The organism is Endozoicomonas numazuensis, assembly GCF_000722635.1.
GTDB classification, from domain to species: Bacteria; Pseudomonadota; Gammaproteobacteria; order Pseudomonadales; family Endozoicomonadaceae; genus Endozoicomonas_A; species Endozoicomonas_A numazuensis.
The window spans coordinates 41065-98156 of sequence record NZ_JOKH01000004.1; the positions used below are offsets into that span (position 1 = coordinate 41065).

Consider the following 57092-nt stretch of genomic DNA (forward strand, 5'->3'; position numbering starts at 1 on the left):
CAGCACGCCAACGATGTGCAGGAAGTTGAACCTGCGCTTCAGGCGCTGACAGAAGCCATTGATGATGCAGTTGTAGGTATGTGGAGCATGGATAATGGTTACTTTTCAGGGCCAAACCTGCATGCTGTGGATGAGCACGGAATAGACAGTTATATCGCTACCGACAGAGAAGAAAAGCCGGCTACGGATGACCTTGAAGACAGCGATCGAAAATTTGTCAAAGCAGATTTTACATACGAGATAGAATCAGATGTGTTTATCTGTCCGGCGGGCGAACAGATGGTTACCGACCCTGCCAGTAAAGCCAAGAGAAAGAGTTACAGAGCAAATAAGGATGTATGCAAGAAGTGCCCTTATCGCTTCAGATGTAGCGGTTCGAAGAAAAGTGCGGGGCGTGTCATTCGTACAGACAAATTTGAAGTTGCACGTCAGGCCATGACTAAAAAAATGGAGACAACCGAGGCGAAAAGCATCTATGAGCGTCGCAAGGTGATAGCAGAGCCGCCGTTTGGTCAGATAAAGAACTCTGGATTCAGGGGCTTCAACCTGCGAGGGAAGGAGAAAGTTGAGGCCGAGTTCTCATTGGTATGCACAGCTCATAATTTCAAAAAATTTGTGAAGGCGGTCTCAACGGGATCAGTCCGCCTTGAAGATTTGGAAAAGGTTAAAAAAGCGGCATAAAGGCCAGGAAAAGGTGTAAATCTGCCAAAATGGGAAAAATCCCGCATAAAGGCGGTTATTTTTTGCCCATGTTTGAATTATAAAAGCTCATTGCCGCTCTCGTTGACCTATTCTCGGACAGCCTCCTAGCCCCCCTGTACCCACTAACCGAAGATGGCGACTTCAGCTAAAGCCGGAGACTCAACCATGCTATCGATAAAAACAGAAATATCAGTAAGTTTTATAAACACCCTCAGAACTGACCAGATAACCCCCCCTGAAACCTGCTCAAAATCGACTACGATTAAGCCATTCCATCTAATCCTGTTATAAGAAGGTAGTCTCATGTCACTCAAAGGACTAAGGCCTCTCTCCCTCTTTATTGCTTCTGCCTTACTGTCGCTTCAAGGGGTCAGTGCTGGCCAGGGGGGAGCCCAGTTTCTTGGCAGTAAAAAACTGGGTTACAGTGAGGAACAGCCTATTCTCGGAATTTCATCCATCCGATATGATCAGGCTCATCATCAATTCATCCTGCTCTCAGATGACACAGGTGCTGTTCAAAATTACTATTCAAAAAACGCCCCGTCTCGCTTCTATTCTATTTCGGCAGATCACCTGATCAACCAAAACGGTATAGTCAAACATACATCTGCACTCCTGGAAGCAACTGGAGACTCGATAGTCGAGACACCTATTGAACCAAACCATACAGTGCAAGGGATCGAAAATGGCCAGATTGATACAGAAGGTTTCGATTTTCTGGAAGACAATGCCTTTCTCGTAGCCTCAGAACAAAATGCTGTTTATCCAGTTGCCCTGACCGCCCCCTGGCTTCAGCTTCCCGGCTGGTCAGTAAGGAGTAAGCTTTTAAAAGTTGGCAGAGATGGCTCTCTTCTTGGTGTGTATTATTTCCCTCAGGAATTCTCTAATACCGGCTGGCGTTTTGACCTGAAGATTCCTCACTGGGTGCCAATAGCCTATGACGCAGAGTTCAACTGGCAAAGTACGGACCCTGACAGAAAAGGAGTCAAGCGTAACCGAGGCTTTGAAACTGTCACCAAAATTCCGGGAACCCTCAATTACCTGTCCATCACCGAACAAGGCATTCTGCAGGATGAGAAAGACTGGAACTATTTATTCGGTCCGGCACCCAGCCGAGTATTGCTTTTCTCCATGGCTGAGTCTGTCAATAGGGTGTCAGACGACATAAAGCCTGACGCTCAATACTATTATCAACCTACTTCAGTACCGGAAAAACTTTACGACCCATTGACCGAGGTTATTGTCCAAAGTATCAGTGACGCCCAGGCAATCAATGACCACCAACTCCTAGTGATCGAGAAAAACTTCATCAAGAAAGCCAATCGAAACACCGTCAACTATTCTTACTCCGAGGTTTATCTTGTTGACCTCAGAGACCCATTACCTGCAGTACCTTTCAACGGATACTTTGGCAACAACAGTTCAGCAGTAAAAGTAAGCACCATAAAACATCAAACAACCGCATTCCCCGTTTTAAGAAAACAGCTTCTGGTAAGCACCCGGGATTTTGAAGGCACCTTCCCGGATTTCAAACGACTCAACATAGAAGGCGTGACATTAGGGCCTGATGGTGCAGATGGAAGCAAACGACTGGTTCTGGTCAGTGACAATGGCGCCAGTAACCCCAAACCCAAGAGTACTGATATTCTCTTCTTCAGAATCCCGGATAAGTTATTGGAAATGAAATAAGGCATTCTGGCTGCTGCTATAAGTTCAGAGAGAGCAGCAGCCAGAATCAACTCTTTACAAACTTCGGTTTCTCAAGACTCTATATAAGGGGTTGGATCTGCTACACCGGCTTCTTCAAAACCTTTGCTGCGGTAACGACAACTATCACACACACCACAGGCACGCCCCTGACCATCCGCCTGATAGCAGGAAACGGTAATGCCGTAATCTACTCCCAAACGGCTGCCTTCCTTTATGATCTCTGCTTTGGTCAATTCAAGCAGGGGAGCGCGAATATGGAAGTGATCGCCTTCAATGCCGGCCTTGGTGGCCAGATTCGCCATTTTCTCAAACGCTTCCAGGTAAGCAGGACGACAATCCGGATACCCTGAGTAGTCCACATCGTTAGCACCAATAAAAATATCTCTGGCCCCAAGTATTTCAGCCCAACCAAGTGCCAGGGAAAGAAATACGGTATTTCGAGCCGGAACATAGGTCACAGGAATACCCTCACCCAGCTCCTCAGGCACATCAATCTCATCATCCGTCAAAGCGGACCCACCCAGATCACGTAAATCCAGCTTCAGGGTTTTATGATCTTTAGCGCCCAGCTCTTTTGAGACTCGAGCAGAAGCTTTCAGCTCCACTCTATGGCGCTGACCGTAATCAAAGCTGACGGTATAGCACTCATATCCCTGACCTCTGGCGATAGCCAGTACAGTGGAAGAATCCAGACCACCGGATAATAAAATGACTGCTTTTTTTGTCATGCTCATTGTTCCTAATTTTCTTCGCGTATAGCTGTTTAGGCCAAGCTATTAATTCCCGGTCAAGTTCCCGGTACAACCAAGCGTTAAACCCAGACCGTTCGCGCTGAGCTTGTCGAAGTGCATTACCAGCATCCTTCGACAATTTCAGGATCCGTGGAGTTTTGCAGGAGCTTTAACGATTAATACCAATCAAACTTTCAAACCCCGTTATGAGCAAGCCATTTGAGTCCAATAGGCAATACCCACAGGGCATAAAGGCGGGGTGAGGAGTCATAGCCGTAGCTATGGCGACGATCCCCAACGCAGAATATTGGACTCAAATGGCTGCACAATAGGGGATTTTGAAAGTGCGATTGGTATAACTCCATTAGACCCCGGTTTTATCACCCCAGATCACGCGATGTAATTGCACCTGGAAGCGAACGGGGAGCTTGTCAGAAATAATCCAGTCAGCCAGCTGGTCAGGTCCCAACTGATCATTAACCGGTGAAAAAAGGACATCAGACACTCGGTTGGCCAGGTTGTACTGCAACATTTTACTCACTGACCAGTCATAATCTTCCCGGTTAGCCACCACAAACTTGACCTGATCATTGGCCGTAAGGTGCTGAATATTCTCGTACAGGTTTCTATGACTCTCGCCCGATGCAGGTGGCTTGAGATCCATAACTTTGACGACACGATCATCCACCAGGGAAACATCCATCGCACCACTGGTTTCCAGAGAAACTTCATACCCTTTATCCGACAACTGCTCAAGCAGAGGCAGACAGTTCGGTTGTCCCAGAGGCTCACCACCTGTCACACAGACATATTTTGCGCCGTAGCCTTCTACTTCTTTAACAATTTCATCCAGAGACATACGAGTCCCCCCATGAAATGAATACTCTGTATCACACCAGGTGCAACGGAGAGGACACCCCGTCAGACGGACAAATACAGTAGGCAGGCCCGTAGTCCGGGACTCCCCTTGTAAGGAATGAAATATTTCAGTAATTCTGAGGGTATCAGCAGTCATTGAGCTCTCACCAGACGTTCAGGCTGGCAATACTAGGAGTCCACCCGACTTAAGTCAATTTCGGCTTAAACAGCCATGAGCGGGAAATGAGGCTCACCCCGAAACATGAAAATGGCTACATGGCCTGATAGAGCTACATTTTCATAGTAAACAGTACTGACAGGGAGAATAATTGCCGAGGTGAGGAGAAGATCGACATACCCACCCAAGCAGGTGGGCATATTCCATCAGGAACCGGACATATTCCTGAGGTAGGTATCAGACAATCTGGCCGCAGCACTGCCCGGGTATTGACTGATCACTGATTCAAGGCGCTTTCTGGCAGCCTCTTTTTCGCCCTGAAGATCAAGAATCCTGCCTAACTTATAGGTCGCGTCTGGTACTTTAGGGCTTTTCGGATAATCATCAATCAGAGCCTGAAAATCACCTTGCGCTTCTTTATATTTACCCTGAGCCATCTGAACCTCACCTAACCAGTATTGAGCGTTATCTGAAAACTGCCCTTTGGGATAGTCTTTCAACAAGGCGCTCAACGCAACGACAGCGTCATCAAAACGCTTATCTTTGATCAGGGAGAAAGCAGCTTGATAAGCAGCCTCTTCACGACTATCGGATTGACTTACCGGAGGCTTACTACCAATAGCGGGTAAAGTAACGGGCAAACTGGAGGAACTTCGGACAGACGCAGGTGCTGAGCCAGAAGACTCACCCAAGCGAGAAATACGTTGATCAAGATCCAGGTAACGATCTCTGTTTTCTTGTTGCAACTGTTTGATCTGGTAGGCCTGCTCTTCTACCTGCCCTCTGAGGGTCATGATCTCCTGACGAAGCTCATCCACCAGGTTCAACATGTGGGCTGTACTTCCACCCGCTGAGACCACCGGAGTCGACTCAGCCTCTGGCTGAAGTTGCACACTCTCAACAGAATCATTCATGCCTGAAGGCTGGGAGTCCACCACAGGTACCTGTGCCTGAACTTGAGTGGCCATCAGGCCGGCAATAACAAGTGCCGGTAGCGAACAAAAAGCAGAACAAACAGATCGTTTCAGTTGCATTCAGTCTCATTCCCTGTCGGGCAGCCATGAACCTGAATTGCTGCCCACTCAATAGTATTCATACCAATGAATAGGCCATGGCTGCATTATGAAATCAATACTTTTCTTTCGCTATTGGCACTAGGAGCCTGTCCGAGAATAGACAGGTCGGCCTAAAATCCAGAAAGAACGGCCCCTTTTTCCGATGAATTTGATTGAATAGGCCCACTATTCGCACAAATACCTCGAAAAAACGGCCTCGTTCTACTGAATTTTATTCTCGACCACTATTCTCGGTCAGGCTCCTAGGAGGCTGTCCGAGAATAGACTGCCCGGCCTAAAATCCAGAAAGAACGGCCACCTTTTCCACTGAATTTGCTTAAATAGATCAACTATTTGCACAAATTCAGTGAAAAAGCCGACTCGTTCTACTGAATTTTATGCTCGGACGCTATTCTCGGACAGCCCCTTAGTTGATCACAATGTGAGCGCGACGGTTTTTCGCCCAGGCTTCAGCATTGTGAGCTGGATCCAGAGGCTTTTCAAAACCAAAGCTGATCACTTCGATGCGACTTGGAGAAACACCCTTGGCAACCAGGTAGTTTTTCACAGCATTGGCACGACGCTCACCCAGAGCCAGGTTGTAGGTACGGGTTCCACGCTCATCGGTATGACCCTGAATAATGATATTCTTGCCACGGCCTTCACGAGAATTCAAAAAAGCAGCTTGTACGTCCAGGGACTTATAGTCGTTCTCGCTCAGCTTAGAGCTATCAAAACCGAACTGGTAAGTAGTCTGGCTCAGCATTTGTTCAATTTGCTCAGGAGTAGCCTGAACATCACCGCTGTCGAGAACAGCCTGAACAGCTGGATCCAGTACAGGTGTAGTTTCAATCACAATTTCTTCAGTGATAATTTCAGGGGCAGTATCTACAGAAGAAGTGCTTTCGCCACCGGTAGAGGCACAACCCGCCAGCCAGAGTGCAGTAGCAGACAGTGCGGCGGCTTTGACAAAATTGGCAAAACGCATGACAAGCTCCAATCGTTTGTTCAGTGTTGGTAAGTCAAAAATCAATGATTTGATTGATGCAGTACAGTATCAGAACTGCAGACTCCGGACTAGCCCGAATACCAAGGGAGTCAGCCGAACTTGTGACTATTTCGACCTAAAATCCAGAAAGTGTGTTCATCTCTTCAAAACTTTAAGCATTAAGCCATAAATCCGTCTGCTTCCCAGGTGAACCTGTCCATTCCGATTTTAGCGCTGTGTACCTAATGACGGTCCCCAAACCGGCTCTCTGACATCACCCTCGGCCGATGGCAGGCGATATTTTACTCGACCATCAGCTGTGACAATGCCCAACTCTCCATTTCTGTTCCCCGTTACCGCATAAATCAGACGACGCCCCCCCGGAGAAACACTGGGTGAATCTTCAAGTCGGGCAGAGGTCAGCAAACGCAGTCGCCCGGTATCAAGATCCAGAATCGCGATGTTAAATTCTGCAGCACCCTGCCCTTTATGAACCAGTGCCAGCGATTTCCCATCAGGGAACACTTTAGCACGGGCATTAAACTTACCGGTAAATGTCAGTCGTTTGGGCTTTCCCTCGGCAACCACTGTGCCATTCGACAATCTGTTAACACCCACCTTATAGATCTGGGCACTGCCTCCCCGGTTAGAGGTAAAAATCAGACTTTTGCCATCAGGCATCCAGTCCGGCTCCGTATCAATGGAGAAGTGCGAAGTAATCTGGCTGAGCTTATTGGTAGCCAGATCCATCACATAAATATCCGGGTTATTCCCTTTAGATAGCACCAGTGCAACCTGTTTACCATCCGGAGAGAAAACAGGTGAACTGTTTAACCCTTTATAACCGGTCAGTTTCTGACGTTTGCCGGTAGCCAGTTCCTGTACAAAAATGGCAGGGCGTCCAGATTCAAAAGACACATACGCCACACGACTACCGTCGGGTGACCAGCTGGGAGACAGTATAGGCTCTCTTGAGCGAAGTATCTCGCGCTGACGCTGACCATCTGCATCCGCATAATTTAGACGGTAATCTGTGCGTTCGACACTTTTACGATTGGCAGTGACGTACATAATACGGGTAGAGAAGTCGCCGGGAATGCCAGTAATCTTTTCATAAACTGCGTCACTGATGTGATGTGCCAATCCACGCAGCTGACTTTCGACGCCTCGCGCCTTGCCCTTCAGAATGCTTTTCTGACGAACAATATCAAACAACTGATAGTCCACTTCAAAGGTATTGCCTTCCTGTTTCACCTGCCCGGTTACAAGGTAGGAAGCTCCCAGTATATTCCAGTCGCGATAGACCACATCTTTTGCACCGGAAGGAAAGCTGAGCATATCTTTGCGCGGTAATGGCGCAAAAAGCCCACTCAGTCGCAGGTCATTTTCTACGACAGTTGCCATATCTTCAGGCAGTATTTTCTTGCCATTCCAACTGAAGGGAGACACTCCCACCTTGACGGCCTTGTCATTACCCTGTGTCACCTCAATCGTAAGAATGGCCTGAGCATTCTGCATTGCCATCAACAAGGCGGCAAACATCAGCCAGAGATTAATACGACGAAAGACGCCTTCCCTGAACAGCCCCTGCCCAGCTATTGAGCTATTCGTCAAACCGATAGAAAACCATTGCACTAGTTGCTTCATCTCACCAGATCCTCTGGCCTGAACCTAAAGTTAACGCGCTTGAACTTGTTATCGAACACTCGCCGCTCCAGTTTTTTCAATTCAGGAAAAGGCGCAGCCCTCTGTATCGCCTGTATGACAGAACGATCATAAGCATCATTACCACTGCCTTCCAGCAGTCGCACTTCCAGCAGATCGCCATAGGGAGACAGGCTCAGCTGGACAAGAGCAATCATACCATTTCGAGCACTGGGTGGCCGGTTCCAGTTTTCAGCTATTAAGCTCCCTAGTAACTGCTGATAATAAGCCACTTCACCAGCATCTTTTTCCGCCTGTTCGGCAGCAGCGGCTTGAGCCTGTTCACGGACAACCCGCTCTTGCTCCAACTGTTTGAGCAACTCTTCCTGCTGCTGTTTTTTTCTTTTGTCTTCGGCAGCCTGGCGCTGCTTGCGCTCACGCTCTTTTCGAGCAACCTCTTCTTTCCTGGCTTTCTCTTTAGCGGCCTGTTCTTTTTTCAGGGCGAGCTCTTTTTGCTTTTTAATGTCTGCTTGCCGACGAGCCTCATCTCTGCGTTTCTGTTCAGCTCGTTCACGGGCTTTTCGTGCGGAGTCTTCAGTATCCCTGGTCGCGTCCACCACCGGTTTTGGTGCGGGCGGTTTGGGTTGAGCAACTTCTACGACACTGGCTTTTATGCTTCTGGGCGGCACAATCCTTAGCTCATCTTCAGATGACCAGTTCCAGGACAGAAGACCCAGTATCAGGATATGCAGCAGTATAGAAACCACGACTGCAAACCCATAACCCTGAAACAGCTTATGACTGAAAAAAGCACCGATCAATGGAATCTTCTTCATTACAGCCCTGCGTTCCACACAACCATGGTGATGGCTTGTCCTGATTGATCGTCAACCTTCAGGTAAAACCCTTCGATCATCAGCGCTTTGCCCCTTCATCAAGCGACGCTGGATCTGTAATCAATCCAACATCGTTAACTCCCGCCTCCTGCAGCCTGGCCATCAGTTCAATAACCGAGCCATAATTGACCGCGCGATCCCCCTTGATCAATACCTGAGTCTGAGGGCTGGCTGAAAGGACCTTGCCTACCTTTTCACTGATATCATCCATTCCCTTGGCACTTTCCTGGTCACCTCCCAGGTCTATAAAGTACTTTCCGTCTGACTGGATCGAAATAATCAATGTCTTGGCATCATCAGGCAGTGGCATTGGCTTGCTGGTTGTTTTTGGCAACTCTACCTTTACCCCTTGAGTCAACATCGGGGCACTGACCATAAAGGCCACCAGCATCACCATCATGATGTCGATAAACGGCACCATGTTAATTTCTGACATCGGCTTACGCCGGGTTCTGGATCGAGCCATAATGTTTACTCGCTCCCTCAGCTTGCACGATGACGGCTGTGAACCTTTCGGTGAAGAATACTGGAGAACTCATCAGCAAAGGTCTCATAGTTCGCAAGCAGCGCCTCCACCCTTGAAGCATAACGGTTATAAGCAACAACCGCAGGAATAGCAGCGACCAGACCAACAGCTGTTGTCATCAGGGCTTCAGCAATACCTGGAGCAACAGAAGCCAGCGTGGCCTGCTGTACATTTGCTAAGCCACGGAACGAGTTCATGATGCCGACTACGGTACCAAAAAGGCCTACATAAGGGCTGGTTGAACCCACACTGGCCAGAAAAGGCAAATGTGTCTCTAGCTTTTCCTGCTCACGGGATATCGCCACCCTCATGGCTCTTTGGGTTGCCTCCATGACAGCATCGGCATCTTCAGTACCCTGAGAACGCATCCGGGAGAACTCTGTGAAGCCAGAACGAAACACTTGCTCCAGTCCTCCTGGATCTTCTTCTTTATCCAGTTCTTTGTAGAGCTGAGTCAGATCCATTCCAGACCAGAAGCGATCTTCAAAAGCCTGCATGTTCTGATGCGCTGAACGAATCAATAAACCACGCTGAACAATCATGACCCAGGAAACAACCGATGCCATCACCAGCATTATCAGCACCAGCAAGACGATCCAGCTGGCATTGCCAACCAGGGACCAAATGGACATGCTTTCTGCCACCGAGAACCTCGCTTTTCAATCGATAAATACGTGTTAGAGAAAACATGGCCAACAATGACTTGGGTGTCTGACCAAAATCAGTGACTATGTTTTCACAATAAATAGATAGTTATGGATAATACCACCAATCTCAGGACGAATTGGTGTCAGGACTTAATTTATTCCGTAAGGATTCTGTAATCGCAGTGGGTTTTCGGGTCTCACTGTCCAGGCAGGCAACAACAAACCGACCTTCACACAACAAAACATCTTCACGCCATACCTTTTGCAGGAAAGTCATTCTGGCTTTCCCCATACTTTCAACCTGCGCAGTCACCGTAAGAGAATCATCCAGCTGGGCAATTTGTTTGAACTGAACAGAAGCATCAACCACCACCAGTTGCTTCTTTTCCTTCAACAACTTCTGGTGATCATAACCGGTACTGCGCAGATACTCGGTTCTGGCTCGCTCCATGAACTTCAGGTAATTGACGTGATACACAATGCCACCGGCATCGGTATCTTCATAATAAACTCGAACGGGAATGGCAAAGGAATCAGTCACAGGGCAGGTCACAAAACATTGAATCAGACCAGAGACTGCCAGAGACGCCCGTGCTATGGCAAGTCAATAACACTACGAACTTCCAAAAGGATAGTGGTAGTGAGGCGCAGGATAAGCACCTCTGCTCTTGTAGGCATCGATTTTTTCTTTATCCAGCCTCTGCTTGTTCAACTGTTCTTCCTGCTCGATTCTGCGTTGCAGCAAGTCAGCAGCGGGAGCCGGTTTATCAAGACGTCTCAAGGCTTGTACTGCTTCAGGAATCCCCCACCGGGCTGCCATAGAGTAATTCTCAACCGCTTGAGCTAATGAAGCGGGCGTACCGACACCCTGCTCATAACACACACCGGCATGATACAGATCAATAGGGAGCTGACTGGAGCCATGAAGCACTTGCGAACAACCGGCAGAAGACAGGGAGAAAGGTGCTGAGTAAAGCCCTGGACGCACAGGGGTTGCTTCTGTGGTGACATGCTGGCAACCACTTAAGGCGACAAGTGCCAGAGCACAGAAACTGTAAATTCGCAGAGTTCTCATACGCATCGTAGTTACGCATCCATTATTGTCTAGGCCAGAAGCCTGTCGGGTAGTTTATACCGATTCATTGATTACCCTGATCTGAACAATCAGGTAAAAACATTTGACCCTGAAGGGCTCAGTCAGTTCCGTTACTCATCATTGCCAACTTCTCTCGAACGAATTCGATACCTGCAACATCCAGGTTTTTACACAACCTGATCAGCTGTGCAGGACAATCGCCATAACCCTCATCCTGACCCCATTGCTCAGCTCGCAGTTGCAATGCCTCAATATCACCCACGTCCATACTCTGCTCAATGACATCAATCATTTCCTGAAGCTTTCCGGCGGATACTTCGTCAGTATCGGTTTCAGCCTGTACTCTGTGATACGAATGGGACAACCAATAAGAAACCTTGCCAAACAGCTCATCAAACCTTACTGGTTTGGCAATGAAGTCACAGAATCCCGCTTCAAGTATGGTTTCACGGGTGGTTTCAGACACACTGGCCGATACCGCGATGACGTTGAGATGCCCCTGACCGGGCAGTCGATGAATCCTGCGTGTGGCTGTAATGCCATCCATAACAGGCATTTTAAGATCCATTAAAACCAGATCAAAATGCTCACTATCACAACCCCTGACTGCATCAATAGCATCATGCCCGTCTCCGGCACTGACGACTTCCAGACCTTCTGATCCCAGTGCTTCCGACAACATATTTCGATTGTCTGCATTATCATCCACTACCAGTACTTTTTTGCCTTCCGGTATCTGCTGTGCAGGCATTTGATAATCGACGGCATTCGGCAAACTCTTGCCATACCCCCCTCCTTCAACCACTGTTTCAAAAGGGATCGCAAAGCTGAAGCAGCTGCCCAGACCCTGCCCACTCTCCAACACCAGCTCTCCACCCATCGCCTTGACGAGCCGATAACTGATCGCCAACCCCAAACCTGTACCTCCTTGTTTTTGGCCGGATTTCAACTGAGTAAAGGGCCTGAACAATCGCTCTTTCTCATCCTCTCTGATTCCTATACCACTGTCTTCCACTGAGAATCTCAACCGTGTAGCTTCACCTTCCTCTGTATTCACAGAGACCGATACAAAACCAGAATCTGTAAACTTAACGGCATTGCCTACCAGGTTAATCAATACTTGTCGCAGCTTAACGTTATCCCCTACCACTTCCATTGGAATTCGTTCATCAATTTGCAGTTGCAGATTCAGTTTTTTTCTTCTGGCGACTTCTTTTACATTGGCTATCACTGTGCCCAGGGTGGCTCTTAAATCAAACGGGTGAGGGTCGAGTTCTACCCCACTGCTTTCAATTTTGGTGATATCCAGAATATCATTAATCAAGGTCATCAAATGGAAACCACAATCTTCCAGAGAGCTGAGGTTATCAAGATACCTTGGCGGAATATGCTTGTCTGAGAGTAACAGCTGAGCATATCCCAACACACCATTCAGCGGGGTGCGAAGTTCATGACTGATATTGGATAAAAACATCGACTTGGCCCGACTGGCATGCTCTGCTTTTACTTTGGCAGACACCAGTTCTGTTTCTATTTTTTTCCGCTCCGTTACGTTTCTCAACACGATCGAGATCTGAATACCGTCCGCTGAATCAAGCACGTTGCTGGAAATTTCCATAGGGAAGCAGTGCCCAAGACGATCCATCCCTGAAGACTCATAGTTTTCCAGACAAAAACTACTATACAGCTCCTGATGATATTGTCTGAGCAAAGGGTGACTGGTCCAGGATCTGTCATCAATCAACAAGGCCAATGGCATATTGATCAACTCAGCTTCACTGTATCCAAAGAGTTCCGAGACCTTACGATTGATCAGACTGATAATGCCATCTTCATTAGTGATCACCGTTGCATCAGGGGCTGAGGCAATCAGTAGCTTGAATTTTTCGGTATCACGGGCTCGATCGGTAATATCGTTCCCCATGCCTTCGATAATGCGCCCCTGCTCCGAAAACTCTGCACTGGTGGTACAAAACAACTCTATATGACGAATACTGCCGTCACGGTGACGCATTTCCACCTCAAAGACTTCTTGCCATTCACCGCCTACCAACCTTTTAAGGATTTTATTGAAAGGCTGATTCAGAGCAGACTGAGTCAGATAATCCTGCAAATTTCCCGCAAACTCCTGATCCCTGAAGCCCAATACAGCCGTGACAGATGGACTGACATGAAGAATCCTCCCCTTCTCGTCAAGATTAAAATAGAAATAACGCCCTCTGAGTTGCTGCACCAGATGGCCTATATTACTGGCTCGAGCCTGATGCAGAGAAAGCTCGCGATCCCTCAACCTTTCCAATAGCTGACTGAAACTTCGATTCAGACTGGCCGCCTCATCACGGGTATCATCATCCACGGGAGAACCATAAGAATCGGCGACTTCGTTCATTTGCCTTTTTAATTGATTGAGAGGCCGGGTAATTCTTCCTGAAACAGTCCACAGACAGAAAATAGTCAATATCAGCATCAAAAGAACCAGACCCACACTGATGACCCCGTGCTCGATCACCGGCCCCAGTAGCTCTGTTTCCAATATGCCAATACTCATATACCAGCCGGTTGACGGAATGGGCGTTGCCGTGATCCACTTCTTATCACCCCGAAGCTTCACCCTGAAATTAACCGACTGCCCTCGCATAGTCACCCGTTCCAGAGCCTCTCGATAAAGAAGACAGGGTTCAAAACTGCTGCTGGGGCGAATGGGACTGAAGAGAAACTGAGCAATCTGTTGCCCCGAGCTGGAGTGGGTCACATTGAGCTTGCTATTGCCTTCACAGGGGCCATGATGGACAAAATATTCCAGCAGCCGGAATCTGGGCATGGAGATACCATTGGCATAAACCACTGTACCTTCCTGATTGAGAATAATCAGCCGGGTATTAGGGTTATACCATTGCATCGGATCCCTTAACCGGGAGGCATTAATATCAACTCTAAGCAAGTTTCGCTGACCAGAACCTACATCAACAGGTATCAGGTAAGTGGAAGAGAAAACTTTCAGATTGGAGGGGTTAGCAGATGTATACCACTCACTTTCCTTGCGACCTCCATACAACAATTCCCTGACCATTAACTGTGAGACCACTGGAACTTGCTGGGGATCATCAGTACGCTCAAAGCCTATCTGGGAGTGACGCCAATACTCTGAGAACTGCTCACTTTCTTCTGAAATAATGCCAACACCTGTCACAACCTTATTAGTAACAAACAGTGCATTGATTGAGTCTTCAAACAGATGAACCTTTTCATCCTGATGATATTTCAACTCAACCGACAGTGCCTTGCTGCCTGTCATGATTTCACGAAGGCTGCCATCAATAACCGAGGCATAATGCAAACTCTGCTCCAGATGCCTGCGACTGATTTCAGAGGTAGCCGAATGAAACGAGAAGTAGATATAAGTGGCTGAAATCAGGCTATAGAAGATCACTGCCGGTAGCAGTGTAAATAAAGTGATCTTCTGCCTGATAGAAGTAGACATAACAGCTTGTAGAGAAGACAAGTCGCTTCAGACATGCTGCACCGGCCGACACAACCGTCAGAGGTAACAAAACATACAGAGGCTCCCTGCGACCAGAGTGACCTGTTTTTTAATTGGAATGCCATCAAAAATAGACACTCATTCAGACACTGGCCAATCTATTTCTGCCGACCAGCATCTAAACAGGCTAAGGAAGGTATTTATTCCTCAAGCTGGGGATCAAGTCCAAAGTGGAGGTAGGCGTGACGCGTAACCATCCGACCTCTTGGCGTTCTCATGATATAGCCCTGCTGAATCAGGTATGGCTCCAGCACATCTTCGATGGTATCCCTTTCTTCACTGATCGCAGCAGCCAGGCTGTCTACGCCAACGGGCCCACCATCAAACTTCTCGATCATGGCCAATAGCAAGCGCCTGTCCATATGGTCAAAGCCACTGGCATCCACATCCAGCATATCCAGTGCGGCGTCAGCTGTTTCCTTATGGATGACCCCGTCTCCCTTAACCTCAGCGTAATCCCTGACCCGTCTCAGTAAGCGGTTGGCAATCCGGGGAGTCCCCCTGGATCGACAGGCAATTTCTCCTGCCCCCTCCTTGTCAATACCCACTCCCAGAATACCGGCAGAGCGTTCAACAATGTGAGTCAGGTCTGCAATATTGTAAAACTCCAGTCGCTGAACAATACCGAAACGATCTCTGAGGGGAGAGGTCAACAGACCCGCTCTGGTTGTAGCACCAACCAGAGTAAAAGGCGGCAAGTCAAGCTTGATTGAGCGCGCAGCCGGCCCTTCACCAATCATGATATCCAGCTGATAATCTTCCATCGCCGGATAAAGAACCTCCTCCACCACAGGACTGAGCCGGTGAATTTCATCAATAAACAAAATGTCATTGGGTTCAAGGTTGGTCAGCAGAGCCGCCAGATCGCCAGCCTTCTCAAGTACCGGACCCGAAGTGGTGCGGATGTTACTGCCCATTTCATTGGCAAGAATGTGAGAGAGTGTCGTTTTACCCAACCCCGGAGGTCCGAATATCAGCGTATGATCCAGAGCATCACTGCGAAGCCTGGCTGCCTGGATAAAAATATCCATCTGCTCTTTAACTTTTGGCTGCCCTACATAGTCAGCCAATTTGACTGGGCGAATAGCTCGGTCCAGCACCTCTTCAGACGGGCGTTCCGAGGAAGATATCAATCGATCTGCTTCTATCATGTCAAGCTCGCTTTCTAGTCTCCTGAGCGTACCATCTCCGGGCTCTGAAACAAATAATGGTCACAGAGAAACAGCCTTGAGAAAGGAAATCTTTTCGCCTCTCCCAATGAAATAATTTCCATAGCAAAAAAACTTTGTACCAACGGGAACAAAAAGCTATCTTCAAAATCCAAGCTGACGTGAGCAAAACACTCTTAAGTGTGCTTTTAGTGGTGCCCACGGATGCTTCACCACTCTGCTGTCATGGCAATCTGCCTTGCCAGCCCACAACTCTACTTTTTTCAATTCTGATTAAAGGAAGTACTCAGAATGAATACACATCTGATTTCAGGAAAAGGCCTGTCCAACTCGGTTATGGCCTCTTTAATGTTCGGGCTCGTTCCTGTCTATGTACAGTTAACTGAGCTGTCCGGGAATACCCTGTTCTGGAACCGGATCATTTTCAGTGCTATTTGCCTGGCTCTTATCTGCTATCGCGTGGATAAACTGCAGGGTTTCAAAGCCATATTTCTTTGCCGAAAAACCATGCTGTCACTGTCTCTGGGCGGATTATTGGTTGGCTTTCAGTGGTGGCTCTTTGTCTGGGCGCCTGTGAATGATAAAACCCAGGATCTTTCTCTTGGCTACTTTCTATTGCCACTGACTCTGGCTCTGACAGGTAAACTAATTTTTCGCGAGCGACTGAACAAGGCTCAGTACTTTGCCATAGGCTCTGCTTTGGTGGGCGTGCTTGCCATGCTCTGGCAACAGGGCTCATTACCCTGGGTCAGCCTGGCTGTTTCGGGGCTTTACCCCGTGTACTTTATTATCCGTAAGCCTTTAAAGGTGGGCACCTTGCCGGCTCTACTGTTTGAGCATTTACTGTTTGTGCCAGCCAGTATTTTCATATTAATGAGCGATCAGAACTTTATTCAGAATCTGGGACAACCTTCTAACCTGTGGTATCTGCTGCCGGGTCTGGGTCTGCTCTGCAGTCTGTCAATGGTCTGTTACATCAGCGCATCCCGATATTTACCCGTCAGCCTGTTCGGTCTGTTAAGTTATCTGGAACCCGCCCTGATCTTTGTAGTGGCTATCACCATACTGGGAGAAAGCTTCACGACCCAGCAATGGTTCAGTTACAGCTTTATCTGGCTGGCTACCGCAGTAATCTGTGCAGACTCAGCCAGAAAGCTGGCTCAGCCAACAACTAACTGAGAGCACTTCCTTGAGGCACAACACTGTGCCTCATTTTCTCACTGCAAACCACTCAGTCTCATTAGCGGTGTAAACCATGATTCTGTATAACTACGAACCATCAATCAGATCATGCTTTTCAGTGCCTGACGAATCAGCTCTTCACTGGTCATACCTTCCTTGAACAACTTCCCAATAACCTTGCTGGCGTCCTGAGGTTTATAGCCCAGAGTGACCAGAGCACTGACCGCCTCCTGCTCAATATCTTTAGCGGCTGCAGCCATTTCACCACCGGCAATCAGAGGCTTGCCATCCAGCAGGGGAGCTGACTGCCAGCGATCCAGCTTATCTTTCATTTCAACAATCAGCCGCTCAGCTGTTTTCTTGCCAACACCTGGCAGTTTCACGAGAGTGGCCGTATCCCCCTCCTGAACACAGCGCACAAAAGCATCCGCTTCTATGCCTGAGAGCAGGGTCAGCCCCAACTTGGGGCCAACACCATTAACTTTGATCAGGGTTCTGAACAACTCCCGCTCGTCACGACTACTGAACCCATAAAGCAGCTGAGCATCTTCCCTCACCACGAAGTGGGTATAGAGCACTACCTCTTCACCCAATTCAGGCAACTTGTAAAAAACCGACATCGGAGCTTCTACTTCATACCCGACACCATGGGATTCAATCAGCAAATGAGGTGGCTGCTTATCAGCCAGACTGCCACGGATTCTTCCAATCATTTCGTCTTCCAGATCTCTTAATGTCTGACCATAAGGTCAGAACACCTAACAATACACCACGAGCCATGAACTCCTGCGGATTGTCTCCCTCTAATCACTGAGAGACATAAAATCCGGCCGCCTTAAGGAGCTGCCCATGAAAAAACTTCGAATATTTCTGGGGGCACTCTGGAAGGTTCTGCCTGAGGCAGGTCTGGCCAGTGAGTACCACCCAGCTGTAACCGGTGGTGCCATCCCTATTCCATTTATTCAATCTCAGAAATTCCTGCTTGAGGCAAACATTCCTGAACGACTGCCAAACTCACCGGAACTGGATCAACCCGAGAGAAGTTTTATCAGCTATATGCAAGGCTACAGTAGCCTACCTCTGAGAGATCGTGCCCTGGCGGCATTACGCAGTGCTCATCTCTGTAATGCCCGGCATCTGGTCTCGGATATCGCTCAATGCGCCCTGGATACTGGTCTGACAGCCAGTGACATACAAATGGCTTCTCGCGGACACCTGGCACCAGGCTGGAGTCATCAGCAACGCCTGATCCTGAGAACCACTGAAGAACTCTATAAAGATCAGATCATAGGTTCTGCAAACTGGAGAGCACTGAAAAAAATCTATACGCCGCAACAGATTCTAGACCTGGTACTTTGTATTGCCTCATTCCACCTCTGCGTTTACCCGAACTAAAGGCTAAGGCTTCCCCGTGAGACGCCTGCGGCGAGTGCCTGTAGCACCGGCCATTCTGACCAGACTGGAACGGGTATGAGAATGGCAGAGAGCAACCGCCAGAGCATCAGCAGCATCTGCCTGGGGCGTATCACTCAGTTCCAGTATGGACTTCACCATATGTTGAACCTGAAACTTATCGGCTGAGCCTTTACCCACCACTGCCTGTTTGACCTGACGGGCAGAATATTCCGAGACTTCAATATTATGGTTGACCACGGCAACAATAGCGGCCGCTCTTGCCTGCCCCAGTTTCAAGGCAGAATCCGCATTTCTGGACATAAAAACTTGTTCCACACCAACAGACTGAGGGGAATAACGCTCTATTAAAGTAGTGATGCCATCGTATATCTGTTGCAACCGTTCAGGCAAAGCGGCCTCCTTGATGCGAATACACCCGGAAGCTACATAGTGTGTCTTGTTACCTACTTCTTCAATTAATCCATAGCCGGTAATTCGTGAACCCGGATCTATGCCCATTAGAATGGCCATTCAGAATGTATTCTCAAGTCAGAAATCGCAATGTTCCATGACAGCCGCTTACCGTGAAAAACATTGAACCAGATCGCACTTCCTATGTAGGGATAACGCATCTTTTGTTTTGGTCATGGCTGTTTACTGACGTATCCCTGGCATCACTGCCTGTAACTGTCAGTGACACAATGACTGAAAACCTCTTTCAGCGGGAATTCCGTAGTCATGGTTATTACACCAATATACTGTACATCCATACAACATACCAGTGACTCACCCGGGTATCAGAAACTTACAATTCAAGAACACTGTATTACCAAACTCGCCTGTGAGTAACGGCGGAAGCAGCTTAGTATTTCCCCGGTATTTCTTTCATCGATTTAACCGAAGAAAGATAGTCTTTATCACTCGTACTGATTTACTCCATAAAATGATCTGGAAACGATCAATGCCTGATCTCGTAAGAACATTAATGATTATCACCGGTATCATTGTTGTACTGTTTATGCTGCTGATAGGTTTCAATGTCTGGGCTTTTACCAACGTTCCAGCCAGACTGGTGTCACCGGCAAAAAGTTCAACTCATAACAGCTTCTTTACTCAGAATGCTTCTCCGGTAATGACCCCTTCCAAATGGGCATCATGACTCCCATACACGCCTACCGTCGCTTTAATTAATGTATTTATCACTTTAAAAAAACGAGAGCACTCGTTATAAAATCAATACCTGCCTGACCGGTTCACTGACAATGGCCAGATGTCTCTGATTACTTTTCAGAAACTGTTTTACGAAAAGATATTTCTGAATGTTGCTCAACAGTTTGCTCCCAATATCAAAGAGTACTGGGTCTATTCACTGGCAGTGGCTATGAACAAGGTGGGAATCAGTCAGGGCGTCGCAGGATACTGTCTTACACAATATTTTCAGTTGAAGGGATGGAGTTACGGATTTAATTATTCGCTGATTCTTATTTCAGCCTATAAAAGCTGAATCATGCAGGCAGAAGTTCTGCCTGCACTCACTGCAATGAATCAGTCCAGCTGTTCCATTACTTCGGCAGGAATATCTGCATTGGTGTAAACGTTTTGAACGTCGTCCAGATCTTCCAGACGATCCACCAGCTTCATGATTTTTTCCGCACCGTCCTTGTCCAGCTCAGTCTGGGTAGAAGCAATCATGGCGACTTCTCCACCCGCTGGCGTCAGGCCTGCAGCTTCAATGGCTTCTTTAACCGCCATGAACTCAGTCCACTCAGTCACCACTTCAATAGAACCGTCATCGTTGGCTACAACGTCTTCAGCACCAGCTTCCAGAGCGGCTTCCATAACCGTGTCTTCATCCAGACCCGGCTCAAAGAAGACCTGTCCTTTGCGCTCGAACAGATAGGCCACTGAACCATCCGTACCCAGGTTGCCACCGTGCTTGGAGAAGGCATGACGCACTTCTGCAACGGTACGGTTACGGTTGTCTGTCAGACATTCAACCAGAACCGCAATACCACCAGCACCGTAACCTTCGTAGGTGACTTCTTCCATGTTGGAATCGTCGTCACCACCCGCACCACGAGCAATGGCACGATTGATGGTGTCACGAGTCATGTTGGCACCCAGAGCTTTGTCTACAACTGCACGCAGCTTGGGGTTATCTTCAACATTTCCGCCACCCTGTTTGGCAGCCACCACCAGTTCACGAATGATCTTGGTGAAGACCTTGCCACGCTTGGCATCCTGAGCGGCCTTACGGTGCTTGATATTGGCCCATTTACTATGACCTGCCATAGAAAATACCCTTTATCTCTTCTTCATCAGAAGTCCGGTTAAGCAACCGGACTTCTGGAATTTATCTTAAAAACCTTTCATCACATTGAGTCACGAAAGGTTATTTCCAGCTCACAACGGTTAACTGCCCACTAACACTGATTAGTGGCTGGTTGCAGAGGCTGGATCGCGACGGATACGAATATTCAGATCACGCAGCTGGGTTCCATCCACTTCACCCGGAGCCTGTGTCAGCAGACATGCAGCAGACTGGGTTTTCGGGAAGGCGATTACGTCACGGATGTTATCCGTACCGCACAGCAGCATAACCAGACGATCCAGACCAAATGCTAGACCGCCATGAGGAGGCGCACCGTATTTCAGAGCGTCCAGCAGGAAGCCAAACTTCTCCTGCTGTTCTTCTTCCTCAATGTTCAGAATACGGAATACCGTCTGCTGCATGGCCTCGTTGTGAATACGAACAGAACCACCACCTACTTCATAACCGTTGATCACCATGTCATAAGCGCGGGACAGCGCTTCAGCAGGGTTAGCTTCCAGCTCTTCCGGTGTACTGGTTGGTGCTGTGAACGGATGGTGCAATGCAGTCAGCCCGCCGTTGTCCGTTTCTTCAAACATCGGGAAGTCAATAATCCACAGTGGTGCCCAGTCTGTCGTGAACAGATTCAGGTCAGTACCGACCTTGCAACGCAGAGCACCCAGAGCTTCGTTAACCACCTTCTCTTTATCAGCACCGAAGAACACAATGTCGCCATTCTTCGCGTCCAGACGCTCCATGATCTTCATGGTGACATCGTCGCCCAGGAACTTGATGATCGGAGACTGCAGGCCGTTAGCACCGTTTTCGATCTCGTTAACCTTGATCCAGGCCAGACCTTTGGCACCGTAGATGCTGACAAACTTGGTGTAGTCATCAATCTGTTTACGGGAAAGCTCAGCACCACCGGTTACTTTCAGAGCCGCGACGCGTCCTTTAGGATCTTCAGCGGGTCCTTTGAAGACCTTAAACTCAACACCAGCCATCAGGTCAGCTACATCCACCAGCTCCAGCGGGATACGCAGGTCTGGCTTGTCAGAGCCGTAACGATTCATGGCTTCAGCAAAAGTCATGTGAGGGAATTCACCCAGCTCAATACCACCTACTTTCTTAAAGGTGGTCTTAACCAGATCTTCAGCCATACCCATGATCTGGGACTCATCCTGAAAGGAAGTCTCAATATCGATCTGGGTGAATTCTGGCTGACGATCAGCACGCAGGTCTTCGTCACGGAAGCATTTTACGACCTGGTAGTAACGGTCAAAACCCGCCACCATCAACATCTGCTTGAACAGCTGAGGAGACTGAGGCAGAGCAAAGAACTTGCCTTCGTGGGTTCGGCTTGGAACCAGATAGTCTCGGGCACCTTCAGGGGTAGCACGAGTCAGAACCGGGGTTTCAACATCCAGATAACCCTGCTCATCCATGTAGCTGCGAACTGCACTGGTCAGCTTGCTGCGAAGGATCATTTTTTCCTGCATTTCCGGACGACGCAGGTCAATGACACGGTTTTTCAGACGAACTTCTTCGCCCACATCGGTGTAACCTTCGATCTGGAAAGGTGGTGTCTGGGCTTCGTTCAGGATTTCAACCTGCTTACCCAGCATTTCGATCTCACCGGTTCCCATGTTGGTGTTCACAGTCCCTTCTGGACGTGGACGAACAAAACCGGTGATTTTCAGCACGTATTCACTGCGTGCTTTATCGGCGAGGGCAAATGCCTCTTCGGTGTCAGGATCAATAACCACCTGGGCGATCCCTTCACGATCACGCATATCCAGGAAGATCACACCACCATGGTCGCGACGGCGGTGTACCCATCCACACAGGGTAACCTCCTGCCCGTCATGGGAGAGATTCAGTTCGCCGCAATAATGGCTGCGCATAACATACCTCGAAACTGGGGGACTATTCAGGTTCAGCACAAAATTATCTGAAATTTTGTGCCTGAATTCTTGGCTTTGAGACGGTTCAGATTAAAACAAAACCTGGAGCCTGTCGGACTTATGCTTTCGAGCGTAAGTTCGACAGGCTCCTAGGAGGCTGACCGAGAATAGCGTCCGAGCATAAAATTCAGTAGAACGAGTCAGCTTTTTCACTGAATTTGTGCGAATAGTTGACCTATTTAAGCAAATTCAGTGGAAAAGATGGCCGTTCTTTCTGGATTTTAGGCCGGGCTGTCTATTCTCGGTCAGCCTCCTAGGAGGCTGACCGAACTATTCACTGGCGGCTGAAGAGCCGCTGATATTATTCGTGCCCTTGGCTGGGGCCTGATTATCATTGGAGGACAGATTCTTTTTATTGCCACCCTTGAAATCTGTCTCGTACCAGCCACCACCTTTCAACCTGAAGGCGGGGGCACTCAACAGTTTTTTCAATTCATGTTCACCGCAGGCTCCACAGTCGGTCAGAGGCGCATCGCTGAACTTCTGAATCACTTCCTGCACATCACCGCAACTTCCGCACTGATATTCGTAGATCGGCATTGAATCTGTCTATCCTTCGTTTGCCATTGTCACAACTGGAGCATTATACCTGAACCCTTGATTTTCACCAGATAGTGTCAAGCTCTATATGCAGGAAACGGATACAGGATGAGGGATATTCACGGAATAGACGGAGGATTTACCGAAGGATAAGGGAGAGAAGCCCCTCCCCCAGAGTCAAACCCGGTTATTCTTACTGATCTGAATCGCTGCCTCTTGCTGCTTTTCCAATGACTCAGCCACTTCTAAAGGAATGGATTCAAAGTCCTGCAGATTCTCTGCAACACTTTTACGTTGGCTATCCGCATTGTCAGCCACTTCATCCAAATGATCTTCTTTAACATCCTGAGTTTCTTCCCCTTCTTCCAGTTTGGCCTCCATCCAGAGACGGGCAAACACCTGGGGACTGCTTGCACCTTCGAAACTTAAGTTATCACCTCGATGGGTCTCTGCAGCGGGATTTGCCGCATCTTCCAGCGCTTTGTCCGAAGGAGCACTGTTCAATGCAATAGCAAACCCTTCTTCAGCTGCCGGGTAGCGCTCTGCCTGAGATTGATCGTCCAGACGCTGGGTTGCACTTCTTAGCTCAGCAGGGTCAGAGGGAGAAAATACCAGACGCAGAGTTTCAAGATCTTCAGCCGTCAAATACTGATCAACACCTTCCTCTCTATCAATCCGTTCATCTTCCACTCTAATATCATCTCTTCTGCCTTGCTTATCCAGAGCTTTGACCTCGTCTTTGCTCTGCTGTCTTTTTCTGATTTCTCTAACCTGATCTTTCTGAACCATCTGCTCAAGCTCTTTGACAGCCTGAATACCTTCTTCGCCAGTCTCTAATGCTGCAGGATCAAACCGTTGACGAATTCGACCCAGCAGGCTGTTAACACCCACAAACTCCTCTGTTACTGAATTCAGCTGCCGGTTAGCCCTCAGCAACGCGGCACTATCCGTTGCATTACTGGTTTCCAGCCCCTGTATCTGCTGATTGAGGGTATTAGTTTCGGTGGTAATACCTGCTATCTCATGCTCAAGCAAGGTAATTTCTGTCGTCAGGCGGGTAATTTCTTCACTGTTGTCGTTTTCGCTCGTGTGACTGGACTGAGCATCGGACAATTGATGCTCTTTAAGAGTTTTGGATAAGTTTTTATTAGCCAGATCTCCCGCCCGGGTATCACGCTGGGCCGTTTTGTCCGTCAAGTCCTGGGTTCTGGTTCGGATTGCACCCCTTAAGGAGCGGGCCGAATTTGCACTATCCTGTCGTTTGCTCTGCTCATAAGCCCGGTTACCAAAAGCCTGATCAATGGAAGCAGCACTGACCAGTGCCTGAGTATCACTGATCATGCCTTTAACTATCAAAATGAGTGACTGGGTATCATTGATATCAATATCCTGAGCATTAAAGCGACGATTGAACTCATGCACTGCCGCTCTGAAGCCATCGAGCTTGGCATCAAATGCCCTCTGGAGAAAGTCTCTGCTGTCGGCATTACTGGTACCTGGCTGATCAGGGCTAACAGATACTGTCTGACTGCTATCTCCACTGTCCGAGCTGGAAACCGAATTAGTACGACTGAACCCCTGACTGACTGAGTCCTGGGATGGCGTTTGCGATACCTGCCCATTCTGCACAACCGGGGTCTGGGATACTCCGGAATTAGGATCTACTGGGGCCATAGCTACTTCCTCCCTGAAGGTTCAATCAGATAGTGCTTTAATTGTCTGGCCTGTTTTCTCTCTTCATCCCACCCTTTGGATACTTTCAGAATTTTCGCTGCATTTCCCAGGGCTTTAACGGCGAGCTTACGATTCTTTAGCCGAATAAAGCATTCCGTCATACAAATTGATGGTCGAGGATCTTTGCTATCAAGCTTTTCAGCATAATTAAGAGCCGGTATTGCTGCGGCATCCTGATGTAAATGATGAAGAGCTAACCCAATTCCCAAATAATAGCGAGGGCTGTGATGATCAAGAAGCGCCAGATAACGAAAGACTTTGAGAGCCTCTATATAGTGACCGATACTGAAATGGCTGAACCCCAGATGATAGATGGCTTCCATCTGATCTGAACTCAATCCCCTTAACTCACGAATAGTACCACCACTGCGTAAATACGTCAGCCAAAGATCCTTGCCATTGGATTGGGATGCATGCGTCTGCCTAACGTTTCCCTTTGTGCCAGCCATAGCTTAGTCCTGAATTTTTTTGATCTCATTTCATTATAAACAGCCAAAATATCAAACAACTTAATCATGAGGCTCAGCGCTTATTTAAATTGAAATTAAAAGAATTATTTATATTCAATTATATTCAATATTGCAATTTGCTAAATGTGAAATCACTGTTTAACTAAATAACTCATGTTGCTAAACACTCACATTAATAACCGGGTCGAATAAAAACGGCTTTAGTTTTTTAGAAAAAACCGTTTAATTCCGTTTTTTTCATAAGATTCAAGCTTTAAAAGTGCCCGGTAGTACAGGAGTCTATTCGATGAAACTTGCCGTTTTGACTGCGACAAGTACAGCGGTTCTTATCGCTTCTGCTGCTTCTGCCGCTCCGGTAGAAACCACTCAAACCAAAAGCCTTGAAGACAGCTCTTTGTCTCTTAAGCTGCGTAACTACTACCAGGATCGTCAGCTCAAGGACTTTAAGCAGTCGGACTACATAGAAACACTTTCTGACAGCTCTAAACGCACGGTCAAGAATCATGACAAGCAACTGGCCTGGGGACAGGGACTGGAAATCAACTTTGAATCTGCGTACCTGGGCTCACCAGAAGCCGGGATCGGTTTTGACTTCTCATTATATGGCGGCCTAAAACTACTCGGTGACAAAGACCGTTATGGCACCACCATCCTGAAACAAGACACTCCGGTTTATGACGCAACCAAGCAGGAGTATCTGGCAGACCAAAGCAGCTATGGCAAGCTCGGGCTAGCCAATATCAAAGGGTTTGCCGGTGATGATCAGCATAATATTTATGCTCATGTCGGCTGGATCTCCATCGAAAAACCTCTGATGAAAACATACCACCGTTTGACGCCCACCAGCTTCAGGGGCGCTATTGCTGACGCCAAACTGGGAGACTTCGACCTTTACGCCGCCTGGACTGACCAGGTTTCCCTGTACAATCATGACAGGATGGAAGACTTCACCAGTGCCAAACCAGGTAAAGATGGTCGCAGCGGTGTCCATACCAAGATTGACTACCTATACACCGTGGGTGGTTCTTATGACCACGAGTCAGGACTGGGAGCCGATCTGGCCTATGCCGAAAGCGAATCTTATCTCAAGCTTTACCATGCCAACCTGAATTACACTTTCCTTCTGGCAGAAGAGACTTCTCTACAGCTGGAAGGGCAAGTTTACAAAGGTAAAGATAATGGTGATAAGTGGAAGTCTGACGGCACTACCTACGGTGGCTTTGACAAAGATGCCAACCTCTACAACCTGAACGCCAGACTGACCTACGATATGGTTTCCGTCAGCGCTTCTTACAGTCAGATCAAAGCCGAGAAGAATGATGGCCTGGGCTATTTTGATTACCATCTGGCCTATGAGTCTGGCCATGACTACGATGACCTGGGTTACTCGACCAAACGTCAGATTTCTGATTTCAACTATAACGGAGAAAAGGTTTGGCAAGCTGGCGTGCATTACAGCTTTGACAACCTTGGATTACCGGGTCTGAGCATGGGTTATACCTACACGCAGGGTTCCGATATCGAAGCGACCAACATGACCGATTTCCGTGACAAGTACAAGGAAACTGAGCACAACGTTGCTGTGGGTTACTCTTTCCAGCAAAAAGAGCTGAAAGGCCTGAGTGTCACGCTGCTCTACGCCCAGCATAAAGCCGATAAAGAGATCAGCAAAATCAAGAATAAGGACAAAGAAGGCTATGAGTATGAAGGCATGACTGACTTGCGACTGTTCGTCGACTACACAGTCAGCGTCTTCTAAGGCTGTTTTTCCGGACTATTCTCTTCTGGCATGGATGCCAGACCCACCAAGCCCTGGCATCAAAAGATGTCATATTTCTGTAAACGCTGTTGCATCCTGCTCATGTTTGTATAAAAATCACCTTTAGCCCTATGGGGAGGTTTCGCTGTACATTCCGTCCGAGCAGTACATGGATGATGAAGCCAGGGCAAGAACACATACCTAAATACAGCAAGGAGCTGAATAATAATGAAACTCGCACAGATCAGTGCTCTGAGTGCTGCCATCTTTATGGCAACCTCTGCTCAGGCTAATGCCTTCCTGGATGATTCAAGCCTGAACCTGGAACTGCGTAACTATCATATGACCAAAGGTCAAGATGATGGAGCAAATGATCGTTCCACTTCCCAATGGGCTCAAGGAATCCGTGCCGACTTCACCTCCGGCTACTTTGAAAACATTGTAGGTCTGGATTTCAGCGCATATTACTCTCTAAAACTGGGTGCTTCTCACGCTGACCTAAAACCAGGCCTCCTGAAAGTTGACAGCAAGGGTGAGTCTCACAGCTACGGAAAAACCGCCTACGCCATCAAATTCAATTTGGCTGACATGGGTGTAGCTAAATACGGCCGTATGTTCCTGGACACTCCTCTGGTCAACAATTCTGACAGCCGTGTGCTGCCTAGCCTGAGTGAAGGTTTCTATGCTGACCTGAACTATGAAGGACTCAATGTATTTGGTGCGTGGGTTACTAAAGCAAACGGAAAAACCGAGTCTGCCTTTACTGACTATATTGGCGTAGATTCCAACGCCAAAGTAGATGAAGAAGCAGTTAAAACACTCGGTGGTTCATATGATTTTGGAAATGGTGTAGAGGTGAATGCCGCTTACGCCACCCAAAACGAAATTGCTCAAAAGTATTTAACTGAAGCCACATTCTCTACTACCTACAACGGAGTTGGTCTGGGCTTTGCAGCTCAGTATGGCCAAGTACAACTTGACGGCCTTCTCGAAAGAGCTGCAAAGCTGGCCAATCTTGACACCAAACAAACTTCATACGGCCTTAAAGCTGAAGCCAATGTTGACAAAGCCTCTTTTGGTGTTGCTTATACAAAAGTTAAAAGCAACGACTATGACAGCTATCTGATTGGCTGGAATAGTGAAGATGATGACACCGGCTACTTCGGCTACAACTCTATTCAAATCTCTGATTTCAATAGCAGTGGTCAAAAAGCTTGGGGCTTCACAGCTGGTTATGATTTTGAAGGCATTGTAGACGGCCTAACCGTTAAAGGTATTTACGTCATGGGTGAAACCAAGCCTCAAGACGAGACTGAATACAACCTGGACATCAACTATGCCATTCCTCAGGTTGAAGGTCTGAGCGCTCGCCTGAGATATGCCAAGAATACTGTTGACTCTGATACCAGTGGCGTAAAAGATGTTGTTAAGACTGACACTCGCATCATCCTGAAGTACAACATCGCTGTATTCTGATTTAACCGTCAGACGATGTAGCTTCAAGAGCCCCTGCCTGTGCAGGGGTTTTTTTATGACGGATGGAAAGCGCCAAACCGACCCCCTCTAAAATAGATCACCCCATTAAATGACTTTCTTTCAGCCACAAAAAAGGGAGGCCCTACGCCTCCCTTGATGGATCTGGAAAAAACCAGAAATAAACCGCTACCTTTATCAGCTCGCCTGAGATATGCCAAAAATACTGTTGACTCTAATACCAGTGGCGTAAAAGATGTTGTCAGGACTGACACTCGCATCATCCTGAAGTACAACATCGCTGTATTCTGATTTAACCGTCAGACGATGCAGCTTCAAGAGCCCCTGCCTGTGCAGGTTTTTTTTTATGACGGATGGAAAGCGCCAAACCGACCCCCTCTAAAATAGATCACCCCATTAAATGACTTTCTTTCAGCCACAAAAAAGGGAGGCCCTATGCCTCCCTTGATGGATCTGGAAAAAACCAGAAATAAACCGCTACCTTTATCAGGAAGTGGCGTATTCCTTCAGTTTTTTCAAAGGACGAACCTTGACCTGTATACTGGCCGGCTTTGCGGGCACATCCATCAACTCACCTGGCTTGAATGGATTAGGTACGCCTTTCTTGGCTTTCTGAGCTGGTTTTTTCCTGGTCACGATCTTGAGCAATCCCGGAAGAGTGAACTCTCCACAACCCCGCTTTTTGATATGACGCTCAACCAGTATCCCCAACTCTTCCAGTACAGCGCCCACTTCTTTTCGACTCAAACCGGTACTTTCTGAAATATCAGCAAGAATCTGGGTTTTACTGTACTTATCCTTGATAGCTGCGGCTTTCTTCGCTGCCATACTTTTACTCTCCTGATGGTTTTCCCTGTCAATTACTTTCCGCACCAGCGGATTGTGATCTGCCACTTCACCAGGCTGATTCAATGTTTCACGAGGCGAGCCCACAAACATCGGACATTAAACTTCCCTGACCTCAGAGAATCTGTAAAAACAGACTTTTGAAACATCTGAAATCACTATAACAAGTGATTTTTTACAGTGGTAGTCTTTTTTTACACCTTTAAGCATTGCTACAGGCCTTTATATACGGCGTATAGAAAGAGTTTGAGATAGAAGCTCAATGGCGTTACATTAATCCTTATAGCAGTGTTACGCTGTGGTTTTTTATTGTTCTGCTTTAAGTACTCGGAAATGACTGTCGTAACGGTTTCGCAGCATTCCCATTATCTCGGGAGACAGTCACTTCGCTATAAGCAGGCAATAGAAAGCTTTTTGATGTTTTTCCAAGGTAAGGCACTTTTTTATGCAGTAATGCCTTAGGCCGCGCACTCAATTAGTCATGAAGTGAACGCTACGATTAATCGGAAGCACGCCCTGAACCCTTGTATTTTTCAGTCACACTCATAACAACCAAAAGGACTCAGTACTTGAAACATCTGAAATTTATCCACATGATCCTTGGCATCCTTTCACTGGCAGCATTAATTGTGGAAGGGTCCATCCTCAATGTGCTGCTCGGTGGCGCTCTGGCCATTGCTTCTGCAACCATGCTGTTGCTGACCGCAGCTCTGATCCACTTAAGTCTTGGCTGCTACCTGACAGTCTATCGCTGCAAGAAGTCCTACATTCAGACATTGGCTTCCGTGATGCTGATAGTAGCAACCGCCCTCAGTGCCTGGGTGATGTTCTCTCATCAGCCACTTGATATCGGCTTTGAGCCAGGACAGCTGTCTTCCCTGCTTCTGGTAGCGGGTGTTCTGCTGCATGTTGCTATCAACATAAAGTCGCTCAACCCGACTCCTTTACCCGTTGAAGTAATTGATTCCGACAGGGAAACAGGCACCGTTAAGTGGTTCAACGTTTCAAAAGGCTTTGGATTCATTACCCGGGATATCGGTGAAGATGTCTTCGTTCACTATCGTGCTATTCGAGGCGAAGGTCACCGCACACTGTCTGAAGGACAACGGGTTGAATTTATCGTCATGGAGAAAGACAAAGGCTTACAGGCAGAAGACGTTATTGCTGCGCCAAGAGGCCACTAAGGCTCGGGGTTTTCTGAACGGGGCTTAGTCGCCTCGCTCCAGAAGCCTGTCGGACTTAAGCTTTCGAGCATGAAATTGTCTTAAGTCCAGCAGGCTCCTGGCGATATTTCTGATCAATAATGGGGAGGAGGCGTATTGTCGTCTCCCTGTTCTTCCAGTTGAGAACTACTTATCGACACCAACTGCTTTTTCAGCTGAAGTATTTCCTGCTTCAGCTGATCTATTTCCTGCTGCTGACGAGTCACTACATCATTAAGCTGGGCTACCGTATCTTCCTGGAAGCTCATTTGGGTTTGCAGCTCAATCAGTTCTTCATTCATCTCATATACCCCACTCATTCAAAACAACTGAACAGTGATTCCAGCTTTTTCTTGATTTCACTGACCTGATCTTTGTCATAAGCTTTTGCCGGCAAACGACCCCAAACCGGATCAGGCCAGGCAGCGTCATTTTCATAACGCACAATATGATGGATATGGAGCTGCTTAACAACATTACCCAAAGCAGCGACATTCATTTTATCAGCCTCAAAGACATCATTCAGAATCGCTGCAGTTAATGATGACTCACAGGCCAGTTGCAACTGCTGCTCCTCATCCAGGTGAAAGGTTTCATAGACCCCTGCCACTCTGGGCACCAGAATAAACCAGGGATACTGGCTGTCATTCATCAGCAAAACTCGGCAAAGGGGTAAATCCCCCATGACAAAGCAATCCTTATCCAGTCTGTTATCCAGCTGAAATTCGCTCATAATTTACTCCGATTTAGCCGAGTTACCCGTATTAATTGGCAGCACTATAGCTAACCTGCAGATGAAATTCGACTGTGATTCGCACAAGCCCGAAAAATTCATAAAGCCGCTCGAATCAGGCCGAAGACTGCTGAAACACTGGGATATTCGTTTTCTAATGCTTACGAATTAAACAAACAGCGCTCACCGGCTTCTCGCTCGCTCTTTTTTCGCCATGACGTCTCTGCTCAACCGTAGTAAAATGCCGCTTTGCGTTTTGATAATCGGATAACTGAGCACATGCGTACTAGTCAATCCTTGATCTCTACCCTCAAGGAAACACCTTCTGATGCCGTAGTCATCAGCCATCAGCTGATGCTGCGAGCAGGCATGATCCGTAAACTGGCTTCAGGTCTATACAGCTGGATGCCCATGGGTTTGCGCGTTCTTCAGAAGGTTGAGAACATTGTTCGTCAAGAGATGAACCGCTCCGGCGCACAGGAAGTTCTGTTACCGGCCGTGCAACCCGCTGAGCTCTGGCAGGAAACCGGTCGCTGGGATCAGTTTGGCCCCGAGCTGCTCAGATTCAAAGATCGCCACCAGCGTGACTTTGTCATAGGGCCAACTCACGAAGAAGTCATCACCGACATGGTTCGTGACACTATTAGCAGCTACAAACAGCTGCCCATGAACCTGTACCAGATTCAGGCCAAGTTCCGTGATGAAATTCGCCCCCGCTTTGGCTTGATGCGGGGTCGTGAATTCATTATGAAAGATGCCTATTCATTTCATACTAATGAAGAGTGCCTGAGTCGTGAATACGCCAATATGCACGACACCTACAATCGTATCTTTACCCGCTTAGGCCTGAACTTCAGAGCAGTGGAGGCCGACACCGGCTCCATCGGCGGCAGTGCTTCACACGAAATCCATGTTCTGGCAGAGTCTGGAGAAGACGCCATCGTATTCAGCGACCAGAGTGAATACGCGGCCAATATAGAAAAAGCCGAAGCCCTGGCACCTGCTCACGAAAGAGCAGCCCCCTCTGAAGACATGCGTCTGGTGGATACCCCAGAGGCAAAAACCATCGCAGCACTGGTGGAACAGTTTGAACTGCCTGTAGAAAAGACAGTCAAAACCCTGATTGTTGCAGCAGATGAAGACGCTGAAGCCGACCTTGTAGCTCTGATGGTAAGGGGTGATCATGAACTGAATGAACTCAAGGCAGAAAAACTGCCAGAAGTTGCCGCCCCTCTGCGCTTTGCTACGGAAGAAGAGATCAAAGCCGTAATGGGTGCTGGCCCGGGTTCTCTGGGTCCTGTGGGCATCAAGATTCCATGCATCGTTGACCGCACAGTGGCTGCCATGTCTGATTTTGGCGCTGGCGCCAATATTGATAACAAGCATCACTTTGGCATTAACTGGGAGAGAGACGCCTCTTTCAACAGTATTGCCGACCTGAGAAACATTGTTGAAGGTGACCCAAGCCCATGCGGCAAAGGCACACTGGAGATCAAACGCGGCATCGAAGTCGGGCACATATTTCAGCTGGGCACAAAATACTCTGAATCCATGAATGCCAAAGTTCTGGATGAGAACGGTAAAGCCGTAACCATGGCCATGGGCTGCTATGGTCTGGGAGTTTCTCGCGTAGTCGCTGCTGCGATTGAGCAGAACCATGATGACCGTGGCATTATCTGGCCCGAAAGCATTGCGCCTTTCCAGGTAGCCATTGTCGGCCTTAAGATTGAGAAATCTGAAGCTGTTCGTGAAGCCGCCGAAAGTCTTTATAAGGAACTGACCGAAGCAGGTTACGATGTTCTGCTGGATGATCGTAAAGCCAGCCCGGGCGTCAAGTTTGCCGACATGGAACTGATTGGTATTCCACATCGGGTAGTTCTGAGTGATAGGGGACTGGCGAACGGTCAGGTAGAATACAAATACCGCAGGGCAGCAGATCGCGAAGACGTGGCACTCAGTGAAATATCGGACTTTCTTAAAGAACGTCTGGCCTGAAGTATTTAATAAACGGCCGTCGTTTTATAATAAATACAGCCTGATTACAGGCTTGGCTCTCACTCTACTGCTTTCTCCAGCTTCTAGCTGGAGTCAGCAGAAGTTAGATGAAGGGCTAAGAATCTATCTGGAAGAAGCTCTGAGTAGCACTGAGAGCTTCTCCGATCGCTTTGAAGCTGAAGTCTGGCTGGTCGACATGTCCAGCCGGCTGAAGCCGTTCATGAAACATCAGGGCCAGCGCCAACGTCTGGAGCTGCTCAAGAACATCCACAAAAAAGCAACCGACGCTAAACTCTCTCCTGAACTGGTACTAGCCTTGATTCAAACAGAATCAGCCTTTGACCGGTTTGCTGTATCTTCAGCCGGAGCTCAAGGCTTGATGCAGGTGATGCCCTTCTGGAAAGACGTGATTGGGCGACCTCAGGACAACCTGACAGACATCGAAACCAACCTGAAATACGGCAGCCATATTCTCAGTTATTACCTGGAAAAGGAAAAAGGTAACCTGACCCGTGCGCTGGCTCGCTACAACGGAAGCCTTGGCAAAACATGGTACCCTGAGCGAGTGTATAAAAACTGGGATCGCCACTGGCGCAATGATTAGAGGTTCATTATTTCCTGAAACTTCCCAGCCAGAATACCATGCTCTTCTCTCAGACATGGAACACCAGCAATAACGGGATAGACCAGAGGTGAATGCTCGCTGAAAAGAACATTATCCTTTTCCCTAAGAACAGTCCTGTACTTTGGACACACCCAGGTTAATTCAGACGGGCTCTTCTTCTCTTTTTTTCTGATAATAATGATGGCAGAGGGATTCAGGGGGTTTGCTACAGAATTCATCAGTCGATGATCAAGCACTTCATACCCTAAACCTTCAGAGAAACCCACCAGACTTCTGCAGTAGCCATGTTGTTCCATTCTTTTTCTTGCTTTAGAAGAAGCCAGCTCATAACCCGGCTCAATCAGTATCAAATACTTTTTTGCTACGCGATAAAGCTCTTCCAACAGAGGAATTTCTTTACCACCATTAGGCTCTATAGAGTGGGAGGTATAAACAACATCAACAGTATCGTCAGCTAAAGGAATCTGAAACAGGTCACCCGTACAAAGCCTGACACTTTCCTGCTTATTTGAGTGAAGCCACTTTCTGGCATAGGCCACTCTCGACCAGCACAGATCAAAACCATAATAGTCCGGCTCATTACCAAGACCTGCAATCACTCCTGAAAAGGTAGAAGCCTCTCCTACTCCGGCCTCCATAACACTCTTGGGATGGCACAACGATCGAATGACACTGACAATTTCAGCAGTATACTCTTTCTTGTGTTGTTGCGTGGCTTGATTATCCATCGCTGACGAGTAACTGCCCGACTGCAGATCATAAGACTGCTCAATAATTTCGGAATTATTCTCCGTTAAGCCTTCCAGCTTCCTTAAATAAGCCGAAACATTCTTTCCCTGCTCAAACAGGCTTCTCAATTCCTCTGGACTCGCCATGTCATCACCCGATCTGGACGCAATATCATTCATCTTGAAATTTATTTCGACCAGATCGACTTTGAATCCAGAGTTCAGAGAATACTCTTTGTATCAGGGGAAGAGATTATACCCATCATATTTTCTAACTACCGTAATGAGCATGTGCAACGAGTATCAGCCAGTAGAAAACTCAGAAAACTCTTGCTCGGGCTCAGAGGAAACACTCACACCAATGACTCGCGCCATGGGAGGGCCTTTATGAAGCCAGGCCTCCAGTTTATCCAAAGCGCTGCCCTCACCACACATCAAGACCTCTACTCTTCCATCTGGCAGATTTTTTGCCCAACCCGTAACCCCTAACTTTCTGGCTTCCTGCTGGGTTGAGCCACGATACCAGACTCCCTGAACTCTCCCCTCAATCAGTGCCCGCCTGCATTGGTTAGCCATTTGCACCCACCTTATCCTTTAAAGCCTGAACCTTTTTCTTCAGGCTATCTAGAGTCTGAGGACCATATAATATTTCTATCAGCTTTCCATCAGGATTAACAATCATTGTCGCGGGTAACACTTGCGGCGTTTTAGCCTCCAGAAGCACCAGAGGGCTTTCGGTGATGACCGGAAATTCAATACCCAGCTTTTTAGCCTTATTGACGAGAGCCTCACCTTGACTGTTATCAAAGTCATACCCTAATACCCTGATGCTTCCGGCACTTGCCAATGCATTCAGCTCTGGAATCTCTTCCCGGCAAGGGTCACACCATTGAGCCCAAATATTTATAACAGTCCACTGCCCATTAGTATCTTTAAGAAAAACACCTTTTCCCTGGGTGTCACTCCAATCAGGCTTAGAACAAGCCATTAAAAAAAAAGTCACCCAAACCAGAGGAAATAGTCGGAAGAAAAGTAGTCGCATTGCTATCAGTTCCTGCATCAAGGTTGATCTGATTCTAGCTGGAATGATTAATAAAGTCGCCGAAGAGTCCCCGAGAATAGACAGGTCGGCCAAAAATCCAGAAAGAACGACTCACCTGCCATCGCTTTCCTGAATACAAATATCAGCTTGCATTACCCAGCTCTATTTTGATACATTTTTGAATCATTAGATACAATAAAGAATTAATACCCAAAACAGCAGTGAGGCATTCACATGGATTTTTCAGTCATAGAGTGGGCAGAGTATTCTGAATACATCGTCAGTATCTTTATATTGATTGCATCAGCATTGTTGATGACTTATGAGCTGGCCTGGAAACTGGCAAAACGCTGTTTAGAAACACGAGAGCTGTCTGACATCTTATCCAGCATTGTTTCCTTTTTTGCTTATTTGGGAGCAGGCGTTCTCTATTTCGGTTTCATTCTCACCGGCTTTTATGCTGCATCAGAGTATGCGCTATTCCAGTTTGAACCCAGCCTACTGTCATTTGCTGCCTGTTTCTTACTGGCCGACTTTGCATACTACTGGCATCACCGCGCAGCCCACCGGGTAAACTTCCTCTGGGCCACTCACTCTGTTCATCACAGCTCACCCTATATGAACATTGCTGTCGCATACCGCTTTGGACCTCTGGATGGGCTGGTATCAGCTGCATTTCATTTACCCCTGGTACTATTGGGTTTTCATCCGGCCATTGTCCTGGTGTGCGAAAACCTTCATCAGTTTTATCAGACACTGCTTCATACAGAGCGCTGCCCAAAACTGGGTCCTATTGAAAAAGTGTTCAACACTCCCTCTCATCACAGAGTGCATCATGGCTCCGACTGGAAATACCTGGATAAAAACTACGGCAGCGTCCTGATCATCTGGGACAAAATGTTTGGGTCATTCCGGGAAGAAGATACTCGCCCGAACTACGGACTGACCATTCCAGTCAACACATCGAATCCGATATCTGTTTTCTTCCATGGTTACTACCGAATGGCTAAAGATCTAACCCAGGCCAGAAACTTTTCAGACATCTATGGCATCATTTTTAAAAGTCCTACCTGGCGTTACTACCGTTTTCAAAAACCACAGGAAGAGCAGACAGCTAAATCTCAAGCCACTCAAAAATCCATTAAGGAAGCGGTTTGAAATCCATAAAATCTAAACTCGAGGATTCACTGATATGCGTATGGCACTAATGGCAGTAGCATTTGTAGCTCTGGCTGTACTGACTGGAACAGGTTTTATGTACTCCGTGTCCGACAACAGTTCTGAACACAATACCGAAGCAGCTCAGACACTTGAAGGAGATGGGCAGCTCAAACTTATCATCACTAACATCAGAAACAATAAAGGCATTATTTACGGAGCAATATTTGATAATAAAGATGTCTTTGAAACCGCAGATTATGAACAGGCAGCCATCCAGTTTGAGATCAAGCCAGAAGCCACAGGTGTTGAACAGTCTTTTAATCTCCCCAAAGGAGACTATGCCGTATTCGTTTTCCATGACGAAAACAAAAATATGGACCTGGATTCAAAAGGCATGATCCCAACAGAAGGTTACGCATATTCTCAAAATTCAGGACGAAACGATCTGCCAAGTTTTGCTGATGCAAAATTCAGATTGAACGACGATAGCAAGGTAGAAAAAATAAAAATGATATACTACCAGTAACACTGCAAGCCGCTCAAACTGGCGCTCTCTTTCAAAGCGCCTGAACAAACTCCAAGCGCGACCCAGGTAAGTCGCATACGAAATCTGCCCCAAACGCCATGGATGGTGTTTGCGCCCCGGGTTTGAAACGTCCTGAAAGTATCTTTTCAACAATATTTAAAGATGCATGAGCAGTAAACTGATAGCCTTCAGCAACATCGAGCCAGGCTTCCACAGAACGGCCATCCTCATGATAAACCTTTCCCCAGACATGCATACATCCACTGTCTCTCACATCTTGAGCAGGCCCTTCTATTTTTTCAGCCTTACTCTTCAGCCATTCCTGTAGAGGCTTATAATTCAAAACCTTCATCAGCGGACTCAAAAACCTACTCATCAAAGCCGCGGGTCTTGGCGCTGCCGTATAGACCTCAATGTTATCAATTCCGGTAGAATACCAGGCGGTACAGACATCCCCCCAGGGTACAGTCATAGACCAGAGCTCACGGTCAGAGAAACGAATTATTTTCCGCTTATAGAGGGTGTCTTAAAAGCCAAAATTCAAACCCAGTGAGGCGCTTTGCTCGGTGTAGAATGACACTTCATTGGGACTCTTTCCCAGCTGTCCATTTTTTCTATAAATGGGTGACACTTCTCAAACAACGCCCAGAGAAGCCAGTTGTACCATAAAATAGCGTAAATATTGGCCTTTACAGCCCTACTCAGGTTGTAAGCCAGCAAGTGCAAACCAAATTCCAGTTTAACCTTTTCCAGCCCCTTGCGACGGAAGCGGTTTAATCCCTGTACATCCCGTAAATAGGCAAACACAGGTTCAACCATCGCCTTCCTTTTGCTGAAAGACTTTTTGGCTTTCGGATGCTGCATAACCTGCCTCAGTGCATCTTTAGCATCATCCATTGCATAGCGCTTTATGCGCCGCCCCTTCTTATTGCTCGTGCATTTATCTTTGAGAAGGCAGCCTTCGCAAGGCCCATTGCCATATATCTTCTGCTCCTTTGTGCGAGCGCTCCCTTTTATCTTACCAATGGGAGTCAACTCTTTTCCTGCAGGGCAACGATAAACGTCATTGGTTTCATCGTAATAAAAATGTCCCTTCTGGAACTTTTTGGATTCTTTGGGTTTGCCTGGTTCTTTACCCTCAGGGCATAGCAGGCTGATATCGTGCTCCAGACTGGTTGCAATGACTTCATCATTAAAATAACCAGCATCCAATAGCATTTCATCGACTGGTTTACCCGTGATCTGCATTGACTGATCAAGCATTGGATTTACGACAGTAGTTTCATTGGTAGGGTCTACAGCCTGAGCCAGTACCACCCGCTTGTTATTAGCTAATACGGATGGCTTGTAACTCGTTGTGTACCCTCGCCCCCGTTTCATCTTTTGGACAACAGCTTCAGGCTCTGTAGGGCTTACGACAGCACTTTCTGACTTACCGTTCTTCTTTCGCTTCGCGTTGCGTTCAACGACTGCTTCGAGAGCACTGCTGGCCATCTCCAGATTCTTTTGGCTTTCAGGGCAATCTGGATGGTTGTCAGCTTGCGTTTGTGCTGCTTCATGCACCTGTTGCGCAGCTTCCTGCTTCATCAGGTTGTAATTTGAGCAAGCGGCTTCTATAACGGTCCCATCACCAGCCAGACAACTTCCATCGGAGTCTGTTTTTTTGAGAACGGCTCGTGTCAGGCTTTCAAAGAAAGCACCGGTCATGGACTCGCTGTGCATATTGATGAAGCGACCAATAATGGCATGGTCTGGAAAAATCCCTCCGGTAACCCACATACAGCCAAGATCGACACGGGCTAATCGTTCCAGAGTTCTCAACGAGGTAATGCCTTGCATAATGCCATAGAGAATCAAACCCATCATATTACGGGGTGAATAAGGAGGACGTCCTTCTAATGCATACCTTTGCTCAAAATCAGACCAGTCCTGTTCATCAAGAAGGGATGCAACGGTAAAAGGTGTTTTTTGACCGGTTAGTTCAAGGTGCTCTTTCAGGTTAGTGTTGCCAAGAGTGATTGCGTTGGGGTCAGGAGCAACAAAACGTCGTTTGCCTGTTTTGTTGGCTGATCTTTTGGATTCATCCTGTTTTTTGTGATCAGAACTACTGGCTGTACCTGAAAAAATATCGAGCTGTGGAGCAGTATTAATTTTTATTTGAGTTCTTGTCGTCATGCTGAAGCCGGTAAAGCTACTTGAATATACAGATTACCGGCTTGTAGTAGGTTTTGCGACACCCTCTATAGGCAGCAGGGACTTCCTGAATCTCCCCCTCTCTTCGTACACGACCACCGTCTGACAGCATCTCTATCATGGTTTTTACCGTACCAGGACTGGTACCTCCTTCTCCGCAAAAAGCCAGCTCCAGACCTTTAGCGTCAGGCATCTTCTGAGCAAGGGTGGCAGCCAGACAATCCGTTGGAACAATATCGAAGCCTACACCCGGCATAAGCATACACCCTGCAGTTTTGGCTTCTTGATCTCGATCATGAATACTCTGAAGAACAGGTATTTCACCCGTGATGTCCAGGTAATGAGTGCCCGTTTTCAAGCAGGCATCCACCATGGGTCTGGACGTCGCCGAAAACGGTCCGGCGCAATGAAGAACGACAATAATATCGGATAGGGCACTTTCAGTGGCTTCTGGATCATCAAGAGAAAAACACCTTGAAGGTAATCCCAGATCATCAGCAACTGACTCAACCTTACTGGCACTTCTACCAGCAAGCACAGGAGTCATCCCCAAAGCCTTTGCCTGTCGGGCAATCAGTTCTCCTGTAAAACCGTTCGCTCCGTAGATCATCCAATATTGTTTAGACACAGTAACTCCTGACATTATTCTTATTATTGTATTTTTAGAGTTTCTATCAGAACTTAAGGCATATACCTTACTTGCTCAACACTTCATTGCCAGCTTACAGCCAATAATTCTTTCCCCTGGTGTTTACTCATAAAAAAACCGGCCTGCAAGAGACCGGTTTTCAATGACAACAGATTGCTCAGGTTATCAGGCTGCTGAAGCCTGTTCGGCTTCCTGAGCTTCCAGTGCACGACTGTAAACATTCAGGAATGGCAGGTAGGCCACCGTAGAGAAAGCGACCAGAATCAAGCTGAGCAGCAGTGCACTAACACTGAAATTAGTACTCAGGAATGCCGCCAGAGGTCCCGGTGTCGTCCAGGGCACCAAAGCTACCACTCGACCAACAAGATCCATAGAGGTTGCCATATACGCCACTGTCACATTAATCAGCGGAATACCAATAAAAGGAATACCCAGAATCGGATTCATGATGACCGGTGCACCGAAGATAACAGGTTCGTTAATATTGAACAGACCAGGTACTACCGACAGACGACCAATAGAACGCAGGTGGGCACTCTTGCTGATAGACATAGCAATAGCCAGACCTAATGTCGCACCCGCTCCCCCCAGATAGACAAAACTATCCAGAAAACCACCGGCAAAGATAGCGGGCAGAACTTCCCCTGCTTCTAACGCGGCCTGGTTAGCCTGCAGATTAGTCAACATAATCGCAGTAATCACACCCACCACAATGTTGGTGCCATGAAGACCACAGAACCACAGAACGTGCACCAGCAGAACAATCAGCAACAAGCCGGGCAAAGTATCAGCTGCACCCACCAGCGGGATAAACAGTTGCATCAGCAACTCCGGGATCAACATTCCACCGTCACCCAGAGAAGCCACAAAAATATTCAATGGCTGCAGCACCAGAATAATGGCGATAACCGGTGTCAGAGACTCAAATGAGCGAGCAATAGCTGGCGGCACTTGTTCTGGCAGCTTAATGGTCAGTTTACGAGTATGCATGAAACGAAAAATTTCAATGGCCAGATAGGACACCAGAATCGCGGTGAACATACCCTTGCTGTCCAGATAGCTGGCATTAATTGCTGGAGGCCAACCGGTTACCGGAGCCGCAACCAGCAGAAAGGCAAATAAAGACAGGAAGCCACTGGTGATTTCTGGCAAACCATATTGTTTACCCAGACTGGAGCCAATACCAAAGGAGATGAACAGGCAAGACATCCCCAGTGTCGCATAAAATGGCTGCAGCCAATCACCTTTATACTCTGCCATCAGATCGGTGTACCACTGGGAGAACATAAAGTTGGCAGGATCAGTCAGAGGCAGATTGAGCAACAGCAGCAGGATAGAGCCCACTATGAAAAATGGCATGGCGTAAACCATACCGTCACGTAAAGCAATCAGATACTTGATATTGGCCAGCTTACCAGCCAGAGGCATTAATGCCTGCTCCATTCTGTTTGCTAAATTCTGCATAACACCACCGTGCGTATTTTACTTCTGAATTCTGAATTCTGATGTCATTGTGAAGTCGACATGTTCGCTCATTCCACAGGAAAATCAGATGAGTGATTTCCCTGACCCTGGTGAATAGATAGAGCAAAAAGCATCAATACAGCGTTGTGAATAACCATGAAACAGCACTGATTCCACAACAGAAGCTCACAATGACCGACCTTAATTAACATGCAGATAGAGAATATCAATACTGAAGACCAGATGTAACCGGTTTCTGTAACCGGTTACATCTATTAAACCATCTTTTGACAGAGGTCATAATTTTCAGGATTGTAGAAAGAGATGATCGAGATTGCAGTCAAGCACAGACCGCTGTTGCTCATTAAGCTGCTTCAAACGATCAAGCAACTGAACAAACCACTCAGGCTTATCCTGAATGTCTACAGCTTCCAGCTCTTGATCCGACGGACAAGACCAGGGCAGCTGCTGGCATAAGGTATTGAATTGAAGGTGCCTCAGATCTCTGGCCAGAATCATTTCCCCGAGGTCATTTTTACTGACAATTCCTTGCTCCAGAAGGTAACTGGTATACAGCTCCCAGTCTTCCAGTGACAGATTCCAGCCATCCAGATGCAACTGTTTTAGCTTTAAACTCATCCCTTTTTGGAACTGTTCATTAAAGCCATTGAGTACCACCAGCATGCCAGGCAAATGAGGTAGGGCCTCATTACGAGTCTGATTCGAGAGAGCAAAACTCCTTACCAGCACAGCACCAAAGAGAACCAGTATCCAGCTTAGATAAATCCACAATAAAAACAGGGGCACAGCGGCAAATGCACCATAAATCAAATGATACGACGGTGACAGCGTAATAAAGAGAGCAAAGCCAGCCTTAGCCAGCTCCAGCAAAAAAGCGACTACCAACGCTCCAGAGAAAGCATGACGAAAAGGAACCCGTCGGTTGGGCACTGCCAGATAAAGTAAGGTGAATACAATACTGCTTAACAACATGGGAGTGAGCCGCAACAGCCACTGATCAACCCCCAGATAGGCCGTGGTATCTGCAATAAGCTTTAGAGACGCCAGATAAGATGTCAGTACAAAGCCAACACCGATCAAGAATGGCCCCATACTGAGAATCGCCCAGTAAAGCAGAAAGCCAGTAATTCCTCTGCGAACTCTATCGACCTGCCAGATCTGATTAATCGCTCGATCAATAGTCCTGAGCATCATGAAAGCTGTCACGACCAAAAAAGCGACACCAACCCCCGTCAGCTTGCGAGCCTGCTGTGAAAAGCTGGAAAGATAAGACTGAATTTGCTCCCCTGCTGTCGGAACAAAATGACTGAAGATAAAACTCTGGACAGTTTCTCCTACGCCCTGAAAAGAGGGAATAGCCGACAGCATACTGTAGGTAACTGTCATCATAGGCACGACTGCAAACAGTGTGGTGTAGGTTAGAGCAGCAGCATTATCGAGGCAGCGGTGTTTGAAAAAAGTTTCAGAGACAGACAGGAAAAAGGCCCGGAACCATTGAACCAATTGAATCGGTGAAGTACTGGACAACCGTGAACCTGACATAACGAATCCCTGATTTTGAAAAGAGCCTGAGTGAAAGGTATTTCATTCAGGCTCCAGCCCGGAAGGTTCAGCACTTCTAACCTGATCAAAGCGCATTAGCGAACTTGCCGGACTCATTTCTGCTCAGAGTAGAGTATCAGTTCTTGTGGCCGGGAGGAAAGCCATCCAGTATTCCCTTAACCGCCGTATTCACTTTTTCTGTTCTGTCTTCAGGTGTAGCACTACGGACAACCCTGGAAGTCGAACGCCCACGCCATTCCAACTCATGATTTTTTGGATTCACAACATCGATAATAAGTGAGCCTTCCTGATAGTCTCTCACCCTGGTTTCTGTGGTAGCACCCATTCCCCAGGCACCCCAACCATAGCCCATGGACGTAGTGATTTGATCCAGCTCCCTGCGTGTTCGGGTCGTGGTCAGATAGTTAACCAGAAAGTCCGGATGATCACCGGCAGTCACCTCACGATACCCCCTGGCCTGAAGGTCACGAGTAATGGCAGCCCGGATTCGCATATCCATCAAACCATCAATGTGATACCCCTCAACCTTATTATTCTCTCCTGGTTTGTTAAGCCAGGCATAAGTTTTCCAGTCTTTCATGGACTGGGTAGCAGCAGGGGTATTGTTATAGTCCCAGTCGAGTCTCTGGCTTGAGCAGCCAGTCACTGCAACTGCAATAATCACAATCAGCAACTGTTTAAGCTTGTACATGATCATACCTGCCTGTAGGGAAGGAAGTTTGTTGTTAGAACCTTTGTTCGTCAGTGAGCTATGAAGGCAATTTCATATTCTCAGTTTGCCTGACAAACTGATTCATCACCGGAACCGACCTAGCTTAGGAATAGTCCCAAAATAACTTCCTTATTCAAATCTGCTCAAAATCCGTTCGGGCTGAGCTTGTCGAAGCCCAATGCCATAACCCTTCGACAAGCTCAGGGTGAACGGAATCCGGATGAAAATCGGGAAGTTATTTTGGGGCAAATCCTTAGACGCTCTGGAGATGTCTGTAGAGAAATTATATGATCGGTCAGCATGAAAGTGAGTGAATTTACAGAATATTTGCCCATTCATGCTTCAGCCCCCTCCTTCATGCGTATCAATTGCACCAGAGCCCATTCAACGATAACCTTCCCTTCACAGAAACTCAGACAAATTGCCCAGTTCTGACCGAGAATAAAGTAGAGAGAATTACAACATGAGCGTTACTATTTACCATAACCCTCGCTGTTCAAAATCCAGACAAACTCTGGCTCTGATTGAGGAAAAGGGTATAACCCCTGAGGTCGTTCTTTACCTTGAAACCCCACCCAGTAAAGAAGCTCTGGGAGACATTCTGAAACAGCTCGACAAAAAACCTGAAGAATTGATGCGCAAGGGTGAGCAGGAATATAAAGACCACATCAAGGGACAAGATCTCTCGGCACAACAACAGATTGAGAAAATGGTCGCCTATCCAAAAATGATTGAAAGACCCATTGTCGTCTGTAATGGCCAAGCCAGAGTGGGTCGCCCACCAGAATCTGTTCTGGAGATCCTTTAATCGTGCAGGACCTGACCCAAAGAGCCACTATAAGCTATCGAGTAAGCTTGATTCTCTATGTCTGCTTACTGGCCTCCCAGGTGGCTAAAGTACTTTGGCTACACCCACCTGAAAGTTCAGTATGGATGATCGCCTCTTTCACTATCATCCCACTTCTGGCGCCTGTTTATGGGTTGATCAAACGTCAGCCCAGAGCATCAGCCTGGTTGTGCTTCATTATCTGCTTCTATTTCATCAGCGGAGTTCTTGATGCATGGTTTATCAAAGATTCCATTCATGGCTGGCTGATTACTGTGTTTAGCAGTTTATTGTTTGTATCCGCTATGATGTTCACCCGATGGCAGGGTCAACTGAACAACCAGACTCAGTCATAAGTACCTGACCAGTTGTTTTCGAATATCTGGACGGCGGCTTTTTCCACCCTTCTGCGTTCCAACTCTGGTTACGTAGCTAAGGCTACGCGCCCGGCGTTGCGCCTTGAAGGATGAAAAAATCCACTCGCCTGAATATGCGCAAGCAACTGACCAGATACTTAACCTTTCTAAAAACAATTTATTTTCTCTGCAAACAAAAAAGCTCCTGAATGATCAGGAGCTTGTTTCAATACCAGTCAGTTCAACTTAATACAGCAACTGGATTTCCACTGCTGACTTAGCGTTTTCTACTGTTGATGGCGGCAAACTGATAATCCGTTTCTTGCCCGTACCTTCACTCACGATATATTCATTCACAGCATTAAGACGATCAACAGCCAGTTTATTCATTTTTTCCTGATTGGCTGGCCAATTTTTCAACAGCCATTGCTCTGCTTCCTTCACACGTGTGCCCTGACTAACATCACCCACTTCCGGTATTTTACGGTTATGAGCTCTCAGATACATCTGCTCAATCAGCTGCCCCCTGATATCTGCCGGAATCTCTTTCACCTCTCCCGGCTTACTGCGATTAATGGCGGAATACAGTTCAATCAAATCGGCTTCAAGCTCAGATCTGGACAGAATTGGCCAGTCTTTTTCCTTACTGGCAACAGCTTGAACTGAGATATTAATATCTGGCCGTTGTGTCAGTACCCGGCTCCAACCTTTTAACTGAGCCTTGTCATTGTCTGTCAAGTAAGCCCTACCTGCGGGCATATGCAGGTTATTTGATAATGCAGGGGTAATACCGGCCTGCTGCGATAAATACTGCAATGGCTGATCCAGAACACGCTTCCAGGTTGACTGTATAGCCATCTTTGTTGCGGCCAGTGGAGACTGCCCTCCACGAACAAATACATCCATCGCCATTATCGACTGGATGTTAGTCATCAAAGCTTTAACATGTTTGATATCCAGTTCAGGCTTTATGGGCTTCGCTTCCAATTTAGAGAAGATCAACTTCCCTCTGCTTCCACCACCCGCTGTTGAAGCAAGATTCAAATTCACACGACTACCGGCCAGATCATATCCGGCAACTGACCGTTCAGAAGCAGACAGCAAAGACAAATCAACATCTCTGGCAGAAATATTAAGAGTAGATGCAATGGTATTATTCGAATCTACCCCTCCTTCCAGAAAAACAGCAACCCGTTCCAGCCATTGCCCATTGAGCTGGTAGGTGAACTGTCCGGGGCCAAGCAATTCAAGCTCAACCCTGCTCTGGCTAAACAGCGCTTTATCCTGCCTTTCGGAAGACTGAATAACACCATTAAACTCAATATTTTTCACAGCGACAGGTAAACTGCTATCCAGTGACTTTGCTACTTGCTGCAATAGATTTCCGTTAACTGTCAGCCCCGCTTCTTTAAACGACAGATCGTCAACAAAACCTTCATTGTTTTTAAATTGAAAACCTTCTGCAAACAGTTCTTTCCACTTTAGATCAAGGTCCGTGTTCAAATCCTGAAACTGTCCATCCAGTACTTTGGCAGTACCTGTTAGCTCCCAACCTTGGTCGATGGACCATTCAACCGAAAGATCGGTGGACAAACGCCCTTCCAATGAACACTCCGAACATTGAATAAACCCCTGATTGACAGCATCTGCCAAAGGCAGTTCATCGATAGAGAGTTGACCCGACATCATCAATTCATTTAAATCAACAATACCGCCCAAAGACCATTTCCTGCTGCCAGAATCTCTGAACACTTCGACAGCAACCTGATCTGCTTGCTGGGTTTTAAGCTCCATTCTATTGAAGTCGATCCCGACAATCTCAGTGGCGCTGGCTTGTTCAGTATTGACCACCTTCATAGAACCATCTTCAAAGACGAACCGCCCAGACTCTCTGAGAAACTGATAAAGATTGGGCATGGGTGGCTTCTGACCAATAAGACCCAGATCAAGAAAAATCCTGGGGTTTTTGAAATCAATTTGATCCAGCTCTATTTTATCTTTCCAAAGGGAGGTCCAGGCGACATTGAGACCAATGCTCTCTGACTTGAGTGTGATACCTGGAGAGATTCTCAGTTCCGGGTTGGTAAGCAGGAACTTCCCGGTTATGAAGGAATACTCCTTGGCCACAGGAAGGACTTCTACACCTGTTTGGTCTTCTATCTGCTGGAGGAGCTGGTCGGTATATCGCCCAGGAACCATTAATACTACTGAAATTAATGACAACAAAATGGCCAGAACAATTACAGCAAAGATCACAAACCGGATAACCGACTGCTGGGTTTGCATACGACTTCTCTTGATTACCAGTTCATGACTTGTTTTACGAAGGGTATGGTCAACTTCCTTTTAGCTCTGAGTGAAGCGCTGTCCAGCTTCTGCAGCATTTTGAACAAATGCCCCATATCCCGGTTACTGCGGTATATAATATACCGGGCTACATCTTCATTCATTTCCAGTCCACGCAAATGAGCCCGGAGCTGCAAAGCAGATACCTTATCTTTATCACTGAGAGGTTGCACCTGAAACACCAGCCCCCAGCTTAATCTCGAGACCAGATCTGGCAGCGTGATGGACAATCTTTTTGGAGGACAGTCTGCAGCGACCAGCAAACGCGTCTGGGAGTCCCTGAGGCGGTTGAACAGATCGAAAAGCCCTTCTTCCCATTCCGGTATACCCGCCACAGCGCTAACATCATCAATACAGACAAGTTGAAGCCTTTCCATTCCCTCAAGTAATTTGGAAGGGTAATGAACCAGCTCCTGCATGGGCAAATAGATACTGCGCCCCTTTCTGCTGTCGATCTGATGACAGGCTGCCTGCAGTAAGTGACTGCAACCAACACCGGGCGCACCGTATAGATAGATAAATTGTTCTGAGTCTACGCCGCTGGCTTGCTGATCCATGTCCAACATATTTACCAGCGCAGCATTATCCCCGCTGAAAAAGTTTTCAAAGGTAGCATCGTCCCTAATCTGGACACTAAGCGGTAATTGCACTGGCTGGCTCATATACGACATCAAACAGCCTTGAGCGAGAAATGCCGCTCAAACTTAACCAAAGGAATAGGTTTAAAACCTGCTATCGCGACATTTTTATGAAAAATAGCAAGCTCACACGGGTTAATAAAATCTGCAGGTGACAGACACAGGAAAAACATTTCACTTAACCTTTGTTCACAATGGCATGGCAAAATGGATTTCTGTTCGCTGTGGGCATAGATCACCTTACTCCCCCGGCTCACCAGCATGGTATAAGTGGCTCGCCTTATAATTTCGATGCAGATGACGCAAGAGTACCATAATAATGGCTGCTAATGGCAGTGCTATTAGCATCCCAACGAACCCCAGGATCTGCCCCCCTGCCATCAAGGCAAATATAACTGCCACCGGATGAAGACCAATACGGTCACCGACCAGGTAAGGCGTCAACACCCAGCCTTCCAGAGCCTGACCCAGGGTAAATACTCCAGCCACCATCAGCAACGGTAAATAACTGTCATATTGAAAAAATGCAACAGTGATCGCCGTAGCAAAGCCCACCACAAATCCCATATAAGGTATAATGCTGACAAGACCGGCCAACAAACCAATCAGCAATGCAAACTGAAGCCCTATGGCCCAAAGTCCCAAGCTATAAATCAGACCCAGAGCCAACATCACCATCAGTTGCCCTTTAAGAAAAGCGCCAAGCACTTCATCACACTCACTGGCGAGTTCGACAACGATAGGCTCAAGATTCACTGGCAGCATCAACCGGATGTGCTCCATCATATGATCCCAGTCTCGTAACAGATAAAAAGTCACGACAGGTACCAGAAACAGATTCACCAGAAACCCTATAACCGCCAGACCAGAAGTCGTTACTGATCGGCCCAGTTCTGCCAACAGCCCACCAGTCTTCTGCCACTCGCCCGCCATAGTCTTGACCAGCTGACTGACGTCGAACCACTCAGGGTCCAGATCAGTTAACTCCACCAGCTTAGGTATGGCGTTGATTCTCACCCACTCTTCCCAGACTGGCAGCAACTGCATCAGGGTTTTGACCTGTTGAAACATTGCCGGTATCAGGATCAACAACATCAAAACCAGAAAGGTAAAAATAACCAGAAAGACAAGCGTCACCGAAAGCGGCCTGGAGAGCTTCAGCTTTTCCAGCCGATCCACCAGAGGGTCGCCCAAATAAGCTAGCACTGCACTGATCGCAAAGGGTGTCATCACCGCCCCGACAAAGTTTATCAGCACAACACCCACAAACACGATGCCTGCCAGCATCCACTGTTGCTGTCTGGTCATTTTATTCCTTCTATAGTGACTCGTCTTGCCAGGCGTATGGATTGCCCGACATGGCTGAATTTAAAAGCTGACGTTCCTGATCAGTTTCCAAGCCAACGATATTTCAACGTCTGATTGATATCATCTTCGCCTGTCGCTCTCAGATTTCGACCCAAAGCAATAGCATCAGACAACTGGCTCAGCGTACCATCAATAACCAGCTCCAGCTCAACTTTGTTGCCACTGACTTTGATTACCGTCACATCCCTCACCGCAGTCAATCCTTTAAGGTAATTGACCACCCCGGCGTAATCCCGGGTATGGGTTATGCCATCCACTTCCAGCACTGGATTAACACTGCTGCCACCCGACAGGACTGCATAATGACGGGAGAGTGTATTGCCCGTAAGGTCGGCAATAGCTAATGCCAGCCCTTCAGCAGAAAGATCCGTTACTGACGCATCAAACCGCTGATTTCTGAACAACAGAACAATACGGCCATTAAAGCGGCCACGGGCTTCACTGAGCCGACCAGCCAGCACAGCCTCTGATCCATATCTTGCAGAAGCCTGACCCAGCTTGTCTGAGAACAGTCCCCAGACATCAACTTCAGAGATCGTGGTACTGTCCTCAAAATCCATCAAGGGAAACGTCAAAGGTAAAGAACGCGCAGCCATAACGCGCTTAAGATCATTCACCAGAGGAGAACCCACTGTCTCTCTCAAAATTTGTCGGGCGCCCTGCTTCTCTATTGCCAGCCAGACAATAGTGTCGGGTCTATTGGAATCCCAAATCCCCAGACCGTTATCACGAAGCAAACGATTAACGGCGGCTTCATCAAAACGTACCTGAAGCAACAACTGTTGGCCTGCATCAGTATCACGGCGTTCGTAGCCGAAACTTTGAACCAGCGCTGAAGCTTTCTTTAATGACTGTTTAATACCGGCATTATTAAGCGTACTTCGCTGCCCTGTGACTTTAACCAGCACTTCTGACAGAGCCCGACTCATGGCTTTGTCTCTTTCTTCTCCACCACTCTGACTGCTGACCGGGACACCCACACGATAAAGTTCGGGCATCTGTGCTGCAGACAGCTGAAAAGACAACAAGGCCAGCATCAATGTGAAAATCAGCCTCGACAGAGGGAACAACCGTTCCAGCTTGCACGTTCTATACATAATGTCCGGAATCAAAAACAGGCACTCTTTCTGAACAAACAGCCATGATCATCTGCACTGTGCCAGACCGATTCATGGAATGTCAGTGACACCTGACACAACTGCTCTTCTATATAAAGAGTACTAATTACCCAGACGAAACGCCCGGAGCCCAGTATCCCTTCATTCTGCCATAACTTTCTGGTTTTGTAGAAAATCTTTGTAAAGCGGTATGGACTGTTCGCCATTATTTTCAAACCAGTGAGCTGGCAGGCGCTCTTCAGCCTGACCAAAGCGGCTTTATGAATTTTCCGGGTTAAGTTAGAATGCGCGTTCTGATCAATTCACAATAGAATCCACGATGCGGATACATCTCCGATGAGCAATAGCGACCGCGATACAACTTCCTCAGCTTCTTCCTTGAGCTATAAAGACGCTGGTGTCGACATCCAGGCAGGTAACGCCCTGGTTGATCGTATCAAGCATGTAGCCAAAGCCACTTCACGCCCTGAAGTGATGGGCGGCCTGGGAGGCTTTGGCGCCCTGTGCCAGATACCCACAGGCTATAAAGAGCCCGTTCTGGTTTCCGGAACGGATGGTGTAGGCACCAAGCTGAAACTGGCCATGGATCTGGGGAAACACGATACCATTGGTATTGACCTGGTAGCCATGTGCGTCAATGACCTTTTGGTTTGCGGTGCTGAACCTCTGTTTTTTCTCGATTACTATGCAACCGGAAAACTCAATGTTGACGTTGCGGAACAGGTAGTAACGGGAATCGGCGAAGGCTGCAAACAGGCTGGATGTGCCCTGATAGGCGGTGAAACAGCAGAAATGCCTGGCATGTATCAGGGTGAAGATTATGACCTGGCGGGTTTCTGTACCGGTGTTGTCGAAAAGTCCGACATCATCGATGGCAGCAAAGTCGCCGCCGGTGATGCTCTGATTGCGCTAAAATCCAGCGGCCCTCACTCCAATGGCTACTCTCTGATCCGCAAGGTTCTCGAAGTCAGCCAGGTCGATCTGAACAGCAAAGTAGACGGTAGACCTCTGGCCGAAGCCCTCATGGCTCCCACCAGAATCTACGTCAAATCACTGCTTCAGCTTCAGAAAGAAATGCCCGTTCATGCTATGGCGCACATTACCGGCGGCGGCCTGACTGAAAACCTGCCAAGGGTCATTCCCGAAGGTTGTGTCGCAGTCATCAATACCGAAAGCTGGAATATCCCGGAAGTGTTCAAATTCTTGCAGGAAGGCGGCAACATCGCCCAGTCCGAGATGTATTTGACCTTCAACTGTGGTGTCGGCATGGTGATCTGCGTTCCTCAAGACAAGGCTGAAGAAGCCGTCTCTCGACTGAGCGAGCTGGGTGAAGAGGCCTTTGTTATAGGTCACATGGAATCCGGTTCCGGCGACAAAGTCGTTTACCGTTAAAGATAAAGAAAGGTCTGAATCCGTTAACTGATAATGGTTTGGACCTTTTTCTATAACAGACAGAAATCTTGAGACCGGAAATGACTGATAACAATCGGGTTGTTGTACTGCTATCGGGCAGTGGTACCACATTACAGGCCATTCTCGACCAGCAGAATCAATACAGCTATCAGGTCGTAGGGGTTCTCAGTAACCGACCTGAAGCCTATGGCCTGGAGAGAGCTCTCCATGCCGGTGTTGATACCCAGTGCCTCGACCACAAACTCTACTCAAGTCGTGAGCAGTTTGACCTTGAGCTGATGGAACACATTGACAGATACAACCCTGACCTCATTGTGCTGGCTGGTTACATGAGAATCCTAAGCAGTGCTTTTGTTGAGCACTATCAGGGAAAGTTAATTAATATTCATCCCTCCCTGCTACCGAAACACAAAGGTTTGAACACCTATCAGTCAGCCCTGGATGCAGGCGATAAAGAGCATGGAACATCAGTCCACTTTGTGACAGAAGAACTGGACAGTGGTTCTGTGGTTATGCAGGCTGCACTGGAAATAACCCCTTCTGATACAGCAAAAACGCTTGAGCAGAGAGTCAAGGTAATGGAGCATCACCTTTACCCAAAAGCTATAGACTGGATCGTTTCCGGCCGAATAGATATAAAAGACGATGTCATCTCACTTGACAATAAGCCTCTGGGTCCTCAAGGATATCGTATAGCCGAACAAAACATTGTCACTGAACATTAACCTCGTTGATACACCTGCAGAACCATTCTCAGGTTTTGAAAGCGGATTAAATTCATAGTGGCGATAACCCGAGAATACCTCCCTCTTATTCAGAAACTGAGAGAGGTACTCTTCAGAAAAGGAATTACCATGATCCCTTTCAAGTCTGCAACTGCCCTGCTTTTTTCTGGCCTTTTATTCGCCAGCGCTCCCTCTTTTGCACAAAAAACTAGTACCACGCCACTGAAGCCATTCACAGCTGAATATAAAGCAGAAGTTTCAGGCATCAGCGGCTCAGGCTCTCGAAGTCTGAAAAAAGAGGGCGACCAATGGGTTCTTGATTTTGGAGCCAGCGCATCAGTCTTCATTGCCTCGATCAGCCTGGATGAAACCAGCCGAATCGATTTAAAAAATGGACAAGTACGCCCTCTTTCCTATCGCTACGAGCGCAAAGGTATTGGTGGCAAACCACCTAAAAACGCTCAGTTTGACTGGAAATCCATGGAAGCGTCCTGGCAACAGGATGACGAAAAATCAAACATCAAATTCCCAGCCGGCGCTCAGGACCCTCTTTCTTATCAACTCCAATTACGGCTGGATTTAAAAACGGGTAAAAAAGAGCTGGTCTACCCGGTTGTTGACGACGATAAAGTCTACGAAAGACGCTTTATTATTGAAGCCGATGAAATCCTTGATACCCCTGCCGGCAAACTCAACACCACTCGTGTAAAAGTCGTGCGTGAAGACAATGACCGTGAAACCTGGATCTGGTTTGCCAAAGACTGGGACTATATTCTGGTGCAGCTCCAGCAAAAAGAGAACGGCTCAGACTACCTGATTCAGTTTAAAGGTGGCGAGCTGGAAGGCAAGGCTATTACAGAATTGCCTCTAGAAACAAAATAACAGTAACTGATTTTATCAACCTATAACCACCTGAACTTATACTGGGGATCACTGCTGTCCGGTTAAAAATCCGGAATAACTGGGAAGTGCCTGTCCCTGTTGGTTTACAGTAAAATAGAAGTTATCGAGACAGCTATTTCACAGACCAAGAGAGACAGGCATGAAGCATCATAACAGCGTTTTCCAACAGTTGCTCAAAGTCATTCCCCGCCACCAATTCCAGAAGGTGGTTGACCGTCACAATGGTGATCATCGGATCAGAACTCTGTCATGCTGGACTCAGCTGGTCGCCATGATGTTTGCTCAACTGGCCAGTCGGGTCTCGATTCGGGATTTAGTTGAGAACTTCAACACCTGCCACAGCCACCATTACCATTTGGGCGTCTCTCGCATAAAGCGCTCTTCACTGTCGGACGCCAACAGTCATCGGTCCGCCAGCATTTTCTCAGAGACTTTTTTCTTTCTGCTGCAAAAGGTCAGAAGCCATCTGCCACGGGGAGCGGCCAGTGACATGGTACGTCTGATTGACTCCACAACCATCGACTTGAATGTAAACCAGTTTGAATGGGCTCATTTCAGGAAAACCAAGGGCGGCATAAAGCTGCACACGGTTTATGACCCGGAGGCAGATACACCGACCTTCTTCGAACTGACCAGCGCCAAAGTGAATGATCGTAAAGCCGCTCAGAACCTGCCCATTATGGCGGGTGTTACCTATGTTTTTGACCGGGCCTATGATGACTACAGCTGGTATTACGAGATGACCTGCCAGGGTACTCTTTTCGTTGGCAGAATGAAGAGCTCTGCGGTCTACGAAGTCATTGAAACTCGTGCAACGAAGGAAAACTTTATCCTTGAAGATCAAATCATCAGGCTTTCTTCTGACAAAGGCCGTAAAGACTGTCCAACCTACCTGAGACGAGTCAAAATTCACCGTGAGGAAGACGGCAAAGTACTGGTATTTATCAGTAATGACCTGAAGAGAACAGCGGTTGAAATTGCTGCCCTGTACAAATCTCGCTGGCAGATTGAACTGTTCTTCAAGTGGATTAAACAGAATCTGAAGATTAAGCGGTTCATTGGCAGAAGTGAGAACGCAGTGAAAATTCAGGTTCTGACAGCAATGATTGCCTACCTTCTACTACGCCTGGCCCAGATCACAACACGCTGCCAGCTGTCGTTACAGCAAATAGCCAGGAGAATCAGTCTTAATCTGACCGGTCGTCGTTCTCTTCTGGAGTTATTCAGTGATCCTCCGGAGAAAAGCGGGGGCAGCTTGCTCCAGAATCAGGGAAAGCTGGAGCTTGGATATGTTTAACCGGACAGCAGTGACTGGGGATGTATAGAAATGGAAGTCGCTAACAGTCTATTTTATAGTGTACTGGGGGCTGCAATCTGGGCGATCTGCACAAAGCTATATTCAGTCTACCGAAAGAAGAATATAGAAGAGAGCCTCAAGGTTTTGAAGCTGGAGAAAGAGCTTCTATCAGCCATGGAGGAATCCAGTATAGAGATGAACAAATCCTCTTTCAGAATGATATTCGCCCTATCAATTGTCTTTGGTGCAGCCAACCTGTTACCGGCTACCATTCTCTTCAGCAACCAAGAATGGGGATATATCGCCACCTACTCTGAAATGATTATGTGGGGTGTTTTCATTGGCTTGGCTTGTCGATTCTGGAAGCGCCATGATGATTTAAGGAATTTCGGAAAAGCTATGGAAAGATTTGACATCAAGATTGATAAACTCAACTCCAAACTAAAGTAAAGAGAGCACATATTCAGTTGTACCTACAGACTCAGCCTGAATACCCTTTTAACGAGAGACGTTTTACCGAGCGCTCACAGCCACTACCTGTCTCTATAGCTTTGTTATAAAATAACTTTCGAAACCCTGCATCCAGTTTGAAAGACGGACTTTTTAACAGTCTGGTAACTTTTGGTTCTAGGGGCCTCCAAGCCATGAGCTCAGAGGCGCTTGCGCCTATTCTAAAGCGCGCCCTATACACCATCAAACTCCAGCTTTCCAACCGGGAGCGGTTTAGTTTCCCCCCCCCTCCACCTGAATATCAGGAGCTTTCTGTGAGACTTCTCCACACCATGCTTCGAGTGGGCGACCTGGATCGCTCTATTGCTTTTTATACCGATGTACTGGGTATGAAACTGCTTCGCAAGCACGATAATGAACAATACGAATACACTTTGGCTTTTGTTGGTTATGCCGATGAATCAGAGCAAGCAGTGATCGAACTGACCTACAACTGGGGCACCAAAGAGTACGACCTGGGTACAGGTTTTGGCCACATAGCCATTGGCTTCGACGATATCTATACAACCTGTGAAGCCATCCGTGCAAACGGTGGTAAAATCACCCGTGAACCAGGCCCAGTCAAAGGCGGTACGACTGAAATTGCTTTTGTTGAAGATCCTGACGGTTACAAGATCGAAATGATCCAGAACAAAAGCGCATCCCGGGGACTCCAGGGATAAGCACACCCAGTGCCTGGGCAGGTTAGCTGACCAGGCACTTTTTACAGGGAAGTGATCCTATGCCAGACAATCTCGACGGTCGTTTCGATGCCTGCATCAAAAATATTCTGACGATGACTGGTTTTTGTCTGACCATTCCGCTGCTTACCAGCTGCTCTAACCATTCAGCCGTTAATTATGCGACTAATGTTGTCGTTCGTGAGCTCGGTGGACCGATAGCTGATGTTTACTCAACGGTTCAAACAGCCCAAAGTATTCAAAAAGATGTGATCGCCTTTGAGGCTCTGGTACGCATTCTCACCACAGAAGCCCGCGTTAACTGGGGCGATGAAAAAAGTGCCAGCAATAAAGAATACGTCAAATACACCAACAATTATCGTACCCGGGTATTTGTTAATTTCGAACAAGGTAAGGTTCATGTCGAAACCCTGGATCAACAGGATCTCAAGCACGCAATTATTGTCACCCTTCTAACACCGTATAACCCGGATGAAGTCGACCTGTTCAGTGACAAAGCCGTTCCTCTCGGGGAAGAACCAATGTTATACGGCCAGGTTCTGGATCAACAGGGAAAGCCTATTCGCTGGGAGTGGCGAGCCAGCCAGTTTGCTGATTACCTGATCGACAACCACTTAATCACTCGCTCCAGTGCGAAGGGTACTATTTATGCTATTGACCTTGATCTGGTTGGCGACCATTTGATCAAGCGCCAGTATCAATATGCCAGTATCGTTCGTCAGATGTCACAACGATATCAAATCAAGGAAAGTCTGATCTATGCCATCATGAGGACAGAAAGCAGCTTCAACCCCTATGCCGTCAGCCATGCCAATGCCTATGGCCTGATGCAGATCATTCCTTCCACGGCAGGGCGCGACGT

General features: G+C 47.5%; 58 protein-coding genes (1 of these 58 running past the window's edge). 22 read left to right on the forward strand and 36 right to left on the reverse strand.

The window, feature by feature from the left end; genetic code table 11:
- On the forward strand, positions 1-681 hold a 681-nt coding region (locus GZ78_RS16925; RefSeq protein WP_034838688.1), incomplete at its 5' end, for a transposase.
- A 324-nt stretch (positions 682-1005) separates the two neighbouring features.
- Positions 1006-2391, forward strand: a complete 1386-nt coding sequence (locus GZ78_RS16935) for an esterase-like activity of phytase family protein (protein WP_034838694.1) — start codon at positions 1006-1008, stop codon at positions 2389-2391.
- Between the two features lie 71 nt (positions 2392-2462).
- Here GZ78_RS16935 and queC read toward each other — a convergent pair whose 3' ends face one another.
- The 12 genes from queC to ruvB form a co-directional block, all read right to left on the reverse strand.
- Complete coding sequence (queC, locus tag GZ78_RS16940) at positions 2463-3140, reverse strand: 7-cyano-7-deazaguanine synthase QueC (protein ID WP_034839489.1); 678 nt, start codon at positions 3138-3140, stop codon at positions 2463-2465.
- A 367-nt stretch (positions 3141-3507) separates the two neighbouring features.
- The gene (gene queE, locus GZ78_RS16945; RefSeq protein ID WP_034838696.1) at positions 3508-4158 is read right to left on the reverse strand and encodes a 7-carboxy-7-deazaguanine synthase QueE; all 651 of its coding nucleotides are present in this window, start codon (positions 4156-4158) and stop codon (positions 3508-3510) included.
- A gap of 227 nt (positions 4159-4385) precedes the next feature.
- Positions 4386-5213, reverse strand: coding sequence for a tol-pal system protein YbgF (ybgF, locus tag GZ78_RS16950; RefSeq protein ID WP_051786289.1), 828 nt, complete (start codon positions 5211-5213; stop codon positions 4386-4388).
- A gap of 448 nt (positions 5214-5661) precedes the next feature.
- Entirely contained in the window at positions 5662-6222 is a 561-nt protein-coding gene (locus GZ78_RS30365) for an OmpA family protein (RefSeq protein ID WP_152558797.1), read from the reverse strand.
- 228 nt (positions 6223-6450) lie between these two features.
- Positions 6451-7869 carry a Tol-Pal system beta propeller repeat protein TolB gene (tolB, locus tag GZ78_RS16960; protein WP_081869912.1) on the reverse strand — a complete coding sequence of 473 codons (1419 nt, stop codon included), beginning with the start codon at positions 7867-7869 and terminating at the stop codon, positions 6451-6453.
- A complete protein-coding gene (locus tag GZ78_RS16965) occupies positions 7866-8702 on the reverse strand; it encodes a cell envelope integrity protein TolA (protein ID WP_034838699.1) in 837 nt (278 codons plus the stop codon). Before GZ78_RS16965 ends, tolB begins: the two co-directional genes overlap by 4 nt.
- 79 nt (positions 8703-8781) lie before the next feature.
- Complete coding sequence (gene tolR, locus GZ78_RS16970) at positions 8782-9228, reverse strand: protein TolR (RefSeq protein WP_034838701.1); 447 nt, start codon at positions 9226-9228, stop codon at positions 8782-8784.
- 17 nt (positions 9229-9245) lie between these two features.
- Positions 9246-9920 (reverse strand): protein TolQ, encoded by a 675-nt coding sequence (tolQ, locus tag GZ78_RS16975; protein ID WP_034838704.1) that lies wholly within the window; start codon positions 9918-9920, stop codon positions 9246-9248.
- 142 nt (positions 9921-10062) lie between these two features.
- Positions 10063-10476: a tol-pal system-associated acyl-CoA thioesterase gene (gene ybgC, locus GZ78_RS16980; RefSeq protein ID WP_081869937.1), complete on the reverse strand. Its 414-nt coding sequence runs from the start codon at positions 10474-10476 to the stop codon at positions 10063-10065.
- Positions 10477-10548: 72 nt separating this feature from the next.
- Positions 10549-11016 (reverse strand): SEL1-like repeat protein, encoded by a 468-nt coding sequence (locus tag GZ78_RS16985; RefSeq protein ID WP_034838709.1) that lies wholly within the window; start codon positions 11014-11016, stop codon positions 10549-10551.
- Positions 11017-11128: 112 nt separating this feature from the next.
- The gene (locus GZ78_RS27640; protein WP_236631605.1) at positions 11129-14533 is read right to left on the reverse strand and encodes an ATP-binding protein; all 3405 of its coding nucleotides are present in this window, start codon (positions 14531-14533) and stop codon (positions 11129-11131) included.
- 179 nt (positions 14534-14712) lie between these two features.
- On the reverse strand, positions 14713-15723 hold the full coding sequence (ruvB, locus tag GZ78_RS16995; protein ID WP_034838711.1) for a Holliday junction branch migration DNA helicase RuvB: 1011 nt from the start codon (positions 15721-15723) through the stop codon (positions 14713-14715).
- Positions 15724-16032: 309 nt separating this feature from the next.
- Here ruvB and rarD point away from each other — a divergent pair, with 309 nt between their 5' ends.
- On the forward strand, positions 16033-16920 hold the full coding sequence (gene rarD, locus GZ78_RS17000; RefSeq protein WP_034838713.1) for an EamA family transporter RarD: 888 nt from the start codon (positions 16033-16035) through the stop codon (positions 16918-16920).
- Positions 16921-17024: 104 nt separating this feature from the next.
- Here the strand turns inward: rarD and ruvA are convergent, their stop codons facing one another.
- A complete protein-coding gene (gene ruvA / locus GZ78_RS17005) occupies positions 17025-17636 on the reverse strand; it encodes a Holliday junction branch migration protein RuvA (protein ID WP_034838715.1) in 612 nt (203 codons plus the stop codon).
- A gap of 136 nt (positions 17637-17772) precedes the next feature.
- Here ruvA and GZ78_RS17010 point away from each other — a divergent pair, with 136 nt between their 5' ends.
- On the forward strand, positions 17773-18318 hold the full coding sequence (locus GZ78_RS17010) for a carboxymuconolactone decarboxylase family protein (RefSeq protein WP_034838717.1): 546 nt from the start codon (positions 17773-17775) through the stop codon (positions 18316-18318).
- 3 nt (positions 18319-18321) lie between these two features.
- Here the strand turns inward: GZ78_RS17010 and ruvC are convergent, their stop codons facing one another.
- Positions 18322-18849: a crossover junction endodeoxyribonuclease RuvC gene (ruvC, locus tag GZ78_RS17015; protein WP_034838720.1), complete on the reverse strand. Its 528-nt coding sequence runs from the start codon at positions 18847-18849 to the stop codon at positions 18322-18324.
- A gap of 430 nt (positions 18850-19279) precedes the next feature.
- On the opposite strand from ruvC, the gene GZ78_RS17020 reads away from it, so the two are divergent.
- Together GZ78_RS17020 and GZ78_RS17025 are read left to right on the forward strand one after the other, a co-directional pair.
- The gene (locus tag GZ78_RS17020; protein WP_034838722.1) at positions 19280-19477 is read left to right on the forward strand and encodes a hypothetical protein; all 198 of its coding nucleotides are present in this window, start codon (positions 19280-19282) and stop codon (positions 19475-19477) included.
- A 111-nt stretch (positions 19478-19588) separates the two neighbouring features.
- Complete coding sequence (locus tag GZ78_RS17025) at positions 19589-19822, forward strand: hypothetical protein (protein ID WP_034838725.1); 234 nt, start codon at positions 19589-19591, stop codon at positions 19820-19822.
- Positions 19823-19863: 41 nt separating this feature from the next.
- On the opposite strand, the gene GZ78_RS17030 is transcribed toward GZ78_RS17025, so the two are convergent.
- The 5 genes from GZ78_RS17030 to GZ78_RS17050 form a co-directional block, all read right to left on the reverse strand.
- On the reverse strand, positions 19864-20610 hold the full coding sequence (locus tag GZ78_RS17030; RefSeq protein WP_034838728.1) for a YebC/PmpR family DNA-binding transcriptional regulator: 747 nt from the start codon (positions 20608-20610) through the stop codon (positions 19864-19866).
- A 141-nt stretch (positions 20611-20751) separates the two neighbouring features.
- Positions 20752-22533, reverse strand: coding sequence for an aspartate--tRNA ligase (gene aspS, locus GZ78_RS17035; protein WP_034838730.1), 1782 nt, complete (start codon positions 22531-22533; stop codon positions 20752-20754).
- 330 nt (positions 22534-22863) lie between these two features.
- Entirely contained in the window at positions 22864-23133 is a 270-nt protein-coding gene (locus tag GZ78_RS17040; RefSeq protein WP_034838732.1) for an FmdB family zinc ribbon protein, read from the reverse strand.
- 177 nt (positions 23134-23310) lie between these two features.
- Positions 23311-24807, reverse strand: a complete 1497-nt coding sequence (locus GZ78_RS17045; protein WP_034838734.1) for a hypothetical protein — start codon at positions 24805-24807, stop codon at positions 23311-23313.
- Positions 24808-24809: 2 nt separating this feature from the next.
- The gene (locus GZ78_RS17050; RefSeq protein WP_034838737.1) at positions 24810-25316 is read right to left on the reverse strand and encodes a hypothetical protein; all 507 of its coding nucleotides are present in this window, start codon (positions 25314-25316) and stop codon (positions 24810-24812) included.
- Positions 25317-25623: 307 nt separating this feature from the next.
- Between GZ78_RS17050 and GZ78_RS17055 the strand changes: the two genes are divergently transcribed.
- The gene (locus GZ78_RS17055; protein WP_034838740.1) at positions 25624-27096 is read left to right on the forward strand and encodes an OprD family outer membrane porin; all 1473 of its coding nucleotides are present in this window, start codon (positions 25624-25626) and stop codon (positions 27094-27096) included.
- Positions 27097-27324: 228 nt separating this feature from the next.
- Positions 27325-28572 (forward strand): OprD family outer membrane porin, encoded by a 1248-nt coding sequence (locus GZ78_RS17060; protein ID WP_034838742.1) that lies wholly within the window; start codon positions 27325-27327, stop codon positions 28570-28572.
- A 195-nt stretch (positions 28573-28767) separates the two neighbouring features.
- Here GZ78_RS17060 and GZ78_RS30370 read toward each other — a convergent pair whose 3' ends face one another.
- Both GZ78_RS30370 and GZ78_RS17065 read right to left on the reverse strand, forming a co-directional pair.
- Positions 28768-28908, reverse strand: coding sequence for a hypothetical protein (locus tag GZ78_RS30370; protein ID WP_236631606.1), 141 nt, complete (start codon positions 28906-28908; stop codon positions 28768-28770).
- Positions 28909-29076: 168 nt separating this feature from the next.
- Complete coding sequence (locus GZ78_RS17065; RefSeq protein ID WP_236631607.1) at positions 29077-29529, reverse strand: HU family DNA-binding protein; 453 nt, start codon at positions 29527-29529, stop codon at positions 29077-29079.
- A gap of 476 nt (positions 29530-30005) precedes the next feature.
- On the opposite strand from GZ78_RS17065, the gene GZ78_RS30800 reads away from it, so the two are divergent.
- Positions 30006-30620 (forward strand): cold-shock protein, encoded by a 615-nt coding sequence (locus GZ78_RS30800; protein ID WP_330217622.1) that lies wholly within the window; start codon positions 30006-30008, stop codon positions 30618-30620.
- 113 nt (positions 30621-30733) lie between these two features.
- On the opposite strand, the gene GZ78_RS17075 is transcribed toward GZ78_RS30800, so the two are convergent.
- Together GZ78_RS17075 and GZ78_RS17080 are read right to left on the reverse strand one after the other, a co-directional pair.
- Positions 30734-30958: a SlyX family protein gene (locus GZ78_RS17075; RefSeq protein WP_034838747.1), complete on the reverse strand. Its 225-nt coding sequence runs from the start codon at positions 30956-30958 to the stop codon at positions 30734-30736.
- The gene (locus GZ78_RS17080) at positions 30955-31371 is read right to left on the reverse strand and encodes an HIT domain-containing protein (protein ID WP_034838750.1); all 417 of its coding nucleotides are present in this window, start codon (positions 31369-31371) and stop codon (positions 30955-30957) included. The genes GZ78_RS17075 and GZ78_RS17080 overlap by 4 nt, the downstream gene beginning before the upstream one ends.
- 279 nt (positions 31372-31650) lie before the next feature.
- On the opposite strand from GZ78_RS17080, the gene GZ78_RS17085 reads away from it, so the two are divergent.
- Together GZ78_RS17085 and GZ78_RS17090 are read left to right on the forward strand one after the other, a co-directional pair.
- Positions 31651-33366, forward strand: coding sequence for a proline--tRNA ligase (locus tag GZ78_RS17085; RefSeq protein WP_034838752.1), 1716 nt, complete (start codon positions 31651-31653; stop codon positions 33364-33366).
- A 52-nt stretch (positions 33367-33418) separates the two neighbouring features.
- On the forward strand, positions 33419-33970 hold the full coding sequence (locus tag GZ78_RS17090; RefSeq protein ID WP_236631608.1) for a lytic transglycosylase domain-containing protein: 552 nt from the start codon (positions 33419-33421) through the stop codon (positions 33968-33970).
- Here GZ78_RS17090 and GZ78_RS17095 read toward each other — a convergent pair.
- The 3 genes from GZ78_RS17095 to GZ78_RS17105 all read right to left on the reverse strand — a co-directional run bounded on the left by GZ78_RS17095 (position 33967) and on the right by GZ78_RS17105 (position 35761).
- Positions 33967-34866 (reverse strand): class I SAM-dependent methyltransferase, encoded by a 900-nt coding sequence (locus tag GZ78_RS17095; protein WP_034839505.1) that lies wholly within the window; start codon positions 34864-34866, stop codon positions 33967-33969. The genes GZ78_RS17090 and GZ78_RS17095 overlap by 4 nt on opposite strands.
- A 156-nt stretch (positions 34867-35022) precedes the next feature.
- The gene (locus GZ78_RS17100; RefSeq protein ID WP_034838754.1) at positions 35023-35295 is read right to left on the reverse strand and encodes an acylphosphatase; all 273 of its coding nucleotides are present in this window, start codon (positions 35293-35295) and stop codon (positions 35023-35025) included.
- Entirely contained in the window at positions 35288-35761 is a 474-nt protein-coding gene (locus tag GZ78_RS17105) for a TlpA family protein disulfide reductase (RefSeq protein WP_236631609.1), read from the reverse strand. Before GZ78_RS17105 ends, GZ78_RS17100 begins: the two co-directional genes overlap by 8 nt.
- Before the next feature lie 234 nt (positions 35762-35995).
- On the opposite strand from GZ78_RS17105, the gene GZ78_RS17110 reads away from it, so the two are divergent.
- Positions 35996-36919 carry a sterol desaturase family protein gene (locus tag GZ78_RS17110; RefSeq protein ID WP_051786293.1) on the forward strand — a complete coding sequence of 308 codons (924 nt, stop codon included), beginning with the start codon at positions 35996-35998 and terminating at the stop codon, positions 36917-36919.
- 34 nt (positions 36920-36953) lie between these two features.
- A complete protein-coding gene (locus GZ78_RS27645; protein ID WP_081869913.1) occupies positions 36954-37448 on the forward strand; it encodes a DUF2141 domain-containing protein in 495 nt (164 codons plus the stop codon).
- Positions 37449-37479: 31 nt separating this feature from the next.
- On the opposite strand, the gene GZ78_RS17120 is transcribed toward GZ78_RS27645, so the two are convergent.
- The 6 genes from GZ78_RS17120 to GZ78_RS17145 all read right to left on the reverse strand — a co-directional run bounded on the left by GZ78_RS17120 (position 37480) and on the right by GZ78_RS17145 (position 44029).
- Positions 37480-37920 carry a saccharopine dehydrogenase family protein gene (locus tag GZ78_RS17120; protein WP_051786295.1) on the reverse strand — a complete coding sequence of 147 codons (441 nt, stop codon included), beginning with the start codon at positions 37918-37920 and terminating at the stop codon, positions 37480-37482.
- A gap of 68 nt (positions 37921-37988) precedes the next feature.
- Entirely contained in the window at positions 37989-39623 is a 1635-nt protein-coding gene (locus GZ78_RS17125; protein WP_051785764.1) for an IS1182 family transposase, read from the reverse strand.
- A gap of 16 nt (positions 39624-39639) precedes the next feature.
- Positions 39640-40269, reverse strand: a complete 630-nt coding sequence (locus GZ78_RS17130) for a saccharopine dehydrogenase family protein (RefSeq protein ID WP_161787416.1) — start codon at positions 40267-40269, stop codon at positions 39640-39642.
- 186 nt (positions 40270-40455) lie between these two features.
- Positions 40456-41754: a PTS sugar transporter subunit IIC gene (locus tag GZ78_RS17135; RefSeq protein WP_034838757.1), complete on the reverse strand. Its 1299-nt coding sequence runs from the start codon at positions 41752-41754 to the stop codon at positions 40456-40458.
- Positions 41755-42060: 306 nt separating this feature from the next.
- Entirely contained in the window at positions 42061-43317 is a 1257-nt protein-coding gene (locus tag GZ78_RS17140; RefSeq protein ID WP_051786297.1) for a YihY family inner membrane protein, read from the reverse strand.
- Between the two features lie 136 nt (positions 43318-43453).
- On the reverse strand, positions 43454-44029 hold the full coding sequence (locus GZ78_RS17145; protein WP_034838759.1) for a DUF4136 domain-containing protein: 576 nt from the start codon (positions 44027-44029) through the stop codon (positions 43454-43456).
- 484 nt (positions 44030-44513) lie between these two features.
- Between GZ78_RS17145 and arsC the strand changes: the two genes are divergently transcribed.
- Both arsC and GZ78_RS17155 read left to right on the forward strand, forming a co-directional pair.
- Positions 44514-44858 carry an arsenate reductase (glutaredoxin) gene (arsC, locus tag GZ78_RS17150; RefSeq protein WP_034838762.1) on the forward strand — a complete coding sequence of 115 codons (345 nt, stop codon included), beginning with the start codon at positions 44514-44516 and terminating at the stop codon, positions 44856-44858.
- A 2-nt stretch (positions 44859-44860) separates the two neighbouring features.
- On the forward strand, positions 44861-45232 hold the full coding sequence (locus GZ78_RS17155) for a DUF2069 domain-containing protein (protein ID WP_051786298.1): 372 nt from the start codon (positions 44861-44863) through the stop codon (positions 45230-45232).
- A gap of 246 nt (positions 45233-45478) precedes the next feature.
- Here GZ78_RS17155 and GZ78_RS17160 read toward each other — a convergent pair whose 3' ends face one another.
- The 4 genes from GZ78_RS17160 to GZ78_RS17175 all read right to left on the reverse strand — a co-directional run bounded on the left by GZ78_RS17160 (position 45479) and on the right by GZ78_RS17175 (position 50681).
- Positions 45479-47518 (reverse strand): DUF748 domain-containing protein, encoded by a 2040-nt coding sequence (locus GZ78_RS17160; RefSeq protein ID WP_034838764.1) that lies wholly within the window; start codon positions 47516-47518, stop codon positions 45479-45481.
- Positions 47519-47532: 14 nt separating this feature from the next.
- Entirely contained in the window at positions 47533-48249 is a 717-nt protein-coding gene (gene hda / locus GZ78_RS17165; protein ID WP_407919798.1) for a DnaA regulatory inactivator Hda, read from the reverse strand.
- Positions 48250-48456: 207 nt separating this feature from the next.
- Positions 48457-49524 (reverse strand): AI-2E family transporter, encoded by a 1068-nt coding sequence (locus GZ78_RS17170; protein ID WP_034838766.1) that lies wholly within the window; start codon positions 49522-49524, stop codon positions 48457-48459.
- Between the two features lie 80 nt (positions 49525-49604).
- Entirely contained in the window at positions 49605-50681 is a 1077-nt protein-coding gene (locus tag GZ78_RS17175) for a DUF2066 domain-containing protein (RefSeq protein WP_034838769.1), read from the reverse strand.
- 357 nt (positions 50682-51038) lie between these two features.
- On the opposite strand from GZ78_RS17175, the gene purM reads away from it, so the two are divergent.
- From purM to mltC, 7 genes are all read left to right on the forward strand, one after another.
- A complete protein-coding gene (gene purM / locus GZ78_RS17185) occupies positions 51039-52094 on the forward strand; it encodes a phosphoribosylformylglycinamidine cyclo-ligase (RefSeq protein WP_034838774.1) in 1056 nt (351 codons plus the stop codon).
- A gap of 80 nt (positions 52095-52174) precedes the next feature.
- Entirely contained in the window at positions 52175-52840 is a 666-nt protein-coding gene (gene purN / locus GZ78_RS17190) for a phosphoribosylglycinamide formyltransferase (protein ID WP_034838778.1), read from the forward strand.
- A gap of 129 nt (positions 52841-52969) precedes the next feature.
- Entirely contained in the window at positions 52970-53722 is a 753-nt protein-coding gene (locus GZ78_RS17195) for a DUF3108 domain-containing protein (RefSeq protein ID WP_152558798.1), read from the forward strand.
- A gap of 160 nt (positions 53723-53882) precedes the next feature.
- Positions 53883-55040 (forward strand): IS4 family transposase, encoded by a 1158-nt coding sequence (locus GZ78_RS17200; RefSeq protein WP_034837026.1) that lies wholly within the window; start codon positions 53883-53885, stop codon positions 55038-55040.
- Between the two features lie 30 nt (positions 55041-55070).
- Positions 55071-55490, forward strand: a complete 420-nt coding sequence (locus GZ78_RS17205; protein WP_034838783.1) for a hypothetical protein — start codon at positions 55071-55073, stop codon at positions 55488-55490.
- Positions 55491-55804: 314 nt separating this feature from the next.
- Positions 55805-56212: a lactoylglutathione lyase gene (gene gloA / locus GZ78_RS17210; RefSeq protein ID WP_201772761.1), complete on the forward strand. Its 408-nt coding sequence runs from the start codon at positions 55805-55807 to the stop codon at positions 56210-56212.
- 59 nt (positions 56213-56271) lie between these two features.
- On the forward strand, positions 56272-57092 hold the 5' portion of the coding sequence (gene mltC / locus GZ78_RS17215; RefSeq protein WP_051786299.1) for a membrane-bound lytic murein transglycosylase MltC. The gene runs 355 nt beyond the window's last position; the window shows 821 of its 1176 coding nt (coding positions 1-821); its start codon is at positions 56272-56274; its stop codon lies off the right edge, out of view.

Excerpts from the sequence above, each read along its gene's own strand:
- GZ78_RS30365 (WP_152558797.1), bottom strand. The coding sequence starts at position 6,222 with ATGCGTTTTGCCAATTTTGTCAAAGCCGCCGCACTGTCTGCTACTGCA.
- GZ78_RS17175 (WP_034838769.1), bottom strand. The coding sequence starts at position 50,681 with ATGTATAGAACGTGCAAGCTGGAACGGTTGTTCCCTCTGTCGAGGCTG.
- GZ78_RS17105 (WP_236631609.1), bottom strand. The coding sequence starts at position 35,761 with ATGCGACTACTTTTCTTCCGACTATTTCCTCTGGTTTGGGTGACTTTT.
- GZ78_RS17055 (WP_034838740.1), top strand. The coding sequence starts at position 25,624 with ATGAAACTTGCCGTTTTGACTGCGACAAGTACAGCGGTTCTTATCGCT.
- queC (WP_034839489.1), bottom strand. The coding sequence starts at position 3,140 with ATGACAAAAAAAGCAGTCATTTTATTATCCGGTGGTCTGGATTCTTCC.
- GZ78_RS27645 (WP_081869913.1), top strand. The coding sequence starts at position 36,954 with ATGCGTATGGCACTAATGGCAGTAGCATTTGTAGCTCTGGCTGTACTG.
- GZ78_RS17145 (WP_034838759.1), bottom strand. The coding sequence starts at position 44,029 with ATGTACAAGCTTAAACAGTTGCTGATTGTGATTATTGCAGTTGCAGTG.
- GZ78_RS16965 (WP_034838699.1), bottom strand. The coding sequence starts at position 8,702 with ATGAAGAAGATTCCATTGATCGGTGCTTTTTTCAGTCATAAGCTGTTT.
- tolB (WP_081869912.1), bottom strand. The coding sequence starts at position 7,869 with ATGAAGCAACTAGTGCAATGGTTTTCTATCGGTTTGACGAATAGCTCA.
- queE (WP_034838696.1), bottom strand. The coding sequence starts at position 4,158 with ATGACTGCTGATACCCTCAGAATTACTGAAATATTTCATTCCTTACAA.
- arsC (WP_034838762.1), top strand. The coding sequence starts at position 44,514 with ATGAGCGTTACTATTTACCATAACCCTCGCTGTTCAAAATCCAGACAA.
- GZ78_RS16985 (WP_034838709.1), bottom strand. The coding sequence starts at position 11,016 with ATGCGTATGAGAACTCTGCGAATTTACAGTTTCTGTGCTCTGGCACTT.
- ruvB (WP_034838711.1), bottom strand. The coding sequence starts at position 15,723 with ATGATAGAAGCAGATCGATTGATATCTTCCTCGGAACGCCCGTCTGAA.
- purN (WP_034838778.1), top strand. The coding sequence starts at position 52,175 with ATGACTGATAACAATCGGGTTGTTGTACTGCTATCGGGCAGTGGTACC.
- ybgF (WP_051786289.1), bottom strand. The coding sequence starts at position 5,213 with ATGCAACTGAAACGATCTGTTTGTTCTGCTTTTTGTTCGCTACCGGCA.
- purM (WP_034838774.1), top strand. The coding sequence starts at position 51,039 with ATGAGCAATAGCGACCGCGATACAACTTCCTCAGCTTCTTCCTTGAGC.
- GZ78_RS17050 (WP_034838737.1), bottom strand. The coding sequence starts at position 25,316 with ATGGCTGGCACAAAGGGAAACGTTAGGCAGACGCATGCATCCCAATCC.
- hda (WP_407919798.1), bottom strand. The coding sequence starts at position 48,249 with ATGTCGTATATGAGCCAGCCAGTGCAATTACCGCTTAGTGTCCAGATT.
- tolR (WP_034838701.1), bottom strand. The coding sequence starts at position 9,228 with ATGGCTCGATCCAGAACCCGGCGTAAGCCGATGTCAGAAATTAACATG.
- aspS (WP_034838730.1), bottom strand. The coding sequence starts at position 22,533 with ATGCGCAGCCATTATTGCGGCGAACTGAATCTCTCCCATGACGGGCAG.
- GZ78_RS17100 (WP_034838754.1), bottom strand. The coding sequence starts at position 35,295 with ATGGCTAACCAATGCAGGCGGGCACTGATTGAGGGGAGAGTTCAGGGA.
- ruvA (WP_034838715.1), bottom strand. The coding sequence starts at position 17,636 with ATGATTGGAAGAATCCGTGGCAGTCTGGCTGATAAGCAGCCACCTCAT.
- GZ78_RS17025 (WP_034838725.1), top strand. The coding sequence starts at position 19,589 with ATGTCTCTGATTACTTTTCAGAAACTGTTTTACGAAAAGATATTTCTG.
- GZ78_RS17205 (WP_034838783.1), top strand. The coding sequence starts at position 55,071 with ATGGAAGTCGCTAACAGTCTATTTTATAGTGTACTGGGGGCTGCAATC.
- GZ78_RS17195 (WP_152558798.1), top strand. The coding sequence starts at position 52,970 with ATGATCCCTTTCAAGTCTGCAACTGCCCTGCTTTTTTCTGGCCTTTTA.
- GZ78_RS17040 (WP_034838732.1), bottom strand. The coding sequence starts at position 23,133 with ATGCCGATCTACGAATATCAGTGCGGAAGTTGCGGTGATGTGCAGGAA.
- GZ78_RS17170 (WP_034838766.1), bottom strand. The coding sequence starts at position 49,524 with ATGACCAGACAGCAACAGTGGATGCTGGCAGGCATCGTGTTTGTGGGT.
- tolQ (WP_034838704.1), bottom strand. The coding sequence starts at position 9,920 with ATGTCCATTTGGTCCCTGGTTGGCAATGCCAGCTGGATCGTCTTGCTG.
- GZ78_RS17135 (WP_034838757.1), bottom strand. The coding sequence starts at position 41,754 with ATGCAGAATTTAGCAAACAGAATGGAGCAGGCATTAATGCCTCTGGCT.
- GZ78_RS17160 (WP_034838764.1), bottom strand. The coding sequence starts at position 47,518 with ATGCAAACCCAGCAGTCGGTTATCCGGTTTGTGATCTTTGCTGTAATT.
- GZ78_RS17080 (WP_034838750.1), bottom strand. The coding sequence starts at position 31,371 with ATGAGCGAATTTCAGCTGGATAACAGACTGGATAAGGATTGCTTTGTC.
- GZ78_RS17095 (WP_034839505.1), bottom strand. The coding sequence starts at position 34,866 with ATGGCGAGTCCAGAGGAATTGAGAAGCCTGTTTGAGCAGGGAAAGAAT.
- GZ78_RS16935 (WP_034838694.1), top strand. The coding sequence starts at position 1,006 with ATGTCACTCAAAGGACTAAGGCCTCTCTCCCTCTTTATTGCTTCTGCC.
- GZ78_RS17120 (WP_051786295.1), bottom strand. The coding sequence starts at position 37,920 with ATGACTGTACCCTGGGGGGATGTCTGTACCGCCTGGTATTCTACCGGA.
- GZ78_RS17110 (WP_051786293.1), top strand. The coding sequence starts at position 35,996 with ATGGATTTTTCAGTCATAGAGTGGGCAGAGTATTCTGAATACATCGTC.
- GZ78_RS17020 (WP_034838722.1), top strand. The coding sequence starts at position 19,280 with ATGCCTGATCTCGTAAGAACATTAATGATTATCACCGGTATCATTGTT.
- GZ78_RS17075 (WP_034838747.1), bottom strand. The coding sequence starts at position 30,958 with ATGAGTGGGGTATATGAGATGAATGAAGAACTGATTGAGCTGCAAACC.
- GZ78_RS17065 (WP_236631607.1), bottom strand. The coding sequence starts at position 29,529 with ATGTTTGTGGGCTCGCCTCGTGAAACATTGAATCAGCCTGGTGAAGTG.
- GZ78_RS17200 (WP_034837026.1), top strand. The coding sequence starts at position 53,883 with ATGAAGCATCATAACAGCGTTTTCCAACAGTTGCTCAAAGTCATTCCC.
- GZ78_RS17060 (WP_034838742.1), top strand. The coding sequence starts at position 27,325 with ATGAAACTCGCACAGATCAGTGCTCTGAGTGCTGCCATCTTTATGGCA.
- GZ78_RS17085 (WP_034838752.1), top strand. The coding sequence starts at position 31,651 with ATGCGTACTAGTCAATCCTTGATCTCTACCCTCAAGGAAACACCTTCT.
- GZ78_RS17010 (WP_034838717.1), top strand. The coding sequence starts at position 17,773 with ATGAAAAAACTTCGAATATTTCTGGGGGCACTCTGGAAGGTTCTGCCT.
- GZ78_RS17030 (WP_034838728.1), bottom strand. The coding sequence starts at position 20,610 with ATGGCAGGTCATAGTAAATGGGCCAATATCAAGCACCGTAAGGCCGCT.
- GZ78_RS17045 (WP_034838734.1), bottom strand. The coding sequence starts at position 24,807 with ATGGCCCCAGTAGATCCTAATTCCGGAGTATCCCAGACCCCGGTTGTG.
- rarD (WP_034838713.1), top strand. The coding sequence starts at position 16,033 with ATGAATACACATCTGATTTCAGGAAAAGGCCTGTCCAACTCGGTTATG.
- GZ78_RS17125 (WP_051785764.1), bottom strand. The coding sequence starts at position 39,623 with ATGACGACAAGAACTCAAATAAAAATTAATACTGCTCCACAGCTCGAT.
- ruvC (WP_034838720.1), bottom strand. The coding sequence starts at position 18,849 with ATGGCCATTCTAATGGGCATAGATCCGGGTTCACGAATTACCGGCTAT.
- GZ78_RS17140 (WP_051786297.1), bottom strand. The coding sequence starts at position 43,317 with ATGTCAGGTTCACGGTTGTCCAGTACTTCACCGATTCAATTGGTTCAA.